The sequence below is a fragment of the Paraflavitalea devenefica genome (assembly GCF_011759375.1).
In the GTDB taxonomy this organism is placed as follows: Bacteria; Bacteroidota; Bacteroidia; order Chitinophagales; family Chitinophagaceae; genus Paraflavitalea; species Paraflavitalea devenefica.
The window spans coordinates 461,372-519,042 of sequence record NZ_JAARML010000003.1 but is presented as its reverse complement, the minus strand read 5'-3'; the positions used below and the strand labels follow the sequence as shown (position 1 = coordinate 519,042).

At 47.8% G+C, this 57,671-nt stretch carries 55 protein-coding genes and 1 tRNA gene (2 of these 56 running past the window's edge); 24 read left to right on the top strand and 32 right to left on the bottom strand.

From position 1 onward, the window contains the following. From ccsA to HB364_RS20410, 9 genes are all read left to right on the top strand, one after another. Positions 1-362, top strand: the 3' portion of a protein-coding gene (ccsA, locus tag HB364_RS20450) for a cytochrome c biogenesis protein CcsA (RefSeq protein WP_167290183.1). It extends 310 nt beyond the left edge of the window; only the last 362 of its 672 coding nucleotides appear in the window; its start codon lies off the left edge, out of view; the stop codon is at positions 360-362. Between the two features lie 2 nt (positions 363-364). Then, positions 365-586, top strand: coding sequence for a CcmD family protein (locus tag HB364_RS20445; RefSeq protein WP_167290182.1), 222 nt, complete (start codon positions 365-367; stop codon positions 584-586). Between the two features lie 196 nt (positions 587-782). Further along, positions 783-2,192 (top strand): Glu/Leu/Phe/Val family dehydrogenase, encoded by a 1,410-nt coding sequence (locus HB364_RS20440; RefSeq protein WP_167290181.1) that lies wholly within the window; start codon positions 783-785, stop codon positions 2,190-2,192. 185 nt (positions 2,193-2,377) lie between these two features. After that, positions 2,378-2,878, top strand: coding sequence for a hypothetical protein (locus HB364_RS20435; protein WP_167290180.1), 501 nt, complete (start codon positions 2,378-2,380; stop codon positions 2,876-2,878). Between the two features lie 4 nt (positions 2,879-2,882). After that, the gene (locus HB364_RS20430) at positions 2,883-3,284 is read left to right on the top strand and encodes a HEPN domain-containing protein (protein WP_167290179.1); all 402 of its coding nucleotides are present in this window, start codon (positions 2,883-2,885) and stop codon (positions 3,282-3,284) included. Positions 3,285-3,414: 130 nt separating this feature from the next. After that, entirely contained in the window at positions 3,415-3,822 is a 408-nt protein-coding gene (locus HB364_RS20425; RefSeq protein WP_167290178.1) for a hypothetical protein, read from the top strand. Between the two features lie 115 nt (positions 3,823-3,937). After that, positions 3,938-4,330, top strand: a complete 393-nt coding sequence (locus HB364_RS20420; protein ID WP_167290177.1) for a hypothetical protein — start codon at positions 3,938-3,940, stop codon at positions 4,328-4,330. Next, positions 4,327-4,638, top strand: a complete 312-nt coding sequence (locus HB364_RS20415; RefSeq protein ID WP_167290176.1) for a GNAT family N-acetyltransferase — start codon at positions 4,327-4,329, stop codon at positions 4,636-4,638. Before HB364_RS20420 ends, HB364_RS20415 begins: the two co-directional genes overlap by 4 nt. Next, positions 4,635-5,165 (top strand): GNAT family N-acetyltransferase, encoded by a 531-nt coding sequence (locus HB364_RS20410; protein ID WP_167290175.1) that lies wholly within the window; start codon positions 4,635-4,637, stop codon positions 5,163-5,165. Before HB364_RS20415 ends, HB364_RS20410 begins: the two co-directional genes overlap by 4 nt. Positions 5,166-5,167: 2 nt before the next feature. Here the strand turns inward: HB364_RS20410 and HB364_RS20405 are convergent, their stop codons facing one another. Both HB364_RS20405 and HB364_RS20400 read right to left on the bottom strand, forming a co-directional pair. After that, on the bottom strand, positions 5,168-7,507 hold the full coding sequence (locus tag HB364_RS20405; RefSeq protein ID WP_167290174.1) for a DUF2339 domain-containing protein: 2,340 nt from the start codon (positions 7,505-7,507) through the stop codon (positions 5,168-5,170). A gap of 53 nt (positions 7,508-7,560) precedes the next feature. Continuing rightward, positions 7,561-8,001 carry a type I restriction enzyme HsdR N-terminal domain-containing protein gene (locus HB364_RS20400; RefSeq protein WP_167290173.1) on the bottom strand — a complete coding sequence of 147 codons (441 nt, stop codon included), beginning with the start codon at positions 7,999-8,001 and terminating at the stop codon, positions 7,561-7,563. Positions 8,002-8,111: 110 nt separating this feature from the next. On the opposite strand from HB364_RS20400, the gene HB364_RS20395 reads away from it, so the two are divergent. Then, positions 8,112-8,882 (top strand): AMP nucleosidase, encoded by a 771-nt coding sequence (locus HB364_RS20395; protein WP_167290172.1) that lies wholly within the window; start codon positions 8,112-8,114, stop codon positions 8,880-8,882. Positions 8,883-8,900: 18 nt separating this feature from the next. Next, a complete protein-coding gene (locus HB364_RS20390; protein WP_167290171.1) occupies positions 8,901-10,619 on the top strand; it encodes an ABC transporter ATP-binding protein in 1,719 nt (572 codons plus the stop codon). A gap of 5 nt (positions 10,620-10,624) precedes the next feature. On the opposite strand, the gene HB364_RS20385 is transcribed toward HB364_RS20390, so the two are convergent. Further along, on the bottom strand, positions 10,625-14,530 hold the full coding sequence (locus HB364_RS20385) for a TraB/GumN family protein (protein WP_167290170.1): 3,906 nt from the start codon (positions 14,528-14,530) through the stop codon (positions 10,625-10,627). 347 nt (positions 14,531-14,877) lie between these two features. Between HB364_RS20385 and queA the strand changes: the two genes are divergently transcribed. Both queA and HB364_RS20375 read left to right on the top strand, forming a co-directional pair. Next, on the top strand, positions 14,878-15,927 hold the full coding sequence (queA, locus tag HB364_RS20380) for a tRNA preQ1(34) S-adenosylmethionine ribosyltransferase-isomerase QueA (protein WP_167290169.1): 1,050 nt from the start codon (positions 14,878-14,880) through the stop codon (positions 15,925-15,927). A gap of 113 nt (positions 15,928-16,040) precedes the next feature. Next, entirely contained in the window at positions 16,041-17,189 is a 1,149-nt protein-coding gene (locus HB364_RS20375) for a glycosyltransferase family 4 protein (protein ID WP_167290168.1), read from the top strand. Positions 17,190-17,219: 30 nt separating this feature from the next. Here the strand turns inward: HB364_RS20375 and HB364_RS20370 are convergent, their stop codons facing one another. Further along, positions 17,220-17,681, bottom strand: a complete 462-nt coding sequence (locus HB364_RS20370; protein ID WP_167290167.1) for a hypothetical protein — start codon at positions 17,679-17,681, stop codon at positions 17,220-17,222. Between the two features lie 151 nt (positions 17,682-17,832). Here HB364_RS20370 and HB364_RS20365 point away from each other — a divergent pair, with 151 nt between their 5' ends. Next, complete coding sequence (locus tag HB364_RS20365; protein WP_167290166.1) at positions 17,833-18,765, top strand: alpha/beta hydrolase; 933 nt, start codon at positions 17,833-17,835, stop codon at positions 18,763-18,765. An 18-nt stretch (positions 18,766-18,783) separates the two neighbouring features. Here HB364_RS20365 and HB364_RS20360 read toward each other — a convergent pair whose 3' ends face one another. The 7 genes from HB364_RS20360 to HB364_RS20330 form a co-directional block, all read right to left on the bottom strand. Continuing rightward, complete coding sequence (locus HB364_RS20360) at positions 18,784-20,049, bottom strand: carboxypeptidase-like regulatory domain-containing protein (RefSeq protein WP_167290165.1); 1,266 nt, start codon at positions 20,047-20,049, stop codon at positions 18,784-18,786. Positions 20,050-20,289: 240 nt separating this feature from the next. Then, on the bottom strand, positions 20,290-21,612 hold the full coding sequence (locus HB364_RS20355) for an aspartate kinase (protein ID WP_167290164.1): 1,323 nt from the start codon (positions 21,610-21,612) through the stop codon (positions 20,290-20,292). A 220-nt stretch (positions 21,613-21,832) separates the two neighbouring features. After that, positions 21,833-22,912, bottom strand: a complete 1,080-nt coding sequence (locus HB364_RS20350; RefSeq protein WP_167290163.1) for an Ldh family oxidoreductase — start codon at positions 22,910-22,912, stop codon at positions 21,833-21,835. A 30-nt stretch (positions 22,913-22,942) separates the two neighbouring features. Continuing rightward, positions 22,943-23,947, bottom strand: coding sequence for a glycosyltransferase family 9 protein (locus HB364_RS20345; RefSeq protein ID WP_167290162.1), 1,005 nt, complete (start codon positions 23,945-23,947; stop codon positions 22,943-22,945). 20 nt (positions 23,948-23,967) lie between these two features. After that, on the bottom strand, positions 23,968-25,215 hold the full coding sequence (locus HB364_RS20340) for an MFS transporter (protein WP_167290161.1): 1,248 nt from the start codon (positions 25,213-25,215) through the stop codon (positions 23,968-23,970). A 3-nt stretch (positions 25,216-25,218) separates the two neighbouring features. Then, a complete protein-coding gene (locus HB364_RS20335) occupies positions 25,219-25,980 on the bottom strand; it encodes a DedA family protein (protein ID WP_246228556.1) in 762 nt (253 codons plus the stop codon). Between the two features lie 38 nt (positions 25,981-26,018). Further along, the gene (locus HB364_RS20330) at positions 26,019-27,395 is read right to left on the bottom strand and encodes a dicarboxylate/amino acid:cation symporter (protein WP_167290160.1); all 1,377 of its coding nucleotides are present in this window, start codon (positions 27,393-27,395) and stop codon (positions 26,019-26,021) included. 233 nt (positions 27,396-27,628) lie between these two features. Here HB364_RS20330 and HB364_RS20325 point away from each other — a divergent pair, with 233 nt between their 5' ends. Then, positions 27,629-29,302 carry an amino acid permease gene (locus HB364_RS20325; protein WP_167290159.1) on the top strand — a complete coding sequence of 558 codons (1,674 nt, stop codon included), beginning with the start codon at positions 27,629-27,631 and terminating at the stop codon, positions 29,300-29,302. 151 nt (positions 29,303-29,453) lie between these two features. Next, positions 29,454-30,176 carry a YebC/PmpR family DNA-binding transcriptional regulator gene (locus HB364_RS20320; RefSeq protein WP_167290158.1) on the top strand — a complete coding sequence of 241 codons (723 nt, stop codon included), beginning with the start codon at positions 29,454-29,456 and terminating at the stop codon, positions 30,174-30,176. 182 nt (positions 30,177-30,358) lie between these two features. On the opposite strand, the gene HB364_RS20315 is transcribed toward HB364_RS20320, so the two are convergent. The 5 genes from HB364_RS20315 to HB364_RS20295 form a co-directional block, all read right to left on the bottom strand. After that, positions 30,359-31,666 (bottom strand): IPT/TIG domain-containing protein, encoded by a 1,308-nt coding sequence (locus HB364_RS20315; RefSeq protein ID WP_167290157.1) that lies wholly within the window; start codon positions 31,664-31,666, stop codon positions 30,359-30,361. Positions 31,667-31,788: 122 nt separating this feature from the next. Continuing rightward, entirely contained in the window at positions 31,789-32,121 is a 333-nt protein-coding gene (locus tag HB364_RS20310) for a hypothetical protein (protein ID WP_167290156.1), read from the bottom strand. Positions 32,122-32,131: 10 nt separating this feature from the next. Further along, entirely contained in the window at positions 32,132-32,935 is an 804-nt protein-coding gene (locus HB364_RS20305) for a PhzF family phenazine biosynthesis protein (RefSeq protein WP_167290155.1), read from the bottom strand. Between the two features lie 25 nt (positions 32,936-32,960). Further along, positions 32,961-33,584, bottom strand: coding sequence for a trimeric intracellular cation channel family protein (locus HB364_RS20300; RefSeq protein WP_167290154.1), 624 nt, complete (start codon positions 33,582-33,584; stop codon positions 32,961-32,963). 62 nt (positions 33,585-33,646) lie between these two features. Continuing rightward, positions 33,647-36,040 (bottom strand): alpha-ketoacid dehydrogenase subunit alpha/beta, encoded by a 2,394-nt coding sequence (locus HB364_RS20295; protein WP_167290153.1) that lies wholly within the window; start codon positions 36,038-36,040, stop codon positions 33,647-33,649. Positions 36,041-36,180: 140 nt separating this feature from the next. On the opposite strand from HB364_RS20295, the gene HB364_RS20290 reads away from it, so the two are divergent. The 4 genes from HB364_RS20290 (at position 36,181) to HB364_RS20275 (ending at position 39,267) form a co-directional block, all read left to right on the top strand. Continuing rightward, positions 36,181-36,627, top strand: coding sequence for a DUF1573 domain-containing protein (locus HB364_RS20290; RefSeq protein WP_167290152.1), 447 nt, complete (start codon positions 36,181-36,183; stop codon positions 36,625-36,627). Positions 36,628-36,653: 26 nt separating this feature from the next. Further along, positions 36,654-37,094: a DUF1573 domain-containing protein gene (locus tag HB364_RS20285; protein WP_167290151.1), complete on the top strand. Its 441-nt coding sequence runs from the start codon at positions 36,654-36,656 to the stop codon at positions 37,092-37,094. A 370-nt stretch (positions 37,095-37,464) separates the two neighbouring features. Then, complete coding sequence (locus HB364_RS20280; RefSeq protein WP_167290150.1) at positions 37,465-37,911, top strand: SET domain-containing protein; 447 nt, start codon at positions 37,465-37,467, stop codon at positions 37,909-37,911. A gap of 159 nt (positions 37,912-38,070) precedes the next feature. Then, positions 38,071-39,267: a pyridoxal phosphate-dependent aminotransferase gene (locus tag HB364_RS20275; RefSeq protein ID WP_167290149.1), complete on the top strand. Its 1,197-nt coding sequence runs from the start codon at positions 38,071-38,073 to the stop codon at positions 39,265-39,267. 105 nt (positions 39,268-39,372) lie between these two features. Here HB364_RS20275 and HB364_RS20270 read toward each other — a convergent pair whose 3' ends face one another. From HB364_RS20270 to HB364_RS20260, 3 genes are read right to left on the bottom strand one after another with little or no spacing between them, the layout of a single operon-like run. After that, positions 39,373-40,356: a HipA domain-containing protein gene (locus tag HB364_RS20270; protein WP_167290148.1), complete on the bottom strand. Its 984-nt coding sequence runs from the start codon at positions 40,354-40,356 to the stop codon at positions 39,373-39,375. Further along, entirely contained in the window at positions 40,322-40,672 is a 351-nt protein-coding gene (locus HB364_RS20265) for a HipA N-terminal domain-containing protein (RefSeq protein ID WP_167290147.1), read from the bottom strand. Before HB364_RS20265 ends, HB364_RS20270 begins: the two co-directional genes overlap by 35 nt. Continuing rightward, positions 40,669-40,881 carry a helix-turn-helix transcriptional regulator gene (locus HB364_RS20260; RefSeq protein ID WP_167290146.1) on the bottom strand — a complete coding sequence of 71 codons (213 nt, stop codon included), beginning with the start codon at positions 40,879-40,881 and terminating at the stop codon, positions 40,669-40,671. Before HB364_RS20260 ends, HB364_RS20265 begins: the two co-directional genes overlap by 4 nt. A gap of 297 nt (positions 40,882-41,178) precedes the next feature. Between HB364_RS20260 and HB364_RS20255 the strand changes: the two genes are divergently transcribed. Then, a tRNA-Met gene (locus tag HB364_RS20255) sits at positions 41,179-41,252 on the top strand. Positions 41,253-41,293: 41 nt separating this feature from the next. On the opposite strand, the gene HB364_RS20250 is transcribed toward HB364_RS20255, so the two are convergent. The 8 genes from HB364_RS20250 to HB364_RS20215 all read right to left on the bottom strand — a co-directional run bounded on the left by HB364_RS20250 (position 41,294) and on the right by HB364_RS20215 (position 48,785). Beyond that, entirely contained in the window at positions 41,294-41,998 is a 705-nt protein-coding gene (locus HB364_RS20250) for a DUF998 domain-containing protein (RefSeq protein WP_167290145.1), read from the bottom strand. 42 nt (positions 41,999-42,040) lie between these two features. Beyond that, positions 42,041-44,440, bottom strand: a complete 2,400-nt coding sequence (locus HB364_RS20245) for an ABC transporter permease (protein ID WP_167290144.1) — start codon at positions 44,438-44,440, stop codon at positions 42,041-42,043. A 199-nt stretch (positions 44,441-44,639) separates the two neighbouring features. After that, entirely contained in the window at positions 44,640-45,176 is a 537-nt protein-coding gene (locus HB364_RS20240) for a lipid-binding SYLF domain-containing protein (RefSeq protein ID WP_167290143.1), read from the bottom strand. Positions 45,177-45,239: 63 nt separating this feature from the next. Further along, a complete protein-coding gene (locus HB364_RS20235) occupies positions 45,240-46,043 on the bottom strand; it encodes a DUF2306 domain-containing protein (RefSeq protein WP_167290142.1) in 804 nt (267 codons plus the stop codon). Positions 46,044-46,101: 58 nt separating this feature from the next. Continuing rightward, positions 46,102-46,683: a Crp/Fnr family transcriptional regulator gene (locus HB364_RS20230; RefSeq protein WP_167290141.1), complete on the bottom strand. Its 582-nt coding sequence runs from the start codon at positions 46,681-46,683 to the stop codon at positions 46,102-46,104. A gap of 86 nt (positions 46,684-46,769) precedes the next feature. Continuing rightward, positions 46,770-46,982, bottom strand: a complete 213-nt coding sequence (locus HB364_RS20225) for a YwbE family protein (protein WP_167290140.1) — start codon at positions 46,980-46,982, stop codon at positions 46,770-46,772. Positions 46,983-47,012: 30 nt separating this feature from the next. Beyond that, on the bottom strand, positions 47,013-48,377 hold the full coding sequence (locus HB364_RS20220) for an aminotransferase class I/II-fold pyridoxal phosphate-dependent enzyme (protein ID WP_167290139.1): 1,365 nt from the start codon (positions 48,375-48,377) through the stop codon (positions 47,013-47,015). A 183-nt stretch (positions 48,378-48,560) separates the two neighbouring features. Then, positions 48,561-48,785: a hypothetical protein gene (locus HB364_RS20215; RefSeq protein ID WP_167290138.1), complete on the bottom strand. Its 225-nt coding sequence runs from the start codon at positions 48,783-48,785 to the stop codon at positions 48,561-48,563. A 46-nt stretch (positions 48,786-48,831) separates the two neighbouring features. Here HB364_RS20215 and HB364_RS20210 point away from each other — a divergent pair, with 46 nt between their 5' ends. Then, positions 48,832-49,608: a carbonic anhydrase family protein gene (locus HB364_RS20210; protein WP_167290137.1), complete on the top strand. Its 777-nt coding sequence runs from the start codon at positions 48,832-48,834 to the stop codon at positions 49,606-49,608. A 42-nt stretch (positions 49,609-49,650) separates the two neighbouring features. Here HB364_RS20210 and HB364_RS20205 read toward each other — a convergent pair whose 3' ends face one another. Beyond that, positions 49,651-51,342 (bottom strand): GMC oxidoreductase, encoded by a 1,692-nt coding sequence (locus tag HB364_RS20205; RefSeq protein ID WP_167290136.1) that lies wholly within the window; start codon positions 51,340-51,342, stop codon positions 49,651-49,653. 21 nt (positions 51,343-51,363) lie between these two features. Next, positions 51,364-51,891: a gluconate 2-dehydrogenase subunit 3 family protein gene (locus HB364_RS20200; RefSeq protein ID WP_167290135.1), complete on the bottom strand. Its 528-nt coding sequence runs from the start codon at positions 51,889-51,891 to the stop codon at positions 51,364-51,366. 270 nt (positions 51,892-52,161) lie between these two features. Here HB364_RS20200 and HB364_RS20195 point away from each other — a divergent pair, with 270 nt between their 5' ends. Both HB364_RS20195 and HB364_RS20190 read left to right on the top strand, forming a co-directional pair. Continuing rightward, on the top strand, positions 52,162-52,977 hold the full coding sequence (locus tag HB364_RS20195) for an SDR family NAD(P)-dependent oxidoreductase (protein WP_167290134.1): 816 nt from the start codon (positions 52,162-52,164) through the stop codon (positions 52,975-52,977). Positions 52,978-53,101: 124 nt separating this feature from the next. After that, positions 53,102-53,992 (top strand): helix-turn-helix domain-containing protein, encoded by an 891-nt coding sequence (locus HB364_RS20190; protein WP_167290133.1) that lies wholly within the window; start codon positions 53,102-53,104, stop codon positions 53,990-53,992. A gap of 137 nt (positions 53,993-54,129) precedes the next feature. Here HB364_RS20190 and HB364_RS20185 read toward each other — a convergent pair whose 3' ends face one another. From HB364_RS20185 to HB364_RS20175, 3 genes are all read right to left on the bottom strand, one after another. Next, the gene (locus HB364_RS20185; protein WP_167290132.1) at positions 54,130-55,311 is read right to left on the bottom strand and encodes an FG-GAP repeat domain-containing protein; all 1,182 of its coding nucleotides are present in this window, start codon (positions 55,309-55,311) and stop codon (positions 54,130-54,132) included. 411 nt (positions 55,312-55,722) lie between these two features. Further along, on the bottom strand, positions 55,723-57,009 hold the full coding sequence (locus HB364_RS20180; RefSeq protein ID WP_208420029.1) for a glycoside hydrolase family 2 protein: 1,287 nt from the start codon (positions 57,007-57,009) through the stop codon (positions 55,723-55,725). A 33-nt stretch (positions 57,010-57,042) separates the two neighbouring features. Beyond that, on the bottom strand, positions 57,043-57,671 hold the 3' portion of the coding sequence (locus tag HB364_RS20175; RefSeq protein ID WP_167290131.1) for a S9 family peptidase. It continues 1,687 nt past the right edge of the window; 629 of the gene's 2,316 nt are visible here — the last part of the coding sequence; the start codon falls outside the window, past its right edge; its stop codon occupies positions 57,043-57,045.

Below are 57,671 nucleotides of genomic sequence, written 5' to 3'. Positions count from 1 at the left end.
TCTGGAGCAACGACCCCAAGCAATTGGGCGTTGCCATCGCCATGCTGATCTACCTCGCCTACTTTGTTTTGCGTAATTCTATGACCGATCTTGATAAACGGGGCCGTGTAGCGGCAGTTTATAACATATTTGCTTATTTTATCTATATCCCCATGATCCTGATCCTGCCCCGCCTGGTAGAATCGCTGCACCCCGGCGGTAAAGGCGTGGAAGGTAATCCCGGATTGAACGGACAGGACCTGGACCCTACCATGCGGAAGGTGTTCTGGCCTGCTGTAGTGGCCTGGAGCCTGCTGGGCGTATGGATGACCACCCTGTACCTGCGGTGGAAAATACTGGAAGAGAAAAAACATTCCCTTTAATAATGCGCATTAAGAAACTACTCATAACCCTCTTTATCCTGCTGCCGGCATGGTGGGCAGGCGCACAGGATAATGGCATAGCAAACCCCGAACAGGCTACCGGTTTAAGAGCAGGTGGTAAGATATATGTAGTGCTGGCTGTAGCGATTACCATACTGCTGGGACTGATCATTTATATGATACGCCTCGACCGGAAGCTCACCAAATTGGAAAAAGGTCAATAGTGAGTGATGAATAGTGAATATTAGTTCTTGCTTATGCTTTACCCCGGATATTTCGGGGTTACTTTTTTGGTAACGAACATCGCAATAAAATTTTTGTTAGGTAATGGCAAATAATAAGCATACCTGATCGTTCAGCATTGACCATCACAATTCACCATTCACAGATTTAACGATTCACCATAAAAATTGCTTAATCATGTCAGAGTACAGTTTTTTTGGCGCGGTGGAAAAGAGTTTTGATAAAGCCGCGCAGTTTACCAAATGGGACCCCGGCGTCCTGGAACAGATCAAACAATGTAATGCCGTATACCGGATGCACTTTCCGGTGAAGATCGGCGAGAAGATCGAAGTGATCAAGGCATACCGGGTACAGCACTCCCATCACAAATTGCCCTGTAAAGGAGGTATCCGCTTTGCGATGAGTGTGAACCTCGACGAAGTAATGGCCCTGGCCGCCCTGATGACCTACAAATGCGCTATTGTAAACGTTCCTTTTGCAGGCGCCAAAGGTGGTATCACCATCGACCCCAGGAAATACACACCGTATGAGCTGGAGAAGATAACCCGCCGTTATACTTCTGAGCTTATTAAGAAGAATTTTATCGGCCCCGGCATTGATGTTCCCGCACCCGATTACGGTACCGGTGAGCGTGAGATGGCCTGGATCGTAGATACCTATGCCAGCATGCGCCCCGGCGAAATAGATGCCATGGGTTGCGTTACCGGCAAGCCCGTTACACAAGGTGGTGTGCGCGGACGCCGCGAAGCTACCGGCCTCGGTGTATTCTATGGCCTGCGCGAAGTACTGCACATGAAAGACCAGATGGAGAAGCTGGGTATGACGGTAGGTGTGGAAGGCAAGCGTATCGTAGTGCAGGGCCTGGGTAATGTGGGTTACCATAGTGCGAAGTTCTTCCAGGAAGCCGGCGCCAGGATCGTTGGCCTGGCAGAATTTGAAGGTTCTATCTGGAGCAATGATGGCCTGGATGTAGACGCCGTATTTGAACACCGTAAGAAAACAGGTTCTATCCTCAACTTCCCCGGCGCTAATAACTTTGCCAAGAATACCGATGCACTGGAAATGGAATGTGATGTACTGATCCCTGCCGCCCTGGAGAATGTGATCAATGGTAAGAATGCGCCCAATGTAAAGGCGAAGATCATCGGAGAGGCAGCCAATGGTCCTTTAACGCCGGAAGCAGATGACATATTCGTCAAACGCGGTATACTCGTAGTGCCCGATATGTATCTGAATGCAGGCGGCGTTACCGTATCTTATTTTGAGTGGCTGAAAAACCTTAGCCACGTACGTTATGGCCGCATGGAAAAACGCTTTACCGAAAACCTCAATACCCATATCCTGGGACAAATTGAAGGACTTACCGGCAAGCAGGTGAATAACAAAGAGCGTGAGTTTATCATGCATGGACCTGATGAGGTAGACCTGGTGCGCAGTGGCCTGGAAGAAACCATGATCACCGCTACCCGCGAGATCATGGATGCCTGGAAAGCCAATCCCCAGATACCCGATATGCGTACAGCCGCTTACTTAGTAGCTATTAACAAAGTAGCTACCAGCTATGCGGAGCTGGGTATTTTCCCGTAAAACATATATCCCTTGACGATATTAAGTCCCATTCGCCTTGCGGATGGGATTTTTTATTTAGCTAAACCTGACCCGATTCGGGTATAAATTACATTGAAAACCATCTACTTAATTAAAGAGGGTTTTATTCATTAAAATAATTAATAAATTAAATCTTTTTATATTATCATTGCGTAAGTAAGGGCATGGAAAAGAAAATAACCATAGCAACGAATGCAGAGCAACAACTTGGAGAGTTGAAAGGCATTCTCTACCTCTTACAAAGTAAACTGGAAGAGTTCAAAGAGGAAGTGGACCGTAGCTATGAACTCCTGCAAATCGGCGAGCTCACCGACCTGAGCAAAAAGATAGAGACTACACTATCCAATCCCGTTGACAGTGTATTCCATGTTTCGAATAATATTGACGCCCAGGTAAAACACATCATTGATAAATTTGTCAATTCATTCCTGCGTATCAAACGCCCCGTTATTACCGCCGCCTACAGAAGCAAAACCTCTTTGAATGATCTGCACTATTCTATTGTACTTAAAGAGGACAATATAGATAATCGTAATACTGTTTTTGACTTCTTTGATAAATACGACCTCCTTGATATTGCCAGCAAATACCCTGTTTATTTTCAGTTTGTCCCTATTGAACTGGTAGAAAAAATAAACTACTCCGAAGAACTAAAACTCGATTAGATTCATGCAGCAGCACTTAGAGCAGGCCACGCATAATCAGAACTTCCACGATTGCATAGAAACCCAGTTTAACGGCCATTTTTACGATTGGAAGATTACCGTGCTATTTTATGTAGCCATCCATTATCTCAAGGCATTAGCCTCCAAAAGAGGTATTGATATCGGACAAACTCATTTCGACATAGAACGAAATGTAAATCCCGACAGGCACAATGCACGCATGCGCATTGCAAAAGGGGCATGGCGTGAATACAAAAATCTGTTTACTTATTCCTGTACCGCCCGATATGAAGGCATTACCGATATAACCACTTTTGAACAGCTCAAACAAATTGACCATTCCTATTGTCTGACGCACCTGAAAAACTTCAGAAAGTACCTGCAAAGCCAGGGAATAACTAATTGATCATTACTTTCCACCCAACAAATTGACAGCTAATATCCTGATCCCATTCGCTTTATGGCGGGTGGGATTTTTAATTGTCAAAGTGGGAAAATACATATAGATTTAGTAAACCTTAAAAACTGCTTTCCATATGGAGAAATCAAAACTTTACCCACAAGCTTATTTTCCTGCCGAAAAGATCGAACACATCCTGAACAAGGTGATCCCTGCACAAAAGAACAATGAGCCCCTCAGCTTCTATTATCTTACCCGGGGCGATGAATCATGGCGGTTCAATAATGAGCAGGAGTATTTTGCAGAATACAGAAAAGACCACGACAATTCATTCCTGAAAAGGTCCTACGACCGGCTGACCTTTAAGATCAGGTATGCGAAAAACAACTATACTGATATTTCAGTAGAGGCCGACAGCAGCAAAGACATAGACCGCATTTTTGAAGTATTTGAAAAGTTGTATCCCGCTTCCAAACAACTACCCACCCCCGCCATGCCTCCGGTGTTCACCAACCATGAACCCCAAAAGACCACCCTGCCCTAAGCAGTCTATCAACAACAGCTACGCAGGTAACCTGTAGGGTGCCTGGTGTAATTTTATGCCCCCTGATGATCGGGAAAAGCGAAAAAAGAAATAAAATAGTAGCTTGTACCCGATTATGAAACCCTACTTCTTGCTGTTAGTATCCTTTTGTAGCCTGCAGGCCCTTGGACAAAGAAAATCCGTTGCTGATTACGGCTTTACTCATTTGCAAACGGTGTACAAAGGCGACACGGTGCACCTGCTGATAAAATCCAAAAAAGGAGAAGAACAAAAGCCCAAGCCCTTGTTCTTTTTTTGCCAGGGCAGCCTTCCCGTTCCACTGATCATTGACAGCAAGGAAGGGGTATACAGTACTTTTCCGTTTAAGCCCGACAGCCTCGCCGTGTATTATCACCTGGCCATTGTCAGTAAACCCTATATTCCGCTCATTCTCGATGTAAGCGTACTGGGGCCTGATTTTGCATTCAATGACAGTACCGGTAATTTTCCCCAAGCATACAGTATATGATGCAACGCAATTACGAATGCGCCGGCGTATATGACCAGGACAAACTGATTGGCATTTGCGGTTTATGGATCCTCAACAAGTATTACGTAGGTAAGCATATTGAACCCGACAATGTGATGATCCTGCCCGAATACCGCAATAAAGGCGTGGGCGAACAGATGATGGCCTGGGTATATGAATATGGCCGCTCACAAGGCTGTATTGCTTCCGAACTCAACTGCTATGTAGTAAACGATAAAGGTATCCGGTTCTGGCTCAACCAGGGCTATAAGATCATTGGCTTTCACTGTCAAAAGAAATTACAATGAACATTGACTCTTCCCGTATCGTATTACAACCTGTACAGGTTACTTTCCTGGAAATGCATGAACGGCCGGTAAACACCACCCCCGCAGCTTTTAACATGCACTTCGAACTATTGCCCAAACCGGTGGAAGTAAGTGAATACCGCAGTTATTATTATGGCGTAGGCAAACAATGGTATTGGCTGGACAGGATGGTGATGGATGACGCCCTGCTCTATGCAAAGATCAATGCACCCAATGTAGATATTTTTGTTTTGTATATAGAAGACCAGACAGCCGGCTTTGCAGAGTTTGTACGGGAAAAGGAGTATGTAGAGATATTATACTTCGGTCTGCTGCCCGGTTTTATCGGTAAAGGATATGGCAATTACTTCCTGCAAACAGTGATCCAGCAGGCCTGGGATTATGCGCCACAGCATATTCAGCTCAATACCTGCACGCTGGACCACCCCAATGCGCTGAGCATATATAAAAAAGCCGGCTTCCAACAGGTGCGCACGTCTACTGAAGAACGCCGCATATTGAAATAAAACTACGAACCTACTTCCGCTTTATCATCTCCAAATAGTACCTCCTTGTACTTGTTGTACAGAAAGGATACCAGCAATAGTATGATGCCCAGGGAAATGAAGGAAATGGTTTTAGTAAGGGTGCCTGCTCCCGCCAGGTCGTATATGAATAATTTTAAGATGGTGATGACAAACAATACAATGGCAGCCAGCCGCACATATTTCTGTTTTTTGCGTATGCCATAGCTCACCAGCCCCAGTGCAAACAGGCCCCAGATGATGCTAAGCCCTATTTCATATTGATCCTCACCCACTGCCACCGAAACCCAGTTAATGTATTCATAACTTACCACGCCCAGCACAATAGTATATACCATTAACCACCAGGCCTGTTGCAGGATGGATTCTGAGACATACTGTTTCATAATGCGCGTTCCCATGGTCAATAGCAAGGCCACCAGGGCTATTGCCAGGTAACGTATCACCAAATGCCAACCGCCAAAATAAGAGCCTGTGCTGCCATACTCAAAATACCCGGTGGTCAACCTATTTAACGCTGGCATGGCATACATCAACAAAAGAAAGCCCACAACAGCCACACCACCGGGAGAAACAGTTGCCAGCCACCGGTTCCTGACAAACCGTTGGTTGATGTAAATGAACAAAATACCATAAACGGTCATATACAGGAACAGTATGGCAGTAGTGAATAAGCCAAATTCATTGCCACTCAATACCAGCTTCTTATTTGTCTCCACACTATTCTCCAATAGCCATAGTTCATCCCTGAGCTCGAGGTAAAAAACACTATAGCTGGTGATCAGCAAAAGCGCGGGCACTATATAATCGAAGAAAGCATGGAATTGTGTTCTTTCTGCAGCAGCTATCTGCCATTTCTTATTATAGTTTACCCAGGTAATAATGCCCAGCACCAGCACCTCCAATACACCTGTGTAAAAAGTAATATTCCGGAATGGATAACCGTCTTCTGATGGTTGAAAAATATTTGCCCGGTCCTGTATCAGGCTCACAAACGACAGCAATACCAGCCCTGCAGCCAGTTTCTCATAGATGGGTGCATGGCGTGTGCGGCCAATTACAAACAACAGCACTGCTTCCGCCGTCCACAGCAGGGTAACCCAGTTGCCATCCAACTGCACAGGTATGGCAATGGTAAGGAAAACCACCACCAGGCCAAATATCATATAATACAGTGGCTTATCGGCCTGTTGCATCCGTCGTTTGATAACCAGGCTCACCCCTAAGTGAATAAGGGCATTGATAACCGTGAACAGACCTGCCCAATATTGCATAGTAGCATAGTTACTCAGCAGGTCGTAACCAAGCCCGTAAAAGAGGAAGGCATTGGAGAGCAACAGGAATACGTCACCGATATTGTATTGCTCTTTCCGGATAAGCTTATAGGCCAGGAAAGTAGCATAGAACAGGATAAAGAAAGCACTTAAGAAGCCAAAGGCCCCTGAAAAATGCTGCTGTTCATTGTATTCAAACAGGTACCAAGCGCAGTAAATAAGCCAGGTAGCCACATAGGCTACATGGAATAATGATTTCCAGTATTTGTAAAACGACAAGACCAGTATCCCTACATTGATGATGGTGATGTAGGAGAACAATATTTCATAACGGCCCGAATTATTACTTAGTAAAAAGGGAATGGCATAAGCACCCACCTGGCCCAGGTGGGCAATGATCACTTTATCATACAGTACCGCCGCATATACAATGGCAGCCGTAAACAATAGCATGAGGCCAAAGGCCGCCACCTGCGGCAGCATGGTATAAAAGCTCCAGGCTATATAGGTGATAAAATACAACACCGATAAGCCTCCTCCCATCAATACAGCACTGTAGGTTTCATATTTCTTCTTCAGCCGCAGGGCAATGCCCACCAATACCAGGCCACTTGCATAACCGCAAAGGATACGCACTACCGGACTTACCAGGTCGTGTTCAATGGCATACCGGGCGCCGATGAAGATGCCTATAATGGTAACCAGTATGCCTACCTTACTGGCCAGGTTCTTACCAATAAACTCTTCAAAGGAAGTCTTGCTTTTACTATTACTATTCCAGGAAGAGGGGCGTACCGATTCTTTCTTTGGCATTGTGGTCCCCGCCTGGACGGGACGTTGGGAAGGAGCAATGATGGGCTCCGTATATTCAATTACTTTTTCCGGAACAGGTTCTTTGGTGGCAGTGATCCCTGCAGCAGCGGCCTGCTTTTTCAGTGCGTCCAGCTCATTCATCAAAGCCAGCAACTGTTTGCCAAAATGCGTTTGCTGTGCCGCCAATACGCTTACCTGGCGGGTTAGCTCGTCAATTTTTTCTTGCAGTGTAGCCATAACGGCATGGGGTTGGTTACATTAAAGAAAGTACAAAAAGCGTTAAGAGAAATCTAATTTACAAATACAGGCAGTGTATCAATGAGTTGTAATTGTTGTTCCCGCTTTTCAAATCCCGCACAATAGTGCCCGTTGGTAATCACCAGGAAAGGGACCGGCACCGCTATATTATACCGCAATACCTGTTGCAATACCGTTTCATCGAGGTTCACCTCCATGGCCTTGCATTCCACCATCATCCAGGGCTGGTGCTGCCGGTTATACACGAGCACATCAAACCGCTTTTTGAGCTCCCCCAGTTTCAATTCCCTTTCCACAGCGATCAGGGATGCAGGATAACGCATTACCTGCACCAGGTATTGCAGGAAGTTCTGCCGCACCCATTCTTCCGGGGTGAGGCGTATCCATACCTTGCGCAGTTCATCAAAGATGAACTCCCGGCCTTCTTCTTCCCGGATGCGGAATGGAAATGATGGATACTCTATGCGGATCATGCGCCAAAACTACGGTTTACGATGATATATTCATATGTATAATGTTACCTCTCTTCACATTAACAAAAAGCTCCTTATTTGGTGAAAATGCCCGAAATTTAACCCTTAATATGAAGACAAAAGAAGATATCGTTCACAACTGGCTCCCCCGCTATACCGGAGAGACTTTGGCCAACTTTGGCAAGTACATCCTGCTCACCAACTTCAGCAATTATGTGCGGATGTTTGCCGAATGGAACAATGTACCGGTCATCGGACTCGACCGCCCCATGCAATGCGCTACCGCAGAAAATATTACTATCATCAACTTCGGGATGGGCAGTCCTACTGCCGCTACGGTGATGGACCTCCTTACGGCCATCGAACCACAGGCTGTATTATTCCTGGGTAAGTGCGGCGGATTGAAGAAACGCAATAATATCGGCGACCTGATCCTGCCCATTGCCGCCATCCGGGGCGAGGGTACCTCCAATGATTATTTCCCCCCCGAAGTACCGGCATTACCGGCCTTCGCCTTACAGAAAGCCGTATCTACCACCATACGTGATTATGGAGTAGACTACTGGACAGGTACGGTATACACTACCAACCGCCGCGTATGGGAACATGATGAGCATTTTAAAGAATACCTGCAACGTATCCGCAGTTATGCTATTGATATGGAAACAGCCACCATTTTCTCTGTAGGGTTTTACAATAAGATCCCCACCGGCGCTTTGCTGCTGGTGAGTGACTCACCCATGATCCCCGAAGGAGTAAAAACAGAGGAAAGCGATAAAGCCGTTACGGCCAACTACGTGGAGCGTCATCTCCGCATTGGTATTGATTCACTGAAGCAACTGATCAATAACGGCCTTACGGTACGACACCTGAAATTCTGATAACGCTACTATCCCTACATGCCTACCCCCCTTTTACGCATCAATAACCTGCAGGTAGATTTCGTTACAGAGATCGGCACTACCACGGCTGTCAATGATATATCACTGGAAGTACAGCGCGGAGAGATCGTAGCCATCGTGGGCGAATCGGGCTCCGGCAAATCAGTGACCTCCCTGTCTATCCTGCAACTGCATCCTACCCCACCGGCCAGGTACACAAAAGGCGAGATCCTTTTTTCACCGGACGGCGCTACCGCTGTTAACCTGCTCACCCAAACGCCGCAGCAATTGCGCGCCATACGGGGCAACCAGATAGCCATGATCTTCCAGGAGCCGATGAGCTCGCTCAATCCTGTATTTACCTGCGGGGACCAGGTCATGGAAGCCATCCGCCTGCATAGAAAGATCTCCAAAGAACAGGCTACCCAAAAAACGATAGAGTTGTTTGAGAAGGTGAGATTGCCCAACCCGGCACAGATCTTTCACCGTTATCCCCACCAGTTAAGTGGCGGACAAAAACAACGGGTGATGATTGCCATGGCCATGAGTTGTGAGCCCGATCTGCTCATTTGTGATGAGCCCACCACTGCCCTCGATGTAACAGTACAAAAGACCATTTTACAGCTCATCAAATCCCTGCAGCAAACGGAACAGATGGGCGTCATTTTCATTACGCATGACCTGGGCGTGGTAGCAGAAATAGCCGATAGAGCGGTGGTGATGTACAAAGGCAATATTGTAGAACAAGGCACTATTACCCAAATTTTCAATAGTCCCCAACACCCTTATACAAAGGGCCTGCTGGCCTGCCGGCCGGTGCTGCATCCGAAGGGAGAGCGGCTGCCGGTGGTGAGTGATTTTTTGGATGGGAAAACGAAGTCTGAAGCCGGAGGTTTGAAGTCTGGCTCAAATGCTCCGGCCTCCGGTTTCAGACCTCAGACTTCAGACCTCCTGCTTCGCGTAGAAAACCTCAGCGTATGGTTCCCTTCCAAAAAGACTTTCCTCGGCAAGCCGCTGGAATATACCAAAGCGGTAGATGAGGTGAGTTTCGAAGTATACAAAGGAGAAACGCTTGGACTGGTAGGTGAATCGGGCTGCGGCAAAACCACATTGGGCAGAACGATACTACGGCTGATAGAGCCTACCAAAGGAAAGATCATCTACGATGGTATTGACCTTACGGCGAAGAAAAGAGATGAATTAAAGGCCCTCCGGAAAGATATACAGATCGTTTTCCAGGACCCCTACTCTTCCCTCAATCCCCGGCTGACGGTGGGTGATGCCATTGCAGAACCGCTCCGGGTGCATCGCCTGCTGCCTACGCAGCAGCAACGCAAGGACAAGGTGGTGGAACTATTGGAAAAAGTGAACCTGAAAGCAGAACATGTTGACCGCTACCCGCATGAGTTTTCCGGCGGGCAGCGTCAGCGCATTGTAATCGCGCGGGCATTGGCGCTTAACCCTTCTTTTGTAGTATGTGATGAATCAGTATCTGCACTCGATGTAAGTGTGCAGGCCCAGGTACTGAACCTGCTGAATGACCTCAAAAAAGAATTCGGGTTCACCATCATCTTCATCTCCCACGATCTTTCGGTAGTGCGCTATATCAGCGACCGCATTATGGTGATGAATAAAGGCAGGATTGAAGAAATAGGCGAGGCAGAGGAAGTGTATTTCCATCCAAAGCAGGCCTATACGCAACAATTGATAGCCTCTATTCCGAAGGGAGTGGTATAAACCACTCAGTCTCTATACCTCCGGCTCTTCACCATTTCCGACATATAGCCTTTGTACAACCGGAGGTTGCGTGCTTCATAGAATTCAGAAGCGCTGCTCCGCTTGGCATATACCATTTCCTTCAGCATCTTCTCCAGTTGCTCTTTTACCGGCTTGTCATTTTCCAGCTTGCGTTCTTCCCGGGAAGTAAAATCATCGTCTTCCACATCCACCTCTCCTGCTTTTTCCGGCTGCATGCCTACAGCGGCCAGTTGCCAGCTTACATCATCCCGCATCCGTTTGTATTTATAAAAATGCACAAATCCTTTTTTCCCTTTGTAGGTCACCGGCAGCTTATCCAAGTACACCAATGTATCCATCTTTTCATAATGCTCCACTTCACTGTTCAGCAGGCTGCGGGTAATATCGGGTTGATTTTTATATTGTGCCGGAAACTTATCGGTCATCTTCAGCTTTTTCAGGTCGCCGTACAGCTCGCTCCGGTACTCATCCAGTTTGGCATACTTCATAAACAGGCTGTCGGGCACCGGTTGTTTATTGCGCAGCAGCAGGATAAAACTATTGTACAGCAATCGCCTGTCGGTCGTTTTCATCAACTGCTCAAAGAATCCCTGCACACCGGGGTTCTTGTCGCGGAAAGGCAGTAACAGGGCAGCATATTGGTCCAGCTCATAATTGCCTCCATCCATCTCGGGCTCCTCGTCATCATCGCCATAACCAAACAATAACATGTTCGGGCGCTTGTCTTTTTTACCTGCCCGTTCTATCTTCTCCTTGTCTTCCTTGGCCACCTGTTTCTTCAGCAATTGTTTGCCATCGAGGTACAGTTTGCTGAAATAAGGTTCATAATCGGCCGCCTTCAGGAACCCACTGTCCACCATCTTTCTCAACAGGTTCATCATCTGATTTTCATAATCATCTACATGCATCAGTTGCAGAATATCCGGAAAAATGGTTTTGGTGAGGGCAAGCGTATCCAGCAGGTTCTCCCAGCCCTCTTTCGTTGTCTCAATACCATATGCCCGGAACTTTCCGGCAGAAAGAGGAGGATAGGCCGTCCATGCGCCCCTGAGTCCCATCAGCCTGTAATCAAAAGAACCACTGCCATCGTCCATAATAGGTGGCTCCTGCAGGATAAGCTCTTTAAAGGCCGCAAAAGAAGTTTTGGTACGCTGGTCCAGCAGGGCATTGAGGATAGCATGCTGCAGCTCGGCTGTGTCTTTGATCTTCCAGTATAATTGCCGCAGGTAAGACGTGATGGTGCTGTCCTTTAACCCTCCCAGCTCACTGATCAGGTAACGTTTGGTAGACAGGTACTCCAGGTTATTCCAGTTCAGGGAGTCCACTGCCCGTTTTATGAAGGGCACATCCAGGGAATCAAACTGCACCTGGAATATAGACCTGGCGGCTTTTTTGGCTATTATACTGTCTTTGCTGAATAATTCTTTCAATGACCGCTCACCTTTACGGGTGAAGATAGATCCCCCTTTCAGGGTATCTGCCGGCGTAAAGCTGGTAAAGAAGTTCTGCAGGAAAGCACTTGGCCGGCTTAAGGTATCGGTAAGCGTGGTGATCGTAAATAAATGCCCTTCCTTGTACCAGGTTTTCACCATCAGCAGCCGGCTGCTGCCGGTATCGGAAAGATGCCATTCCCGGCATTGAATGCCTTTGGGCAGGTCATATCGCTTTTTGAAGCGGGTGATAAAAGTGCTGTCCTCATCCCATACCTTATCAAAACTCTCCTTCCAGAAGGTGGCGCTGTCTTTCCAGTAAGCGGTTTTGGGCAAAGCAGCATAGGTCACCAGTATCTTTTCTCCAATCGTATCATTGCCAATGAGCGTATACTTATTATCATCGCCTGCAAAAGCATCGCCTTCTTCGGCATCTTCAAAGGCCATCCGGTACAGGTCTTCCATACCTGTAGCTTCATCCTTCTTGGTGGTATCCGGCCATACGGGCGATTGTACGGTATAGTGCAATGACGTGTCTGTACGGGGTTTTACTTCCGGGTAAATAAACGGCTGCGGGGTAAAGGATTCTATGAACCGGCGCACATTGGCATTCTCCTTTTTATAATGGGCTATGACGGCATAATATACCGGTCCGCGGATAATGTACTTCACTGCACTGAAACTACCGTCTTTATGGCTGTACTTGCTTTCGAGCGCCGGATAACCTTTGAGGGAAGTGAATTGCCGGCTCAGTTGTTTTTCAATAAAGGAAGAATAACCATAGCTTTCATCCATCAGGTTCAGCTCAAAGCTGTCCTCTTCCACAAAAGAGTAATTGTGCAGGTTCACTTTCATCACCAGGTAATTGTTGCCATCCTGCTTGTCCCAGGCGCTGTATTCCAACCTGTCGGTACCCATATTATTGTCCCTTAACAAGGCCGGTGTATGCGGCGCCTGTATGCTGAAACCTCCTGTAGCGGGTTGCCAGTTAACCCATTCGCCGACATGGTATTCTTTGAGGTGTATAGACTGAAAGAATTTATCGGCTTCGGCGCCATGGAGAATGTATTCACCATTACCGCTCATTTTAAATACAACCAGCTCAAAGGGCGTAACGAATAGCTGGTACCGCTGGTGGTCGCCGCGGCGGGTGCGGTTGAGGATATCATACCCTTTGTACCCGTTCCTGGTGATCGGTGTTTTCTTTAATATTTTACCCGGCACATTTTCATAGAGCAGGCTATCCACTTTTTTGTACACGGTTTCGGTACTATGGCCAAAGGCGAGGCTGTTGGTCTTGATACGTGTGACCATGTAATAAGCGCCATTCACCATATCGGCATACTGCACCACATCCATGCCGCTCCATTCGGTAAACTGGTAGAATTTCTTACCGGGAATGTTGACCTTATAGAAACCATCGCCCGATGTTTGGGTCACAAAGGGATGGTCCATCCGTATTTTTTCAATGGCTTCCTTTTGTACGCTGTTACGGTCATCCATGATCACCGGCCGCAGGGAATAGCCTTTCTGCCGCAGCATTTCTATCACGCCTCTTTTACCCGGCAGGTGCGCGGCGCCTACCCCCACAAACAACGATTGCTTTTTGATGATGGAGTCAATAGAGTTGGCCTGGATCTCATTACGCTTGTAGAGGAACTTTTCCTGGAAGGCGTCTGAAAACACGGTCAGGGCCTCCAGGGAATCCAGCAGGTCAAGGTCGCCCCGGCGGTAAGCTTCTTCCACTTTTTTGGGATTGGTGATCATGCCTTCCATATCAAAGCTTTTCCGCTTCCTGTTCCGGTCGCGGATCATATCCCGGTAGGCTTCCATCACAAGCTTCTCGCTTTCTTCAAAATTCTCCACCCCGCTGAGGCGTTTGCCCAGCTTCTTGCCCACCTGGAAGATGTACATATCCAGGAAGGTATCTTCTTCAAAATCGTCCATGCGGGTGCCATAGGTGCGGTAGAGCATGCCATTGATCATGGAAGGTTCAACAGACAGGGCCGCTTTGATAGCCTCATCGTAGGTATCTATGGCAAAGGTGGTGATGCGCATATTGTCGGTCACAGGCTGCCATCCGCCCCGGAGTATATAACTATCCCGGCCGCCCCGCGATCCGAAAAAGGACGATTTGCTGTAGTCATCCTGCCAGCTTTCAGGATTGGTTTCCAGCGCTACCACATCGGCGCTTTTGATGGCATTGTAGAAGGTATCGCCGAGGTGAAAGGCCAGCTTATCGCTCACGTGCATGGTGCCGAAGAGGTAAGAAGGCTTTTTCATGCCCTTGCCGGTGATCTCCCAGAGCAGACTGGGGTACTTCTTTTCGATGCTCTTCATGGCAGTGCTGGCAGCCGGCGGCGAAGACGGCAATTTGGCCGGCCGCTTGCGCTGTTGGGCCCGGGAAGGCATCGCAAAAAAGATAAGCAGGGCAATAACAGGCAGGATAATTTTTCTCATAACGAGGAAGGGTTTACAGGGGGTATTCAGGCATCATGCCGGCGCCCCTGTGAAAGATGCTAAAAACGCCTGAGATCATAAAATAATTATTGTTTTTGTTTTCTTAAAATGGCCTTTTGCGGTGCCCCCCGGTCATTTTCCTGGTATGGACGGCCCCGGCCGGATTCTTTATTTTTTCATATGCTTGTTTTTTCCTACCTTCGCCCGCTTGAAATTTAGGCCTGACATGCTATCAAACCTGGTGCCGTAAGACCTGGTTTGCCCGGAGCACTCACCCCGATGTACCCGCTCTTACTACCGCTTGGTATCATGTGGCTACCTACCGTAATAAAATTGTTATAATTCACATGAAACTGTCACAGTTCAGGTTTGATTTACCGCTTAATCTCATTGCCCAACACCCTACGAAGAAACGTGAAGATGCCCGCATGATGGTGGTGCACCGTAAGACCGGCCAGATTGAAAACAAGCATTTCCGCGACATCATGGATTATTTTGATGACAAGGATGTATTTGTAGTCAACAATACCAAAGTATTCCCTGCCCGGATGTATGGCCGCAAAGAAAAAACAGGCGCCAAGATTGAAGTATTCCTTTTAAGAGAATTGAATAAGCCCAACCGCCTTTGGGATGTGATCGTTGATCCCGCCCGTAAGATCCGTGTGGGCAATAAATTGTACTTCGGCGAAAATGATGAACTGGTAGCCGAAGTCATTGACAATACCACCTCCCGCGGCAGAACGATCCGCTTCCTGTGGGATGGCACCGACGATGAGTTTCGCCAGATGCTGGAATTCCTGGGTGAAACACCCCTGCCCAAATACATTAAGCGTAAACCGGAAGCAGAAGACAAAGAGCGCTTCCAGACCGTTTACGCCAAGCACGAAGGCGCTGTAGCCGCCCCCACTGCCGGCCTCCACTTCAGCATTGAGCTGATCAAAAGGCTGGAGATTAAGGGTATCCGCTTCGCCGAAGTAACCCTGCATACCGGCCTCGGTACTTTCCGCCCGATTGAAGTGGAAGACCTGAGCAAGCACAAGATGGATGCAGAATACTACCGCATAGAAGATACTGCCTGCAAGATCGTGAACAAGGCAATTGAAGGCGGTCACCGTATCTGCTCCGTAGGTACTACCACCATGCGGGCGCTGGAATCTTCCTACACCGCCGAAAAGCTGCTGAAGCCTTCTGAAGGCTGGACGAATATCTTCATCCACCCGCCTTACCAGTTCAATATCGCCGATGCCCTGGTGACCAACCTGCACCTGCCCAAAACAAGCCTGCTGATCATGACCTGCGCTTTTGCCGGTTATGACCTGGCCATGGAAGCTTATAAGAAGGCGATCAAGGACAAATACCGCTTCTTCAGCTATGGAGATGCGATGATCGTGATCTAAGACGTTCCGGATTTGGGGTCCCGTGTTCCGGGTTCTTCCTGCTCAACAACATAATGAACAAAAGCTCCACTTAAGTGGGGCTTTTTTCTTTTCCCCTTTCATGTCTTAACCCCATGTATTACTTTCGTGGCCGTATGAGCACTTCCAATAAAATACGCATTCTGGAAACGATCAGGCAGGGACAGATCGGTGGCGGGGAAAGTCATTTATTAAGCCTGGTAGAGAACCTGGACAAGAGCCGCTTTGAGCCTGTAGTACTTTCTTTTACCGATGGCCCCATGGTAGACCGGCTGAAGGAAATGGGCATACAAACGGAAGTGATCTATACAGAGAAACCATTCGATATCGGCAAATGGAAAAGAGTAAAGGCCTTTATTGAATCGAATAATATTCAACTGGTGCATGCCCATGGCACCCGGGCCAATTCCAATGTATTCTGGGCCACCAAAAAGCTGAAACTCCCCCTCGTATATACCATTCATGGATGGTCGTTCCATGATGACCAGAACCCGTTGATCAAAAAAGTGCGGGTGCTGGGTGAACAATTGCTGACCAAAAGATCGGATATCAATATTTCTGTTTCTGCCTCCAACCAACAAAGCGGCAAGCAATATTTCAGCGGGTTTGAATCGGTGGTAGTGAATAATGGCATTGACCAGCACAAGTTCAACCCTGCCCGTTCTTTTAAAGATGTACGCAGTGAGCTGCATATACCTAAAGACGTAACGCTGGTATTGTTCGTAGCCCGCTTTATTCACCAGAAACAACCCCTGAAGCTGATCAGTGCTTTTGCCCGGGCGGTGAAGCAATTGCCTTCCCTGCGCCTGCTGATGGTGGGTGATGGTGACCAGAAACCGGAAGCATTGGAAATGGTAAAGCAATTGGGTATTACTGACCAGGTGATCTTCTCCCCCTTCCGGCAGGATGTACCCGATGTGCTGGCAGCCGCTGATATTTTCGTGCTGCCCTCTTTATGGGAAGGATTGCCCATCGGTTTATTGGAAGCCATGGCCATGGGCAAGGCGATTATCGGCACGAAAGTAGACGGCACTTCAGAAGTGATACAGCATGATGTAAACGGCCTGCTGCTGCCGGTAGAAACGCTGGACAATACCCTTCCTCAAACGATTATACAACTTACGGATGCTTCATTACGGGAGCGCCTGGGCCGGGAAGCGAGAACTACCATCAGCTCCACTTATAGTGCCGCCAACATGACAAAACAGATTGAAGCGATATATGACCAATTACTGAAACGATAGCCGCTCACTATTTACCACTTGCTTTCTCGCTTACCTCGTGAACCGGAACACATAGGTCCTTTCACCATCATACAGATAAGCCGTGAAGCGGTTGGTGCCTGTGAACACAATTTCGTCAAAGTATTCAGACCGCACATCGTGGGTTACAAAATCAGTCACATTGATACTAAGCGTACGCACATAACGGCCATCACAAACTGAGTTGCCATTTTCATCTATATAACAGTCCGGGATATTGCGGCTGCGGATATCCCAGCGGCCTTCATAAAAACCGCCATAGCCATCTTCATATTCCACCTGTCCGTTGCCATAAAAAGTAAACCGGCCACCGGTAAAGTTGAGGTTGGTGCTGCCCCAGCCTACCTTGTCTACGTCGGTCAATTCCCACACACCTTCAATGCGGTCATCGTATGGTTTAAAAATATCTTTGCTACAACCGGTGAAGCCTATTAAAACAACAAGTAATGTTGAAAGGGAGTATAGCTTTTTCATAAACGTCTGGTTTATTGTATGACCTGAAGGTAGACTCATAAGTTACATGAGTCAATGTCTCCCACCCCTGTTTTAACTTAATATTCTGTGAAAGAAAAGTAAAGGGAAGCTGCTCCGTTTTGCATTATATTTGATCAATAACTCACACCATATGAAAAGTACGCTGATCACGTTATCCTTTTTTTGTATTATCCAGACTGCTATGTCACAAACCACGATCCCCTTGTATGAAAACGGCATTCCCAATTCAAAGCCGGTACCTGATAAAGAAAGCTCCGTAGTGAGCCCTGCAGATGGCAAACTGCGCATCAGCTATGTTACCAATCCCACCCTCACGGTTTATCCCGCACCGCCGGAAAAAGCAACCGGCACAGCCATCGTCATCTGCCCCGGTGGTGGTTATTCCATCTTAGCCGCCAGCCACGAAGGATCGGATGTAGCCCGCCGGTTCAATGAAATGGGCGTTACCGCCATTGTATTGAAATACCGCCTGCCCAATGATACCAGCATGGTCAATAAAGAGATCGGGCCCCTGCAGGATGCGCAAAAGGCCATCGAAGTAGTGCGGGCAAAGGCAGCCGAATGGAATATTAACAAAGACCAGGTAGGTATTATCGGGTTCTCAGCAGGCGGGCACCTCGCTTCTACAGCAGGCACCCATTTTAACTATGACTACCTTACCAACCACGCTTATAAGAAGGCTAAAAAGTCGCCGCTGCGGCCCAACTTTATGGTCCTCATCTACCCTGTGATCAGCTTCAGTGATAGCCTCGCCCACAAAGGCTCCCGCACCAAACTGCTGGGTGAGCACCCCACTACCGAAAAGATGATCCAATACTCCAACGAATTACAGGTTACCAAAGCGACACCGCCCACCTTCCTGGTGCATGCCAAAGACGATAAAACAGTGGTGGTACAAAACAGTGAACACTTTTATGAAGCCTTACAAGAGCACCATGTGCCTGCTGAAATATACCTGTATGAAAAAGGAGGCCATGGCTTCGGCATGATCAATAAAACCAGCGAAGTGAAATGGATGGACCTGGTGGAACAATGGATGAGAAGCAATAAGTGGATTAAGTAGCAAACCACCGGCTAAAAACTATCTTATCCTTTCCGGATCATAATCCACCGGGAGCATGTGGGCAATCTTTTCACTCCAGGCCCAGTAGCCAAGAGAAAAAAGCTCCTGTGGCGGATAATAGACACCTGACGCTTCCACCACCACCGGGCCGCCCTGCAGCAGCACAATGTCCGACCGAGGATACCAGGGCTTACGATTTTGGAGGAAACGATCTAGGTAAGCCTCTTCTTCCTTTCCATTTTTATAGGTGATGTGGAGGTAATGCGGAAATTGGAGCAAACGCGCAGAGTCCGTATCCTTGCGGATAACGATACTGTCGGCCGTCAGCAAAGGCGGAAAAACAATATCCTTAAAGTCCGGCTGTTGCAAAATGCGGTTGTAATAGGCGGTGGAATCGCTTACGATGGCCGTAACGCCGCCGCCTTTCATAACCATCCTTTGTCCCGTACCTATATTCCTTCTCCACAGGGAGGCATATTCTTTTTTCACCCGCTCCTTTTCAAAGTTGGGCTCCTTGACCATGCGCTGCACTTCAAATCCATCTTGCTTCAGTTGGTTGGCATGCAACGATCGCATGAAATGCATCATAGACCCTTCATACGCATGTTTACGATTGTTGATCCACCGCCGGGGGATCCGGTTACGGTCTTCCGACAGGTCTTCAAACAAAGTATAACCCACAAACAGCAGGGCACGCTCCTTCATGTTGTAGATAAAATCTTCCAACTGGTATTGTATCCGGTATCCCAGCGCTTTGTTCTCAATGATGAGGGGTTCATCGGCCACAGCGATCAGTTTATTCTCTTTCTTCGAATAACGGAACCTGATGACCTGGGAATTTTTGATCACGCATTGACGGGAGGCAGCCGTAGTACCAATGAAGTTTTCCGTAAACACGCGGCCCCACTTTGCCCATCCGTCCTTTTCCCAAGGCTCTACCACTACTGATTCCAGTTCTGTTACTTTGGGCTTTAACTGAATGGAGAGAAAAAGTGGCAACGAATCGGCAGAGAATGGCCGTATAACCGTAGTAAAACCAATGGAAGATATGATGAGCTCATAAGAACCTTTGGGTGGCAGGTCTGTCAACGCAAAATGCCCACTGGCATTGGTAGCTGTTCCTTTGGAAGTGCCATTGACGAAGATACTGGCACTGGCAATAGCGGCGCCGGTGGCAGCATTGGTAATGGTACCTGAAATACGGTATTTATCCTGCGCCAGCGTGGAAAAAGTACATAGCAACAGCAATCCTGCAAACCACACAATGTTGACAACGTTTCTCACTACTATAAAATATAGGTAAGGGTTTTCACCCGCTTGATCAATCTCCGGCTTTCGTATTCGACTGCCAAAAAAGAAAAGCCGGTATGTATAATACCGGCTAAGATAATAAACAAGTTTGGGAGGTTATAACCACTGTTAAAGAAACCCTCCTATATTGGGCAATTTTAATATTAATCGCTCCCCAAATGGGGGAAAATTGCCATACAATACCCGGTTTGTGGTATTGTTTATTTACTTTTTTTATGCTAATCCAAACAATCCTTTATTCAGCAATTGCAGGGTTTGTGTTTTATAGGAAGAAGGAAGCAGGATAGACACATTGTGTTTGCTGCCACCATAGCTTACCATGCGCACAGGCACCGGTGTGAGCGCTTCAAACAGTTTGCTCAGCACATTCTGCGTTTGGGCAATTTCGTTACCTACAACAGAGATGATGGTATGATCGGCTTCCACTTCAATGGTGCCAAATGGTTCCAGTTCCTTGACAATCGCTTTGAGGTGTGTACCACTGTCAATCGTTACGGATACCGCCACTTCCGAAGTGGTGATCATATCAATAGGCGTGCGGTATTTTTCAAACACCTCGAATATCTTACGCAGGAAACCATAGGCCAGCAACATACGGCTGCTCTTGATGTTGATGGCGATGATGCCATCTTTGGCAGCTACAGCTTTTACGCCTACAGAACCTGCTTCCTGTGTGATCACCGTGCCTGCTGCCTGCGGCTGCATGGTATTGAGCAGCTTCACCGGCACCTTCTGTTGTTGCGCAGGCCATATACAGGTAGGGTGTAAGATCTTGGCGCCGAAGTAAGCCAGCTCGGCTGCTTCTTCAAAGCTCAGTTGTTCTATCGGCAGGGTCTTCTTCACCACGCGCGGATCATTATTGTGCATGCCGTCAATGTCGGTCCATATTTCACATACAGAAGCATTCACTGCGGCAGCCACGAGAGAAGCGGTATAATCACTGCCACCACGCTTCAGGTTATCCACCTCGCCACGCACATTGCGGCAGATGTATCCCTGGGTGATAAACAGTTTTTTACTCTTTTGTTGCTCCAGGATGGGCATGAGCTTCGCCTTGATGGCCGGCACCTGTGGTTCATCATGAATGTCAATGCTCATGAACTCCAGGGCTGGTAACAGTGCATGATCTATCCCTTTTTCTTCGAGATAAACACTGAAGAGTTTGGTAGAAAGCAGCTCACCCTGCGCCAGGATATCCTTGCTCAGTGCTTCGCTGAATGATATTTTGAGTATGATGGTCAGGAATTCGAAATGTTCTGCTACGATACGCTTCGCCTTTTCCAGCGTAGCATCGGTCTTTAACAGTTCACGGATGAAAGACTGGTAATGGGCTTCCAGCTTTTCAATTTGCTGCTTAGCAGTTTCGCGGTCTCCTCCAGCCATGGATTCACCGATAGATACCAGTGCATTGGTAGTACCACTGAGGGCGCTCAACACTACAATCTTAGGTTCTGCATCTTTGGTGATCAGCTCTGCCACCTGATGCATACGCTCCGGCTTACCTACTGAGGTACCGCCGAATTTCATAATTTTCATGATTTACTCTCCTGTTCCGCTACTGGCGGAATGTTTTGGTTGGAAAATAATTTTTTTGGCAGGCAAAGATAAGGCTTGAAGCGTTTCGGGTCTCGGGTTTTAAGTTTCGGGTTCTTTCTGTGCTACTACGGACTAAAAGGTAAAAGCCAGAATGTGCCACCATTAACCAGGTTGTCCAGGTCGCGGAGCAACCCGAAACGCCGAACCCGGCACCCGGAACCTATAACTGTATGCCAAACTTCTCTCCCAGCAGCTCCAGGTCTTCCGACACAGAGTTCAACAGCGGGATCCCTGCCTTCATGCGGTTAGCTTCCATCTCCCGTTCAGGATCGCCGGGAATCAGTACCTGCTCTTCTCCGGCTACAGGCGTAGCGCTGCGGAAGCGGCGTATCCACTTGTCCATGTGGAATTTAAAGTCGGCCGCCGGACGAAAGGCATCCACCCGCATGGCCCCAAAGAAATGGCCTATCCCCTTGCCCGGCATCTCCGTAGGCATGGGTACATAGGCAGGAAAAGGAGGCACCCAGGGGCCGTAATTGGCGCCGCTCAATACTGCAGAGAAGATATCCACCACTGCGCCCAGTGCATAGCCTTTATGGCTGCCATGCTCCCTGTCGCCGCCAAGGGGCAGTAAGGCCCCGCCTGATTTCAGCTCATGGGGATTGGTGGAGGGGTTGCCCTCCTTATCCTGTACCCAGCCGGTGGGGGTCTCCTTGCTCTTGCGTTGCAATATTTCCAGTTTGCCGTTGGCAGCGGTCGTAGTGGCCAGGTCGGCCACAAAAGCGGGCTCCTCCCCGGCTGGTATGGCTACACAGATGGGATTGGTGCCCAGCAGTCTTTCTACCGAAAAAGTGGGTGCTACCAGCGGACTGGCATTGGTCATGGCAATGCCGATCATATCCTGTTCCAGGGCCATCATGGCATGGTAGCCTGCTATGCCAAAATGATTGCTGTTCTGTACGCTCACCCAGCCGGTACCCACCTGTTTGGCTTTGTCAATAGCTACCTGCATAGCAAAAGGCGCTACCACCAGGCCCAGTCCGCCATCACCATCCACCACCGCAGTGGAGGGGGTTTCATGGATGATATGCACATGGGGGTTTGTATTGGCGCGTTTGGCTTCCCACAGGCGTACATACCCGCTCAGGCGGGCCACGCCATGGGAATCCACCCCCCGCAGGTCGGCCGACAACAATACTTTGGTAGCGATATCAGCATCTGCCGCAGAACAACCGATCTGCTCAAACACTGCTTTGGTAAATTTGAATAACTGTTGGTAGGGATATATTCTTTCTGACATGATTGATTTTTAATGTTGATATTGAATTCACTATTGACCATTCACTATGCCTTTTCTTCCCAGTCTTTCATTTACTTTATCCAGCACCGCTTCCGGCGTGATCAGTTGCATACATTTAAAATGTCCTTTCGGGCATTTGTTGTAACCTATTTTGGAACAGGGGCGGCAGGACAGGTTTTTGATCTCCATGATATCGTACGATTGTTGCCGCATGTAAGGGTACATACCAAATTCAGGCACGGTATTGCCCCAAAGAGAGATAATGGGCTTGTTAAAAGCCGCAGCAATATGCATTAACCCGGTATCATTGGTAACGATCAGTTTGGCGCGCCTGACCAGGTCGGCCGATTCATGCAGGTTGAACTTGCCGCAGGCATTGTAGATCTTCACCGGGTCGGTTGCAGCAATAGCTTCTCCATCTGCCACATCCTCCTTACCGCCCAGTAAAATGATGGGATGCTGTAGGGAAGCGCAAAACGCCTTCAGTTTTTCCAGCGGGTACTTTTTGGTATTGAGCGCTGCACCGATCACCACCCCAATATAACCTGCATGGTGGGCAGTGGGAATATCGCTTTCCTGTACCTTGTCCTGCTCAGGAATAAAATAATCCAGCCCGGCGCCGTCGTTGCGGATGCCGAAGGACTGCAGGGTATCGAGGTAGCGGTCTACAATATGTACCTCCGGCAGGCGGTTGATCTTAAAATTGGTGAGCAGCCATTTGGGGATGTTGAGCTTATTGAAGGAAAAGGATTGCTTGCCCAATGCCCGCTTTACCTTCAGCGTGCGCAGGTTATGGTGCAGGTCGATCACATAATCAAAATCTTCTTCCCGCAGGGAGGCGATCATGGCCTCAAAATCATCCTGCAGGTAATGCACCTTATCGATATAGGGGTTGGTATTTACAATGGCGCCATAGGAAGGTTTGGTGAGGTAATGCACCTCAGCCGTCAACACCTGTTTTTTCAGGCATCGCACAACCGGTGTGGTCAATACGATATCACCAATGGAGGAAAAACGGATGATGAGAAATTTCATGCCCGCGAAGTTAAGGCTTCCTATTTCTCCACATAATTCAGGTCCTTATGAAAAGTTTCCTGGGTAAAATAAGCGGCAACCAGTGAAATGACCATCACAATAATGCCGGTTACAACCGCACTGTAAATAAATCCCCATTTCCAGGAGTCCTGGAATACATCTTTGAACATGATATTGATCAGTGGCAGCGCCCCCCGCACCATATTGGGTATGGTGGTGGCGGCAGTAGCCCGCAGGTTGGTGCCAAACTGTTCGGCGCCCATGGTTACAAAGATGGCCCAGAAGCCGGTGCTGAAGCCCAGCGCCGCACAGGCCGCATACATAGTCGCATCATTTTTGATATTGCCGCTGAAGAAATAGATACCCGATACAATGGAGAAAAAGTAGAACAGGTACAGTGCTTTCTTCCTGCTTTTAAAGTATTGGCTGACGAGCCCCACCAGGATATCGCCTATGGCAATAGCTGCATAGGCAAACATGATGGCCCGGCCTGATTCTATGTTGTTTTTACCATAAAACTCAGTAGCAAACCGGTTGCTGAGGTTCACCAATATGCCAATGACATACCAGGTAGGCAACCCAATGAGGATGGCAAGGATGTATTTCCGGAAACGTTCGCCATTGGTGAAGAACATGAACAGGTTGCCCTTTTGTACATGTTCCTGTGATTTTACAGCCTTGAACATGCCGCTTTCAGCTACGCTGATGCGGAGCACTAACAGCACGATGCCCAGGCCGCCACCTATTTTATAGCAAAGACGCCAGTCCTGATCGGTAAACTGGAACGTAAAATAAGCGAATACGGCGCCAAACAAACCAATACCGGCTACCAGTGAGGTACCAATACCTCTTTTATTTTTAGGCAGTAATTCACTAACGAGGGTAATACCGGCGCCCAGTTCCCCTGCCAGGCCAAGACCTGCTACAAAACGCGCCCAGGCATATTGGTCGGTATCCTTTACATACCCGGTAAGAAAGTTGGCAACAGAATACAACAGGATGGAACCGAATAATACGCTCAGGCGTCCCTTTTTATCACCCATAATACCCCATACAATACCGCCGATGAGTAACCCCACCATTTGCCAGTTGATGATCTTGGTACTGGCGGCAAGGACCATCTTGGTATTTGTCAGGTCTACACCCAGACCTGCCAGACTAGGTTCGCGTACAATGGTAAACAGAAGCAGATCATAAATGTCTACGAAATATCCAAGGGCAGCTACAATGACAGCAATGTTAAAAACAGAAGCAGGTTTCTGTTGCATAGGCTATTCGGGCGTTGTTTCGTTAGTAGGCGGCAGCTTTTCTTCGCCGGCCTTTCTTTTTCCAAAGAATATTTTGAAGAGTACCGGCGCCGTAGTCACCAGTATAATACTAATTACAATGACCTCCAGGTGCTGTTTCAGGTCAAATCCAAACTGCGACAGGATCCATTTTTGCAGGAAGTGGCCGGCAAAGAGCATACTGAATACCCAGGCCAGGCAGCCTACTATATTATAATAGGTAAATTTCTTTCTATCCATTTGCACAATACCAGCCACAATGGGGGCAAAAGTGCGGATGATGGGCAGGAAACGGGCTATTACAATGGCGCTCCCCCCTCTCTTTTCATAAAAATCATGCGCCTGGTGCAGGTAGTGTTTCTTGAATAGCATGTTATCTTTCCAATGGTACATGGCCGGCCCGATCTTACGGCCGGTCCAGTAGCCCACCATATTGCCCAGTATACCCATGAACGAAATAAGCAGCCACAGCAGGATGAGGTCCAGCCATTCATTGCGTACATGACCCAGGCCCACCAATTGTAATAATTCATTCGTAATACCCGGCTTACCGCCTTCCCCTTCATGGGCATAGATGCCTGCTACAAACAGGAGGGAATCGCCCGGTAAAAAAAAGCCGGCAAATAATCCGGTTTCAGCAAATACCACGAACAGCAATAACCACAAGCCACCATTCTCTATATAGAACTGAGGGTTTAATAACTGCTTCCAGTGAAAATCCAGTAAGATCATGTCCAGCAAACTCATACTACGTGCTTAAAAGTATTAAGGTATTAGCGTTTAGGTTAATCAGCTTTAAATGCCATTGCCTTTTCATCATCAAATTCGCCTTCCCACCGTGCAATGACGCAACTGGCCAGGGTATTACCGATCACATTTACCGATGTCCTGGCCATATCCATCAGTTCATCAATTCCCAAAATAGCCATAATAGGCCATAACGGTAATCCGAAAGAAGCCGCCGTTCCCAACAGGATAACCAATGAAGCCCTGGGTACGCCTGCCACTCCTTTGCTGGTTAACATGAGCGTTAGTCCCATCATCGCCTGTTGACCAATACTCATATGTATGCCGGCCGCCTGCGCCACAAATACGGAAGCCAGCGATAAATATAAAGTAGTGCCATCCAGGTTAAATGTGTACCCTGTAGGTAGCACGAACGACACAATTTTGCGCGGCACACCAAACTTCTCCATATTTTCCATGGCGATTGGCAAAGCGGATTCAGAACTGGTAGTGGCAAAGGCAATGGAAACCGGTTCTGAAATGGCCTTTATAAATTGTTTGATGGGAATGCGTATAATGGATGCAATAGTGAACAACACAACAACGAGGAAGACAAATAAGGCTACATATAAGGTGATCAGTAATTTTAATAAAGAGGCAAGGACCCCTATCCCCAGGTGACCTACCGTAACAGCAATGGCTGCCCCCACCCCAAATGGCGCAAAGTGCATAATAATATTGGTGAACTTAAACATGGTTTCTGCCAGGCTTTCAGAGAACTTCAACAAAGGTTTGCGTTTCTCTTCTGTGAGCAGGGCCAGTGAAATACCAAAAATTACACTGAATACTACAATGGGCAAAACATCGCCATTATAAACAGATTTTACAAAATTCTCGGGGAAGATATGCAGGATGACTTCCTGCCATGATTGCGGCTTTGTTTCGGGCAACTCCTGGTTAAAGCCTTCCGGTATGGTAATGCCCACACCAGCCTGTGAAATGTTTATAGCGATCAATCCAATGGCCAGGGCCAGGGTGGTTACAATCTCGAAATACAGAATAGATTTCCACCCCATCCGCCCTACCTGCTTCAGGTTTGAATGGCCCGCAATACCTACTACCAGGGTGGCAAACAGGATGGGTGCAATAATGGTTTTGACCATACGCAGGAAAATCTGGCTGAGAAACCGGAGATTTTGAGCAAATGCAGGAAAATCCAACCCGATCCCTATTCCTATCACCATGCTGACCAGTATCCAGGTAGTAAGCGACCGCCTGGCAATGGCAAATAAGATAAGACTGGCGATGAACAGCCAATGGGCTGCCTGTAATATGGCTTTGGGAATGGGAGCAATGTTATAAAAGTGGAGGAAATAAAGAACTGCTACAAGGCTAAGCAGCAGCAATACAAGAATCCCAATCCTGCGTTTATTCATAATGTAGTATATGGTGAGGCTTTGAAACGAATGAGCGTTTCCTATAAATAATAGCCTGCAATATAAGGTATATCGCTAAAAAACAATGGCCTGTAAAACCGGAGTATTGCATATAACCATATATGGTGATAAAGCCCGCCACTGGCCCATTTTAAAAAAATTGTGATTAATAAATCCTTATCTTTCCGCCTTTATTTATTTTATTGGTCACATTATAAACTATAACCAACTGTATGAGTTTGTTCGTTAAGAAACCCCTCGGGTCCTTACTAGCCGAAGCGCAGGATACCGGAGGCCACACCCTTAAGAGAACCCTTGGCGCCGGTGCACTGATCGCACTCGGTATTGGCGCTATCATCGGCGCTGGTCTTTTCTCCATCACCGGTGGTGCGGCTGCTAACCAGGCAGGTCCGGCCATCACCATCTCTTTCATTGTAGCGGCAGCGGGTTGCGCCTTTGCCGGTTTATGTTATGCAGAATTTGCTTCTATGATCCCGGTAGCCGGTAGCGCCTATACCTATAGTTATGCTACCATGGGTGAATTTATTGCCTGGATCATCGGATGGGACCTGGTACTGGAATATGCCGTGGGCGCTGCTACCGTAAGTATCAGTTGGAGCCGGTACCTGGTGAAATTCCTCGAAGGCTTTGACATCCACCTGCCGGCGGCCCTGGTTACAGGACCCTGGGATGGCGGCGTGATCAACCTCCCTGCTGTATTCATTGTGGTATTGATGAGCTCCCTGCTGATCAAGGGTACCAAGGAAAGCGCCACCGTCAATGCCGTCATCGTTGCCCTGAAAGTAACCGTGGTATTGATCTTCATCTTCCTGGGCTGGCAATACATTAACAACGACAACTATACGCCCTACATCCCGGAGAATACCGGCAAGTTTGGCGAATTTGGTTTCAGCGGTATCATCCGTGCAGCCGCCATTGTGTTCTTTGCCTACATCGGCTTTGATGCGGTGAGTACGGCGGCACAGGAAGCCAAGAACCCCCGGAAACACATGCCTATTGGTATCCTCGGTTCACTGGCCATCTGTACCGTATTATATATATTGTTCGCCCACGTAATGACCGGCGTTACCAACTACCAGACCTTCAAAGGTCAGGATGGTATTGCCCCGGTAGCCGTAGCTATTGATCACATGGGTACAACCGATGCAGCCGGCGTGATACACCCCGACTATCCCTGGCTGAACCGCGCCATCGTGGTAGCCATCCTGGCGGGTTATGCTTCTGTAATCCTGGTGATGCTCATGGGCCAAAGCCGCGTATTCTTCAGTATGAGTAAAGACGGCCTGTTGCCCGGCGTATTCTCTGATGTACATAAAAAATTCCGCACACCTGCCAAGAACAACCTGTTGTTCATGCTGTTCGTGAGCCTTTTTGCGGCCTTCGTTCCCGCCCGCGTGGTAGGTGAAATGACCAGTATCGGTACCTTGTTTGCCTTCATCCTGGTATCTATCGGGGTGGTGGTGATGCGTAAAACCATGCCCGATGCACCCCGCGCTTTCAAAACCCCGCTGGTGCCCATCGTTCCCTTCCTCGGCGTGGCTACCTGCCTGTTCATGATGGTATTCCTGCCGCTGGACACCTGGATCCGTTTGATCGTGTGGATGCTGATCGGTTTTGATATTTACCTGGCTTACAGCATTCGCCACAGTGAATTATCGTCCAAACTGCCCCGTACTGCCTCACAAAGTAATAAAGTGGTAGGCTGGACCGGCCTGATATTGGCGCTTGTACTGGCGGGTGTTGCCTTCCTGCATCATTACCTGACACTGGAAGATCAAAAGAAAGACGCTTCTATAACGCCCGATACCGGCATTTACTATTTCTCGCTGATCTTTGCCGCCCTCCATGCTATTTACTTTGGCAGCAAAATCGCTAAAAAGAAATAAGCCCTCGCTTTGTAATTTGCCTTCAAATAGATATAAAAAGCCCGTTCATCTCCCGTGAACGGGCTTTTTTTCTATTTTTGCACCCCCGCCTGCGGCGCCAGGGCTACGGTGGGTAAAACCAGAACAAGAAACTTCGAAACTATAAACTATCATGGGTCGCATATTTGAAGTCCGTAAGTCTACCATGTTCGCCCGCTGGGACCGCATGGCCAAACAGTTCAGCCGTATTGGAAAAGAAATTGCCATCGCCGTAAAAGCCGGTGGCCCCGATCCCAATACCAACCCCGCCTTGCGGCGGTGTATGCAAAACGCCAAGAGCGTAAACATGCCCAAAGACCGGGTGGAAGCGGCCATCAAGCGGGCATCGGGCAAGGAAATGGAGAACTATGAGGAGATCCTGTATGAAGGATATGGCCCTCATGGCATAGCCATCCTGGTAGAAACCGCTACCGACAACCACGTACGCACGGTTGCCAACGTAAAGTCCATCTTCAATAAAGGCAATGGTACCCTCGGCAATAGCGGCAGCGTAAGCTTCCAGTTTAAGAAAATGGGTGTTTTCAAGTTAAAGCCTGAAGGCCTGAACCAGGAAGACCTGGAGCTGGAACTGATTGACCACGGCCTGGAAGAACTGGGTGAAGGCACCGGTGAGAATGGCGAAACGGTATTGGTAGTACGGGTAGGCTTTACCGATTTTGGCAATATGCAGAAAGCCCTGGAAGAAAAAGGCATTACGCCCATCAGCGCAGAAGTAGAATGGATTCCCGGCACACCCGTAGAGTTGGGAGAAGAACAAGCCCAGGAAGTACTGAAGCTGGTAGATAAGCTGGAACAGGACGATGATGTGCAGAAGGTGTTCCATAACCTCGCTTAATGTAAGAATCCAGCATTCAGAATACAGAAGAAGGCCGTAAGTAATTGCAGTGGCAAATACTTACGGCCTTACTCTTTTACGTACCTGTATTTATGCTGAATGCTGGATTCTGTATGCTGGGTTCTTTTCCTATTCACTCCTAAGCGCTGTCACCGGATTCGCCAACAATACGGTCGGCCGGTTTATTCACCACTGATCTTACGGATCTTATAATTGTACCGGTCGGCCACATAAAAGGCGCCCTGCCTGTCAATACAAATACCATAAAGACCATTAAACTTTGCGCCGGTAGCACCGCCATCTATATAACCCACTGAGCTGCCGGCCAATGTAGTTACTACACCGGTCCCGTTAGCCAACGGGATGATCCTACGCACTTTATTATTAGTAAACTCTGTTGTGTACAGATTACCTTGCGGATCGATGCATATGCCACTGGGTGCAGAAAATCGTGCTGCCGTACCAATGCCATCGCTATCGCCTGCAGTACTGCCGGCCAGCGTACTTACCTCCCCGGTCCCGTTAGTTAACGGGATGATCTTGCGGATCCTCGTGTTGGCCGCATCGACCACGAATAAATTACCCTGTGTATCTGCACATATACCCCTCGGTGAGGAAAACTTCGCCGCCGCACCAGTACCGTCAGCATAGCCTTGTGTACTGCCTGCCAGGGTAGTGACCACACCGGCCGGCGTGATCTTGCGGATCACATGACTGGCTTCATCTGTTACATATAAATTGCCTTGCATATCTGCACAAATGCCTGCGGGGGCATTAAATTGTGCAGCCGACCCGCTTCCATCGGCATGCCCTTGCGTACTACCTGCTAAGGTGCTTACCACCCCGGCCGGCGTGATCTTGCGGATCTTGTATTCATTGATATCCGTTACATAGATATTTCCCTGCGCATCTGAACAGATCCCCCAGGGACCTTTAAACTGCGCTGCCGTACCATTGCCATCCGCATAACCAAATACACTGCCGGCAAAGGTGCTCACGATACCTCCGGGCGTGATTTTTCGCACCTTGTAATTATTTACATCAGCTACATATATGTTCCCTTGCGCATCTGTGCAAACACTCATAGGGCTTACAAATTGCGCAGCAGTTCCTGTACCATCCGCAAATCCGCCGGTACTGCCGGCCAGGGTGGTTACAGAATAGATATAAGTGTAGTTGAATACAGGACCGGCAACAGTTTTTCCGCCCACCTTAACAGTGACCGGGCCAGTGCCGGCGCCTTTCGGTACTTCCACGGTAAGCTGTGCTGCAGTGGCAGTCACCACTCTTGCCGGCTTGCCGTTGAACAGTACTTCATTATTGGCAGGTGTAGCCGAAAAATTACTCCCTTGCAGGGTTACGATGGTACTCCATACACCATTGTCGGGAAATATAGAACTGATAGCCGGTGAGGGACTATCCTTGCTTTTACCACAACCAACCGATAAGGCAAGGATCAGGATAACGAATAACTTTTTAATCGCATTCATGTAGGTTATTTTGGTTTAAGAGATAAGCCTCCGCCAAAAATAACCGGCCAATAAGAATAGGCCACTACATGATGATGTAGTAGTAACTGATAAGGAATGAATGAAATAGGTAGTGTGTTGACTCAGGTTGTTTTATCATCAGCAGCGGTGTTGTCCGCAGACAGCTCGTCCATTAGTTTGCCTTTTGTGACTTCACGGTGTATGAGCTTTTTGAATTTCTTTTCGTTGTTGAACCAAGTGCCAAGGGCAATGGTTACAGACACTACGGCACTGATGATAATTACAGAAACAAAATAATCTACCCCGACAATAGCGAACATGGAAAGCAGAAAAGCGGTGAGTATACCACACAGGAAGGTTCCTACCGGTATGTATAAAGCAAAGTAAGACCAGCGGCCGCCTGTACGCTGCTCTTCCCAGTATTTGATAAATCGTTTTTCTTTCGCTGATAACACGTCTGTTGTTTTAAAAACCTGACAGGTTGATTTCCCCTTTCATAAAGAACACGCCTTTGCCCGCTATGGTAACCCGTTCACCCAGGTATTCACACCACAACTCGCCACCACGCCGGGAAAGCTGTTTCGCCCGCAAGTTAGTCTTTCCCAGCTTTTCTGCCCAATAAGGAATCAATTGTGAATGGGCCGAACCCGTTACCGGATCTTCATCAACCCCTACTACCGGGGCAAAGAAACGGGACACAAAATCCACGGCATTGCCCTGGGCAGTGATGATCACCTTCTCTCCCATTTTTTTCAGCCGGGTAAAATCGGGCTGACAGTTCCTCACCGCTTCCTCATTGTCCAGCTCTACCAGGAAATCACGTTGTTTATATACCTGCTTAAACGGAACAAAACCCAATGCCACTGCCAGGTCTGCCGGGAAATCCTTTACGGGTTCCGGCTTCCAGGCCGGAAAATCCATACTAATAATATCATCCCGGCGGGTAATGGTGAGCAGCCCGCTTTTGCAATAAAACCGGATAGTGGGTTTGTCATAGCCCAGCATATAATACAATACCCAGGCCGATGCCAGGGTAGCATGCCCGCAGAGGTTGATCTCTGCAGCAGGCGTAAACCAGCGTATATGGTAATCGTACGCGTCTGTGGCAGCAGCGGGTACAAAGAAGACTGTTTCACTGAGGTTATTTTCCAATGCCAGTTGCTGCATCAGCTCATCATTGATCCATTCCTGCAAGGGAATAACAGCGGCGGGATTGCCACCAAACAATTTATCGGTAAAAGCATCTACCTGGTAAAGCGTGAGTTTCATAGTATCATGGTCTTTGATAGTAAAATTAATTGTTCCTCCCCTCATATACCCGCGGCAGCATCAGTTTATAGCGCATGGCAATAATACGGATCAATACAATGACCAGTATAGAGATAATGGTATTCCAGTCGGCAGGCAGTCCGGTTTCCCGTAATAACAGGTAAAGCCCTCCACCCAGGATGCAGGCAGAAGCATAGATCTCCCGGTGAAAAATGAGCGGCACATTGTTGAGCAGCACATCCCGTATCACTCCGCCAAAGCAGGCGGTAATGGTACCCAATGCAATACAGATACCGGGGCTCAGCTCCATTTGTAATCCTTTCTCCAGCCCGATGAGGGTAAACACGCCGAGACCAAGGGCATCAAACAGGAAGAGCGTTTTATTGAACTGCTTTACATAACGGCCAAAGAACAAAGTAACAAAGGCGGTAACCAGGATAACGATGGCCGTCACATCATTCTGCAACCAGGCCACCGGCAAATTACCAATGAGTATATCCCGCAACGTACCGCCACCAATGGCCGTAACAAAGGCCAGAATGACCACGCCAAAAGGGTCCAGCTTCCTGTCCATAGCAGAAAAAGCACCGGAGGCCGCGAAGGCTACTGTTCCGAGGATGTCAATAATAAAAAGGAAACTGGTATCCATTGAAGGTTACACATTGCAAGGTTACTGGTTGCTAGTTTCTGGTAACCAGTAACCAGCTACTTTTATTCTGCGACCATCTCCCTGATCACATCAATAATTTCTTCGAGGTTGGGCTTGCTGAAGTAATCGCCATCACTGCCATAACTGGGACGATGCGCTTTAGCTGTAATGGTACGGGGCGATACATCGAGCCAGCGATAGCCACCCTGCTTTTCCATGACTTCATTGTACATATAGCCGCAGGCGCCACCCGGCACATCTTCATCTACAAACAGTATGCGGTTGGTTTTCTTCAGGGAAGCCAGGATATGATGGCCAATATCGAAAGGCAACAGGGTTTGTACATCCACCACTTCGCAACTGATACCGGATTTCTCCAGCACCACCGCCGCCTCCTGCACAATACGCAGGGTAGAGCCATAAGATACAACAGTAATGTCTGTTCCTTCCCGCACTATTTCAGGTACGCCTAATGGTACGCGGTAATCGAGTAAGTTGGAAGGCAGCTTTTCCTTGAGGCGGTAACCATTGAGCGACTCTACCACAATGGCCGGATCATTTCCTGCCAGCAGGGTATTGTACATACCGGCTGCCTGCACCATGTTGCGTGGCACGCAGATGTGCATACCCCGCAGGGAATGGATCATCATGCCCATGGGCGATCCGCTGTGCCAGATACCTTCCAGGCGATGGCCGCGCGTACGTACGATGAGAGGGCAGCTCTGGCGGCCTCTGGTACGCCAGTGCAGACTGGCCGCATCATCGCTCAGCGGTTGCAGACCGTATAGTAAGTAATCGAGGTATTGTATTTCGGCAATAGGACGCAGCCCGCGCATAGCCAGGCCAATGCCCTGCCCCATAATGGTAAGCTCCCGGATAGCAGTATCAAAGATGCGGTGCTCTCCGTATTTGGCCTGCAGGCCGGCAAAGCCCTGGTTCACATCCCCGATCTTCCCTACATCTTCTCCAAATGCCAGTACTTTGGGATTGCTGTTGAAGAGCGCATCAAAGTACTTGTTCAGTATTTCATAACCATTGATCAGGGGCGCTTCCTGTGCATATTCAACAACCACCGGTTTTATTTTCAGCGGGCTCTTCGGACTTTCGTCATACAGGTAAGTGCTGTAAGAGTGATAGCCATCCTGCTTAAGCAAAGCATACAAAGCTTTTACTTCACCGGCCATTAAAGAATCGCCGGCAGCATCCATTACCTTGTGCAGGGTTTGCAGTATATCTTTCCGCGCCGGTTCCCGGTTGGATGCCAGTTCCCGTTTTGCTTTTTCAATATCGCCATGCACATCCACTCCCTGCATGATCAGGGCATCGAATAATTCCACACAATGCGCCACCTGCTGTTTGATGGGCGTTATGTATTTTTCCCAGGCATGATTCTTACTATCGCGCACCAGTTCTTTACTTTCTATCTCTATATCGTGCAATTCATCTTCACTGGCCAGTTCATTTTCCAGTATCCATTCGCGCATTTTTTTGTTGCCGTCCCATTCCCGTTCCCATTCCAGTTGCTCCGGGCTCTTATAGCGTTCATGGCTACCAGAGGTGGAATGTCCCTGCGGCTGTGTTACTTCTTCCACATGGAATAAGGCAGGAATATGGGTGGTGCGTATTTTCTGGATAGCTGTTTCCAGTATTTCACACATACCGGCATAGTCCCATGCCTTCAGCTTATAGATATCAAAACCATTGGTATGGTCTTTTTTCTGCATTCCCCGGAGGGCTTCAGAAATAGAGCCTTTGGTAGTTTGGTATTTTTTAGGCACTGAAATACCATATCCGTCATCCCATACAAATACAGCCAGGGGCACCTGCAGTACACCGGCCGCATTGACGGTTTCCCAGAAATGGCCTTCCGAGGTAGAGGCATCGCCAATGGTGCAAAAACAGATCTCGTTGCCATTATCGCTCAGTTCGTGCATATCCTGTAAGGCAGGAGAATGGCGGAACAGGGTAGATGCCAGTGCAAAACCCAGTGAGCGGGGCATTTGAGCGGCGGTAGGCGCCATGCCGGCAGCAATATTCTTACGATTCACAAGGTCCAGCCAGTTGCCATTACTGTCTACATTAGGCGTAGCAAAATGGGAGTTCATCTGGCGGCCCGCACTATGAGGGTCATTCGCCGTATCGGGATCGGCGTACAACTGGGAGAAAAACTCTTCGAGGGTAGCCTGCCCCGTGGCAAAGGCGAGGGTCTGATCGCGGTAGTACCCCGACAGGAAGTCGCCGGGTTTAAAGAATTTGGAGACAGCGATCTGGGCTACTTCCTTACCATCGCCGAAAATGCCAAATTTTGCCTTTCCCGTCAATACCTCTTTACGACCCATCAGGCTGGCTTCCCGGCTTTCACAGGCCATCCGGTAGTCCCGGAGCACTTCTTCCCTGAACTTGTCGAAAGAAAGTTTCTCGCTGGTCAGCAATGGGTTGTGAATCGTGTTTTCCATGGCGTAAAAGTATTAATAATCTGCCCCCGTTGAGCCGCTTTTCCCCGGATGTTAAAAAATTGTCATTACCCCGAAAATTAATTACCTGCAAGTACGTTAAAAATGTAATTTTGAAGGGTTCCCTAACCAAAATTCTTACTATGAAAAAATGGTTAACATTTATGCTGGTAGCTGGTTTGGCTACCGCCACACAGGCTCAAAACGCCACCCCCGATTCCAAGGCCCCGGCGGCTGAGGTAATCACGCTGAAACAGACCAGTTTCGATTTCGGCAAGATACCCCAGGGGCGCCCTGTAACCCACAATTTTGAGGTGACCAATACCGGCACCGAAGTATTGCGGCTGGACAACGTGCAGGCATCCTGCGGCTGTACCACCCCCGAATGGAGCCGTGAGCCCATTCAGCCCGGCACTTCCACCACCATTAAAGTGGGGTATAATGCGGCCTCTGAAGGCGGCTTCAACAAAACGGTGACTATTGTGTATAACAATAATCAAACGAAAACAATTGTAATTTCCGGAACAGTTTATAAAGCGCCGGCAACTTCTGCGCCCGCAAATGCGTCATTAACTTTACTGAAACAATAAACCAATAAATAATAAACCAATTAAATATGAAACGATTTGTATTAGCTATTAGCGCATTGATCTTATCCGCCACCATGTTTGCTCAGAATGCAGCACCCGCGCAAAAGACTGCTGAGGTGATCAAATTCAAGGAAATAGTACACGATTTTGGCAAGATAAAACAAGGAGTACCTGTTACTTATGACTTTGTTTTCGCCAATGTAAGCGGCAAACCCGTAGTTATTGAATCAGCCATTGCTTCCTGCGGTTGCACTACCCCCGTGAAGCCCGAAGCTCCTGTAGCCAAAGGCAAACAGGACAAGATCACTGCCGGTTTCAATGCCCAGACACTTGGCACTTTCACCAAGCCTATTACTGTTAAAATAGCCGGTGTTGACGCCCCCATCGAGATCAAGATCACCGGTGAGGTATTGAACGAAGTGGATTATGCCAAATACGAAAAGGAAAAAGGCTCCAAAAAAGGTTAATTTCCCATAATTAATTGATATACATCCCCATAGCTTCTAGCTATGGGGATTTTTTTTGCCCTGGCAGGCTATTGTGTTCTACCTCTATAGATCAACAACAGTCCTCCTATAGATCAGTTATGGTCCATGTATAGGTAATCAATGAGTTACGTAATGATGCAGCATAGATACAGCATATATAGAACATATATTCAGCATAGATACAGCATACCTATATAGGTATGCTGTATCTATGCTGAAAGATAGTTTAATCATACCTGGCTTTTTGCTTATCCTTTATCTGACCAGAAAAGAGACCATTAAGTAGCCTCATAGTAGCTATAAAGGATCCTGATAGTGTAGATTTGCGAACCATTTAAAATACTAACCCATGCCTCCAGCTTCAAAGAAAAAAACGCTTGCCACCCCGGAATACCGGGTATTTTATCCCATTAAAGTGGCCCAAAGCAGGATTGACGGGCAGGGCGCCTATGCCCTGCAACGCATCCCCGCCCGCAAAAAGATCGGCGACCTGGGCGGCGTGATCATTACCCTCCGGGAGGCCCGGCGTATTACCGCCCAAACCAAGCGGGTAGCCATGGTGGAGTTTGACAATGGCGAGGCGCTGAATGCCTCTGTGAATAGCAATGAGCTGCGCTATATCAACCACTCCTGCGACCCTAATACCTATATGCGCCTTACCCATCGCCGGGTAGAATTTTATGCTTTACGCCCCATTAAAGTGAATGAGGAACTGACCTGTAATTATGGCGAAACGCATCATGATGGGAAGCTGCCTTGCCAGTGCGGCGCTAAGAATTGTAAAGGATTTATTTAATGTCGGGTTCCGGGTTTGGCGTTTCGGGTTCTTTAGGCGTAACTACCTGACTAACTTTTTACAGCCCAAGCAATAACCTACCTTTTAGCTGCATGCAGGAAATGCGGAGCAACGCGAAACGCTACACCCGAAACACGAAATTTCTTATACTTTTGCGCCATGTTAACAATCAGTCATCGCGGGCAAACCATGCCCCCTTCTCCGATCCGTAAGCTGGTCCCTTACGCCGAGGCAGCTAAGAAGAAAGGCGTCAAAGTGTATCACCTCAATATTGGGCAGCCAGACATTGAAACGCCCAAGGCGGCGCTGGATGCCGTGCGCCATGCCGATTTTAAAGTATTGGAGTACAGCCACAGCGCGGGTAATGAAAGCTACCGCCGCAAGCTGGTGCAATACTATAAAAAAAGAGGTATTGAGATTGATCATACACAGATCATCGTAACCACCGGCGGCTCAGAAGCCATCCTCTTTGGTTTTATGGCCTGCCTGGATGCGGGTGATGAAGTGATCATTCCCGAACCTTTTTATGCCAACTACAACGGATTTGCAGTAGCAGCCGATGTAGTGGTAAAACCCATTACTTCGCATATTGAAAATGGTTTTGCCCTTCCTCCTATTTCTGATTTTGAGAAAGCCATTGGCCCCAAAACAAAGGCCATTGTGCTGTGCAATCCCAACAATCCTACCGGTTACCTGTACAGCCGGGAAGAAATGGAAACCCTGAAAGAGATCATCATCAAACACAACCTGTACCTGTTTGCCGATGAAGCTTACCGGGAGTTTTGCTATGGCGGAGAACATATCAGCGCGATGCATTTGAAAGGCGTAAATGAGCATGTGGTATTGATGGACACTATTTCCAAGCGGTACAGCGCCTGCGGCGGCCGTATCGGCGCTTTCATTACCCGCAATAAACAGGTGTTGGATACTGCGATGAAATTTGCACAAGCCCGCCTGAGTCCGCCCTCTTTTGCCCAGATACTGGGAGAAGCAGCGGTAGACCTGCCGGAAGATTATTTTGATGCTACCAAGGCAGAGTACCAGAAACGCCGCGACACCATGGTTCGCCGGCTGAATGCCATGCCAGGTGTTTTCTGTCCCAATCCCGGTGGTGCTTTTTATGCCATTGCCCGTTTGCCTATTGATGATGCAGATATTTTTTGTCAGTGGTTGCTGGAATCTTTCTCGCACCATAAACAAACAGTGATGCTGGCCCCGGCTACCGGCTTTTATGGCACGAAAGGGCTTGGACTGAATGAGGTACGGCTGGCCTATGTATTGAATGTAGACGATCTTAATAAAGCGATGGATTGCCTGGAAGCGGCGCTACAAGAATATCCCGGCAGAAAAGGCTAAGCGTTATACACTACGTCATCAGCATTCCCATAAATATTGATCCCGCACTATCCGTGCGGGATTTTTAGTAAGGTGCTAATGCGCCACTGCCTGCGTGATTGGGTATCAGGCGGCAATGATCCTCTTTAGTTTTTCCTTTACGTTGTTGATGTATAGTTTTTTTACTTCTTCAGACAGGAAAGAGGCGTTGATCAATGTTTTCATTGATTCTTCTTTGGCAGGAAACTGGTCAATAATTCTTAATGCCCTGGCTTCGACTATCCCGAACCGATTGGCCAGTTCCATGAAACTGCTTCTGCCATAGCAACCATAGGTAGCATAAAAGGGAGCATCCATATCACCCTCATACAAGCCCAGGGCGGTATCTGATTCATTGGGTGTATGTATAACAGTACTCATCAGGTCGTAGGCAGGTGTTAATGTGTATTCGCCATTTTCCCGGCGAATAAGAGAGAAGTTCTTTAAATGCGCATCTCCATTTGAGATGACATAATTGAATACGATAAGCTTAAAGAAATTTTCCAGTACAGCCCTGGCAGCACCCACATATTGTTTGATCAATAGCCCAATTTCTTCGTATGTGCCGTTGTACTTGAATGCAGCGCCGTGGGTGGGTTTTGAACGCCTTGTTAGTTGTGCAAAATCTTCCTGTTGATACTTTCGCCCGTCGTTCCTTACATCGAAGCGCCTTGTTATATAGGCCGGTTCTTTATCCCTGAAATAAATGAGGGCATTGGCGGCTGTATTGATTTGAAATACCTGGCTGGCCATTTGCATGGTCAGGTGTTCATTCTCCGGGACATCATTTACATATAAAAGGGTTCTGATGGGTGGAACAGGTTTCAACAGGTAGTGTCCATCTTTTTCGCAGAGGATAAGTGATGTTTTTTCCCGGTGCAGGGAATATTTCAATTGAACGCCGGAGATGGACATTCTTTTAGAGTGCTCCTGGAACAGATCCCTATTATTGATATTGGGCGCGTCGAAGGCCAACAACGAAGAAACCTTAGCTTTATCAAACAGGATTTTCCTGCAGGATAAACAATAGGCTTCTTTAGATTCCGTATAACATCCTAAACAATTCATCATTTTCCGGTTTTACAGTGATAGCTCCTATGGTGTCTTCCCTGGATGTTAATAGCAACCGGGTAAAGTCGTCATCTTCATCAAGCTGGTACAGTCTGCATTGTATATCCTTATTGATCCCTTCTGAAAGCAGGCCCTGGAAAAAAGGAAATAGCTCATTGGCTGTATATTCCTGTTGGGTTTTAGGCAGGGTTAAGCTTATGTGGGGTGCTTGTTGCATATTAAAATAATGGTCTTCATACCGGAATATGTACTTCCCGGTATCGTCTTTCTCGATCATCCCGGCTAACAGGCCGTTATTATACACCAGTCCTTTCATTCAGCCATTTTTTTGATATCAACAAAAATGTCCAACCCCAGTACATCCAATATTTCCCGAAGGGTATCCAATGAGGGGTTCCCTTTACCATTTTCAATCAGGTAGATCGTTTTGGTGGTGATGCCGGTCATTTCTGCCAGATCATGCTGTTTTAAGTTCAGCAATCCTCTTCTTTCGGCTATCAAGCGTCCAATTTGGCCATTATCCATCGGTAATATATTTCTTATTTTGCCTAAAATTAGTGATTAAAGAGCAAAAAGAAGACGTTTTAAGAAATATATTACCGATTTCTGGGATTCTGAGATGAGCTTGAGCGCCAACGAAATAGGAATTGCAACTAATTGGAGGGGAACCTATTCTATTTTAGGGGCTTAAAAGATGTCTAAGCTTCTTATAATTAAAGTTTTGCCGAAAGGTGATTTTAGCTATTTTTGCAGCCCGTTTTAAACCCTTGGGCTGAGAAATGGGCCAGAAAAAGGGAACCAACTCTCTTCCTGGATATAATTGGCGAGGTAGCTCAGTTGGTTAGAGCGCAGGATTCATAACCCTGAGGTGATGGGTTCAATTCCCATCCTCGCTACACAGACAAAAGGCTTCACGATGAGTGAGGCCTTTTTCATGCTATGAATAACGACGCATGAAGGCTACTCCTGTCTCTAAGCGAACGAGGAAGGTCAGCGCCCAAATGGGCATTACAATCAGCGCAAGACGCTCAAATGTACCGGCATAGCCTGTAGAACTCGTACTCCAGATGGCATAGACAGTCACACAGGCAACCATTGCAACGGCCATAAGCACTGAGTACACGGCCCAGCCATACCATAAAGGGTCGCCGGCAAAACGCCACGCCATGACCAGCAAACCCACTACTGAACTTAGTGCGGCAATACCTGCAAATAAAAGATGCATTAACCCGCGTAGCGTGGGGGCCTTCAATGCGAGGCCCTCCGGATCGTAACCGGGCGCGGGATCCTGCGGAACAAGGCCGCAAACAATAAGACTCGCTCCCGTTAATGCAGTGAGGATGGAAAAGGCCATCGCTCCCCTTCCACCAGCCAGCATCTTATGCCAGACGGTAACTGTACTTAAGATAATTGTACCGAATAGGAGGAAGTTGAATAGCTGAACCGATCCACCTGACCCCAGGCTCAGCGCACTGATAGCCTGGTGCCAGGCGTCATAGTCCGGCCGTCGTGCGCCCTCAATGCCCGCGATCATCATGAATAAGCCCGAACCTATAACCCCGTACCATAGTCTACGCCGTATATGAGGCGGCACTGGAATTGTTTCCCTGACGCCCTTTTCTTCAGCTGTTTGTTGCTGCATAGTGTTAATACTTTAAGATGCAGTTACCCGGAAGGTGGCTTATCAATCCATTTTCAAATTTTTCACGGGATTAGCTAATGCTGCTTTTATTGACTGAAAACTGATTGTTACCAGGGCTATGAACATAGACAATATACCTGCCAATCCAAATACCCACCAGCTTATATGGATGCGGTAGGCAAAATCCTGTAACCAGTGGTTCATACAGAAAAAAGCAACCGGAAAAATAATGACCATTGATACGGCCAACAGACGCAGGAAGTCTTTTGAGAACAGCAATACAATATCCGCAATGCCCGCGCCCAGTACTTTACGAATACCGATTTCTTTGGTTCGCTGCAGAACAACAAAAGAAATAAGCCCTAATAATCCCAAACAGCTAATAATGATGGCTATCCCCGTAGTTGTCTTAATCAGCTTGCTTAACAAATCTTCTTTGTGATAGAATTCATCAATCTGTTCATCTAAATAGCGGTATTCAAATTCGCTTTCAGGGTAAGCAGCCTGCCACTCTTTGCGTATGATATCCCTTGCTTCATTTTGGGTATGCGGGGCAAGGGTAATAGCTGCATAGCGGTACCTGCTGCGCTGTGTTGTAATAAGCACCGGCGCAATAGGCGTATACAGTGAATGAACATTGAAATCTTTTACGATCCCCGTAATGGTTGCAGAACGGCTATCAAGTCCACCCACTACCAACCGGTGCCCTAATACCTGTTCCGGCTTGTTAAAACCCAAGCGCTGTAACATGGACTGATTAATAAGCACCTGGTTGACAGTATCACTTTCTACAAGGTTGGCGCCTGCTATAAGCTTTAGCCCAAAAGTGTTTACATAGGCAGAATCGCCCATAATGATCCCCGCCGAAAAATCTTCCCATGGCCGGTGATCAAACTGAACAGAGCCGCCTGTATAAGCATCCGACGAAGGCGCCTGGTAACAAAAAGATACAGACTGTATTTTCGGATCCATTAATAGCTGGTTCCGCAGGTAGGTCATTTTGCTCTTACTGTTCTCCGGAATAGCAACCATCAGTACTGCATTCTTATTAAAACCCAGGTCGGCAGTTTTAAGGTGCCTTACCTGCAGTACGATGATAAGCGTGCAAACAATCAGCCCCTGTACAATCATGTTCTGTACAACTATCAATCCTCTCCTGTATTTTGTGGTACCGGTGCCAGCTTTCTGGCTTTTTAATGCTTCTATAGGCTTAAACCTGCTCAATACCAGCGCCGGGTAAATGCCACTGGCCAGTATCACAAAAACCAGCAGCAGAAGAATAGCAGGGAGCAATACCCGGTCTTGCAGGATGTTTATTTGTAGCGTTGTTTGTAACCAGGTGTTGACTACCGGGAGAGATAAGAATATCCACACAAATGCCAAAGCAGTTGCCCCTAAAACAATACAGGATATTTCGGTAATAAACTGCCAGAAGATAGAGGCGGGCGTTCCGCCGAGCACTTTCCGGGTGCCGATTTCTTTGGCCCTTTTTACACTTTGGGCACTTGCCATATTAATAAAATTAAAGCAGGCAATTACTACAAGAAATAATCCCACCAGGCCCAATGTTGTTAATAATGATTTACGTATTACTCCACCATATCGTCCGTCAAAATGCAGTTCTTTTAAAGGCAATAAATGAAATTGGTAGGCAGCAGCTACACTGGGATCAAAATGTTCTTTTATAAGCCCGGCCATTGCCTCTTCTACCTTCTTTACTGGTACATCCATGGGTAAGGAAATAAAAGATTGGGTGGTGGCATTTATCCAACTCCAATCCCTGTTCATATCTGTTGCCTGTGCCGGATAAAAAGAGCTGAAAGATGAGCCGGAGATAAACATATCAAACTTAAGATCTGTATTGCCAGGGTAATTTTCTAATACGCCGGTAACAGTAAGGTTGTTTTTATTGTCGAGCCGTAAAACTTTGCCCGTGGCATCTGTATTGCCAAAATATTTTTCTGCCAATCTTCGGGTAATTACCACGGTGCCAGGTTCCGTTAATAGCTTTGCTGTACTGCCTGTTGCTCCTTCATAGCTGAACATGTTGAACCAATTTGCATCAGCGAATGCAATATTGCCATGCTCTGAGAAATATTTTACCTGGTTGTCCAGCGGAACACCGATGGTTGCCGACTTTAAGGTTAGCAATACCGTTTCATCTTTTACCTGGGGTATTCTATTTTTCAACGCCTTGGTGAGTGGCAAAGGGCTTCCCCCTTCATGTATTACGGAGCCATCCGGCAGGTGCAGTTCTGTAACCACTTTATACAACTGCCCGGCATTGGGATGATAGCTATCAAAGCTGGAATGATAGCGTATAAACTGGAACAGGATTATTCCGACCGCAATACCTAATGACAGACCAAATACATTTAAAGCGGTATAAAACCGCTGATTCCAAAGCGTGCGAAGCGCCATTTTAAAACGTTGCCTGTACATTATGTGGGCTATTTTGGTTGATGAATCTAAGAAAAATGGGAGATATCGTATAAAATTTTACGCATTCTCCCGGCTTTTCCTTTCTCACCAAAAAGCTACAGCCAGGAAAGGCAACCTTCCTGGCTGTAAGACTTTAACATAAATCTTCAACTAAAGAGGAGCAGCAATAGCCCAGCTCCCTTTTATGTCTTATAATTTTTTACATGGGCGTGTAGGTGAATCTTTGGCCGCCCAATGCAGCTTCCAGCATCAGCCCGTCTTTTCCCTGGGTGAATACCATAACCCCATCCCTGTATTTCACATCGGCAGAGGCACCCTCCTTAACAGCAATCGCCGAGAATTGCCCGGCAAATTCAAGCTTGTTACTCGTAAAGCGGTCCAGGGCGTCTTTGTTTTCAAAAAAGATCACTTCCCGGTAAGCCTGTCCGCCAAACTGAAAACCTGCGCTCACCTGTATCATTTTTGCAGTACCGATGTGTTTTCCACGTTCATATACAGCCCCTGTACCGGCTGCCCCGCCGACACCAATTGCCCCTTTCCCCACATTGGGGAATATTACGTACCCATAACTGTTCGCAAAAAGGTTCTTCATTAACCCATCTGACTTGATAAATGCAGCTTTGGCCTTTTTACTGTCGTCCATAATACGTTGTTCTTTATTCTGGCTCATCAGGAGCATGGGCAACAACAATCCTAACCATGTGAATACCACAAGGTTCATTATGTTCTTTTTCATAACTGTATTTTTGGAAAAACAGATGCAAGCCATATGCCAGCAGCCGACCGGGTATATAATATATCATATCCGGGGAAGCCACATGCCGCGGACAGCACCTATTGTGCCTATTACAATGCCAATTGTGATAACAAAGAGTAATAGGGAGAAAGCCCATTTTGTAGAGGGAGAGCCCGAAAATTTAGCTTTAAAATAGAAAGCGACTATAGCCTGGGGAAGGATGTAAACAAGTACCGCCAGGGCATTTAAGAAAGGCCCTGTAAATGTTTCAGGATCAAAACCAACAGGAGCCCTGTGAATGACCATCCAGAGCATAAAAAATACACGGAATAACCATACACCACTCATGGCCAATAACAGGTGTACTGCCCATTGATTATGCAACTTAATTTTTCTTTGCATGGCATATTTAACCGCAAAGAATGCACAGACAATAATGATCAGCGCATTAAAGGTGATCCCTATAGCACTAAATAGTCCGCCCACTGAACCTCTTACCCAGGTAAGGTATAAACCTGCTATACTAATTAGGAACGCTGAAAAGATATACACCCTGCCACTGATCCTGTGAAACCGGGGTGCTTTCGTTCTGATCCAGGTTACTAATTGTAACGGCCCCAGCATAGTTATTACAACGGCCAAAGCCACGTGTAGGCCAAAGATCAGGTTGCCAACCCTATCGCCTTTCATGTAGAAATGCGGATTGGCGGTATTCCACTTTTCGAAATCCCCCAGTGCAGTTGATTTCCAATACAGCATTAGTATATAGTAGGCAAAGATCAACTGCCCCAAATAGGTTACCACAAACCAAAAACGGGTGACGTTCCTAAAGAGGTGTACAGCTACAGTTTGGGTTCTTTGTTTCATGGTGCTGAAGTGATGGATTAAAGATAACTTCAGCCTGATGATTCCAACTTAACAATTGTTAAGAAATCTCCCGCCTTATCCTGCTAAGGCTTTCAGGTTTTATGCCGAGGTAGGAAGCAATATATTTAAGTGGTACATTTTTTATTATAGCCGGACAATCCTTCATCAATTTCACATACCGCTGTTCGGCTGTAAGCGTGGCCAGGTCATTCATCCGTTGTCTGTCTTCTTCCTGTATTTGCTGGAACAACCTGATCGTATAGTCTTTTTGCGTAATGCTTGTTTTGGCAGAACTGTCGGCATCGGCCTTGGTGATCCTGAGCAACTCGCAATCCGTAATGCAATAGAGGTATTCATTGGAGATCGTCTGGTTCACAAAAGGGAAATAGGAGGTAAAGAACCGGGGACCATTATTTAAGTCGACCGTTATTTCTTCGCCTTTATCATTGATATAAAATTTCCGCATAAAACCTGACACAATAAAGTTATGATGCACCGGAACTTTGCCGGCCACCTCCAGCATAGTATCCCTGGCTACCCGTAATGGTTTAAAATTATTGCGGCATTGGGCTCTGTCATGTTCGGGAATATCGATTATCTGAGAGATGTATTCGAAAAGCGTATCATAGTAGTGCTGCATTCCCCGGGGTTTACAATAAATGTACAAATATCACAGATGAACTGTTTAATATTTTCTCCAAAAGTCCGGATATCAATAGCAGCCCTTTACTCCCCATCAGGATCAACAACATCTATCTCTGCTACACGGCCAACCTGCCCATCCTCCAGGCGTACTTTTATCCCTCTTGAATGGTACGCTGCTGATGTTAGCAGGTCTTTGACAATGCCATAGGTCAACTTACCTGTTCGCTGGTCTTTTTTAAGGATAATCGCTACTTCCTGCCCGGGATAAATGTCTTTTCTGTATTGGCCATTCATGTACTTTCTGTTTATCAGCCGTAAATTATGTCAACACGCTGAAATTACCCCCAGTTCCCGGCCAACTTTTTCGATTTGCTCCAACGCATAGTCCATCTGCGCCTGGGTATGGTTGGCAGATAGGGATATCCTGATCCGGGTTAGCTTTTTGGGAACAGCAGGGTAAGGAACAGCATTGACCAGTATGCCCGCCCGGTGAAGGCGCCGGGTCATTTCTTTTACGAGGGTGTCGTTGCCAATAATAACAGGGATAATAGCAGTTTCTGAAAGGCCTGTATCGAAGCCCATAGCCTGTAAAGCGTTCCGGAAGTACCGGATATTGTTCCACAGTGCCTGCATAAGCCCCGGATCGATTGCTATGATATCCAAAGCCTCCAGCATGGCTGCTGCTGCCGGTATTGGTAATGAGGTGGAGAACATGTATGACCTGGTGGCGATCTGTAAGTAGTTGATGAGTTCATTGCTGCCTGCCACAAATCCTCCCACACCGCCCAGGGCCTTGCTGAATGTGCCGGTGATAATGTCCGCTTTTCCTTCCAAGCCAAAATAAGCTTCTGTTCCCTCGCCATTTGGCCCAATCACTCCTGTGGCATGTGCTTCATCGCATAGTACCCAGGCCCCATAAGCATGGGCAAGTTGTAGTATTTCATCCAGCCGGGCAATGTCTCCTTCCATGGAATATACACCATCAATTACAACGATCTTGTTGTTATAGCTGGCCGCTTTCTCCAATGCTCTTTTGAGCGATCCCATATCATTATGAGCAAAGAACAACTGGTTGGTATGCGTACAACCATCCATTAGGCTGGCATGGGCGTACCTGTCGCAAATAGCTACATCGGTTTCCCGCAGCAAGGCCCTGAGCACGCCTGTATTGGCGCCATACCCACTTGTAAAAAGCATGGCAGATTCCCGGTTGTATAAAGCCGCGATCTTATCTTCCAGTTTTTTGTGCAGGCTGTGTGTACCTGCCAGCATAGCGGCACTACCACTGCCAAAACCAAACCGGTTGACAGCATCTGCTGCGGCCTTCTTTAATTGCGGGTGTATGGAAAGATTGAGGTAATCATTGGAAGCGAGGTTGATCATGCGTCGCATTCCGCTATTTTCATTACACTTCACTATTACTTCCGCATCGCAGGGACTTAGCAGTTCCCGGCGGTATGTATAATGCTGCACAGCTTTTGTCCCGGCAATAAAGCTGTTCATGATCTCATGCCGCTGTTTGAATGACAGGTGATCAAGGCGCTTATCATGCAATACCTCCAGCAGACTGTAACGTTGCGGGTCAATCATGCCCGGACTACTTTCTTCAAAATGAAGATGGGCTGTTTCGCCATTCAATAAATAAGGGTAGTCAAGCCCTTCCGTGTTTGTCGCCTGGGTTGTATTCATACATAGGGTTTTAAGCAGCAGCATGCTGCAGTGCCTCCTGTTGATCGGGCGGGATGAAATTAAGCGACGAAGAGAAGACCTTCAATGAAGTATTAGCAAACGGCAGGAAAGTTGAAGTGGATTGCCGGAAAGGGAGGGTTGTTGGCAGCGACGGGTGCACAAGGTTTTGAACAATACACTACGCTATTGCAGCCGTCCCACATATACCTTCGTATCATAACTGATCTTTATTGAATCATGTTGCTGGTACTGATCATACAGACGTTGCAGACCGGTTATCATGGCATCATAACCAGCGTATATTAAAAAACACTTATCTTTAAATAAGGAAGGTGTACTGCCCGCTTCTTCCTTTGACAAATCCACCTTCTTCCTTTCCCTATTGACAAGGCTTACCTGCACATCCATTAGTAGTATTATTTATTCTTCTTCACTAAACATTAAACACATCGTTATGAAAAATTCATTGTGCTATGTGATCATTTCTTTTCTACTGGTCTTCTTTTTCTCCTGTGACAATCCGGCTGCTGGTCCTTCCGCAGACGCCGGGAAAGATACCGATTTCGCCGCAGCGCACCAGGTGATGGTGGATAGCAGCGAGGTACTGGAAAACAGCGTATTGACCCAGGAACAACAAAATGCCTTAACTCCAGCGGAGGTATTAAATATCTTAAAAGAAGGCAATGATGATTTTGTAAATGACCGCCTGACTATCCGTAACACCTCCTCCCGGATAAGGGCTGCTGCTATGAGTCAGTATCCTAAAGCGGTCATACTTTCCTGTTTAGATTCACGGGTACCGGTGGAGGATGTGTTTCACCGGGGGATTGGGGATATTTTTGTAGCGCGGGTGGCAGGCAATATTGAAAATGAAGATATCCTGGGCAGTATGGAGTATGGATGCAAGGTGTCGGGCGCCAGATTAATCCTGGTATTGGGTCATGAGCATTGCGGTGCTATTAAATCAGCTATTGATGATGTAAAGCTGGGCAATATTACGGCCCTATTGGCAAAGATAAGACCCGCCGTAACAAGCTTAACCGGGTTCAACGGAGATAAAAGCTCCAAAAATGACAGTTTTGTTCATGCGGTGTGTGAACAGAATGTAAAGCTCACGATAGAAAATATACGCAAGCATAGTCCCATCCTGGCAACCATGGAAAAAGACAAGACGATCATTATCCAGGGCGCCATATATAATATGGGAAGTGGGAAGGTGATCTTTCTATAACAAGTAGCATTCCCCCACTCGCTACTAGCGACTTGCTCAATTTTACAGATTTCCCTTTTTCAGTTCTTCCATTGCATGGTTGGCGGCGCGGGCCGTGAGGGCCATGTAGGTGAGGGACGGGTTTTGGGTAGCCGTGGACGTCATGCAGGCGCCATCGGTAACGAACACGTTGGAACAGGCATGTAGCTGGTTCCATTTGTTGAGCAGGGAGGTTTTGGGGTCGTGGCCCATCCGCACGCCGCCCATTTCATGGATATCCAAACCGGGGTTCCGTGGTGTAATATGGGTTTTGATGTTGGTGAAGCCGGCAGCGGCAAACATGGCCGTAAACTGCTCATGATAATCCCGGCGCATTTTTTCGTCGTTCTCATCATAGGCTACATTGACCCGCAGTAAGGGAACACCCCAATCATCTTTCTGCTCCTTATCCAATGCGATGAAGTTGGTTGCTTTGGGAATGGTCTCCCCCATCATGTGACTTCCTACCCGCCAGAGGCCGGGCTGAGGATTCAGCAATTGCTTTTTCCAGTCTTCCCCAATGGCATCGGGCCGGGGATTACTGGTGGAGCGGTGGGCATTGAAACCTGCGGCATAGCCCCGCAGAAAATCGGTTTCCTGCTTGTAGAGGTTCCTGAAACGGGGGACATAACCGCCGCCCGCAGGATTACGGCCATCGGTAGTATAGTTGAGGTATCCTTCGTATTCGGCGGAGATGGTGGCGCTGTAGTTGTGGAACGCAATGTATTTGCCCAGCAGTCCATTGTCGTTGCCCAATCCCTGTGGGAACCTGCCGGAGGTTGAATTCAGCAGAATGAGGTTGGTATTCAATGCAGCCGCATTGACAAAGATGATGCGGGCATTGTAGACGATCTCCTGTTTGGTCTGGGTATCAATAACGCGTACTCCGGTGGCCTTCCCTTTCTTCTCATCATATATAATGGAATGGACTACGGAATGCGGACGCAGGGTGAGCTTCCCCGTTTTGGCCGCCCAGGGCAAGGTGGAAGCATTGCTGCTGAAGTAGCCTCCAAAGGGACAGCCGCGCTGGCAAAGCACGCGGTTCTGACATTTGGCCCTGCCCTGCTCCAGGTGAATGGGCTGCGGCTGTGACAGGTGAGCAGCACGGGCGCTGATGAGATGACGGGTGTTGAATTTTTGCTTCAGGGTATTTTTAAAATGGTCTTCTACGATGTTCAGGGGCCAGGCGGGCAGGAAGTCGCCGTCGGGCAGGCTGTCCAGTCCGTCCCGGTTGCCGGCAATACCGGCAAAACGTTCTACATGACTGTACCAGGGAGCCAGATCGGCATAGCGGATAGGCCAGTCTACCGCAAAGCCATCGCGGACAGGGCCTTCGAAATCAAAATCGCTCCAGCGCTGTGTTTGCCGCGCCCACAATAATGATTTACCACCTACCTGGTAGCCGCGTATCCAATCAAAAGGTTTCTCCTGTATGTAAGGATGTTCTGCATCTTTTACAAAGAAGTGGAGGGCATCTTCCCGGAAAGCATAGCAACGGCTGGCGATGGGATTGGCTTCCTGTATTTCCTGGGTAAGGCGGCCACGGTGTTCAAATTCATAGGGCATGAGGCTGGTGGTAGGATAATCCACCAGGTGTTTCACATCCCGGCCTCTTTCCAATACAAGGGTAGTAAGCCCTTTTTCTGTGAGCTCTTTAGCGGCCCAGCCGCCACTGATACCAGAGCCTATCACGATGGCATCGAAAGTATTCTGCATGTTGTATAGTGTATTGTGCTATTAAGCCGTTTGCTGTTTGAGTAAGACATAACCATTGTACCGGCCAGGTACCAGTTCGTAAGGCAGCAGTTTCGTCATTACAAATTTGCTTTTAAGATAGCCTTCGCGGGTAAGTTCCCGCAGCAGTTTGTAAAACTGACCTGTTTCAGCAGTATGGGTAGACAATGCCTGTAATATTTTTATTTTCTCTTCTGTGCTGCACTTGTCAAACGACCGGTGGAATAGTTTCTCTGCTACCGCTGGTGATTGTTGTAATCCTTTTACAAAACCGGCCTGCTGGTCTTTGGGATAGCAATCATCCACCATCATTAGTACAAAGCGGTCTATTTCCAATGCTTTGGCGCCAGGCGTATCGGTAGCCGGAATGAGGGTTTCCACCATTTCCCCTACGAGGGCCTCCTCACCGGCAGTAAGGGAAAGGTGTTTCCAGGCCGATGCTTTTTTTTCTTCTTTGCCACCACAGGCGGGAATGAATACCATACCTCCGCCGAGGATGATCGCATGTTTTAATAAGGTTCTCCTGTTCATGAATATAATGTTTAGGCCAAGGTGAGCCGCCCCCGCAAAGCGGGCAAGCTCTGGAGGGCGACCCACCCTTTGACAGGCCTTCGACAGGCTGCCATGGCAATAGTATGATTTTTTTGCTGTACGACAGGCTCAGCTTGATATTTTGCTATAAAATGTTAAAATACCATTACTATATACCAACCGGTATATTTGTATCAGTTTTCCCGTGTTTTGTATAAATAGTTGCCCGGGGGCCGGGATAGCTTTGCTGTACAATTAAAATTTATCAGTATGGCAAAGACAATTTTTATAACAGGCGCTTCCCGGGGATTCGGGAAGCTTTGGGCAGCAGCTTTTTTGGAACGTGGCGACCAGGTAGTAGCCACCGCCAGGAACCTCGACACGCTTAAAGACCTCCAACAGCAATACGGCGATGCCTTGCTTCCTATTCAACTGGATGTAAATAACCGGGCTGCCAGTTTCGCGGCTGTGCAGCAAGCCTATAAGCACTTTGGCAGGATTGATGTGCTGATCAATAATGCGGGCTATGGCCTTTTTGGTACGATTGAAGAAGCAAGTGAACAGGAGGCCCGTGACCAGCTGGAAACGAATGTGTTTGGCCTGTTGTGGGCCACCCAGGCGGTCATTCCCATCATGCGGGCACAGGGCAAAGGACATATTATCCAGGTATCCAGTGTATTGGGCCTGATTACGTTGCCTGTCCTGGGACTGTACAATGCGTCCAAATGGGCAGTGGAAGGATTGAGTGAAACACTGGCCGCAGAAGTGAAAGGTTTTGGTATTGATGTAACTTTAGTGGAGCCTAATGGATTTACCACCGACTGGGGCGGCGCTTCCGCCGTACATAGCCAACCTCTTGCTGTATATGAGGGAGTGAAAGCAGCTTTTGCAGCCGGCGTAACACCCGACATTTTTGGAAATCCTGCAGCTACACCAGCCGCCATATTAAAGCTGGTTGATACAGCCAATCCACCATTGCGCCTTTTCCTGGGGAAAGTAGCATTGCCCTGGACTAAGCAGGTGTATGCAGAACGCCTCGCTACCTGGGAGGAATGGGATGAAGTGGCAGTGGCTGCGCATGGGTAGGGAGAAGGCAACGAGGCATTGAGACAACGAGAAATTCGATAGGCTCAGTCACCCGGAACGGAAACATGCTTTGACATTCGTTACCAGGCCGCCTCTTCGGAGGCGGCTTATAATATGAACAGATATGCTACATTTTAAGAGTTTGAGCGAGATGCATCGCGCCACTGGTTTTCCGCCGCCAGAGAATCCTATGCTGAGTCTTTTCCGGTGCAACCAAACCTGCTCTTATGGTAATACGGCGTTTACTTCGGATTTCTATATGATCGCGCTGAAGAAGATGAAAGCCGGGGTGATCGTGTATGGCAGAACAAAATACGATCATGACAGTGGGGGCTCCCTGTATTTTACGAAGCCACGGCAGGTTATAGAGATGCGCGATATAGAATTGGAAGAAGACGGGTTTGTCATTTATTTCCATGAAGATTTTTTAAATGGTCATCCGCTCCATGCCGACATAAAGAAGTATCATTATTTCGAGTATGAAGCGAATGAAGCACTGCACCTGTCGCCGCGGGAAGAAGAAATCATCTGGGAACTGTATAATAAGATCGCTACAGAATACCACAATAACCAGGATGAGTACAGCCGCGATATTATCCTTACGCATATTGATTCTATCCTCAAGTATTCCCAGCGCTTTTATAAACGTCAGTTCATTAACCGCACGGAAGTTTCAGGTAAAGCCGTATCGAAGTTTAACCAGGCATTGCTTTCTTATTTTGAAAAGGGCCTTTTAACGGAGAAGGGATTGCCTACAGTAACATCCATGGCTGCAACGTTACATATGTCGACCCGCTACTTAAGTGATACGCTGAAGCAGGAGACCGGCAAGACCGCCATTGAGCTGATCCATATTTTCCTGGTGTCGGAAGCAAAGAACAGGTTGAAAGGGGAAGATACCACGATTGCTGAGATTGCTTTCAGCCTGGGGTTTGAGAACCTGCCTTATTTCTCCCGATTGTTTAAGAAGGAAGTGGGAGTGAGTCCGAACCAGTATAAGAAGCAGTTTAATTAGGGAGTGGCGAGTGGTAAATGGCAAGTGGCGAGTGGGCGTTTGCTTCGATCTTTTGCTTCGAGAGCAGGGCACAAGGTACTCTTCCGCACGTGGCCAGGCTGCATACTTGCGCCAAATTCGGGGATTCGAAATGACAACTAACGGTGTTGTTCAAAGAAGTAGACGCCTTTTTTGTTGGAGGTGATGATGTCCAATAACCCATCCTTATTGATATCGCTTACGACGAAGCTGTTGCCGATACCGGAGTTGTTGTCAATTTCATGCGGTATCCAACGGGATGTTTTGCCAGGCAGGTATTCAAACCAATAGAGTACGGCCGGCTCTGCGGCGCCGGGATCTTTTTCATTGTGCGCCCCAAAACGTTTACCGGTAATAAGATCGGGATGCCCATCGCCATTGATATCTTCCATGGCCATGGCATGCGACTGGGAAAATAGTTTACTGATGTCATGGGTAGTCCAGGCAGTTGCACCCTTATCATTTTTCAATTGTTCATGCCACCAGATGCCATAATCATGGGCCGATGAACTCAGGATATCTATATCACCATCCTTGTCTGCATCCAATGCAAACATGTTGGCGCAATCCGCACCGAGGCTGGCCTCGTGAAAGGTCCAGTTTGTACGCGTTACATCGTCCGGTGATTCCCACCAACCGCTTTTGATAATGATATCCTTTTTGCCATCGAGATTTACATCGCCCCAACCCAGGCCATGCGTATACCGGTGCGTGGCTCTTACGCTGTCGCTGCTGATCACGTAACGTTGCCAGGTGGTATCATTCTTCCCTGCCGGGGATTTTAACCAGATGACCTGTTTGGCCGCCGCATCGTTACAAATGATGTCTTTCCTTCCATCCAGGTCCACATCGGTGAAGAGCGGGTTTTCAATACCTGCAGAAGACAGGATCAGCCGGCGTTTCCAAAGCGTATTGACTGTTTTTGGATTTTCATACCAGGTACATTCACCACCGGGCACATCAAATTTTATGAGATCGGCCCAGCCATCATTGTTCACATCCATGCAAAAGTTGAGGAAGGTGGTGCTGTATCCTTTTACCGGGTTGAGTGTATCTGCATGCACGAGGCGTCGCTTCCAGGTGGGTGCTTCATACCAGTATGCACCGGCGAGAATGTCTATGCGACCGTCGTTGTTCACATCACCGGTGGCAGCACCTTCGGATACAAACACACTACTCACCACCTGCTTTTTGAACGACACGGCATTCTTTTGTGCGCCCTGCCCCTGGCCATCCATGATGATCATTACTGCTGTGAGCACAGCAAGCATCCTGTTCAGGTAAAAGTCAGTCCGCTTCATAGTAATGTTTTAATCTGCACCATGCAGGTGATTAAAGTAGCAGCTCCTGTGCAGGGGCGCCAGCAACCCTGCTGTTTTGTGGTGAAAACTGCTGTTTTTGCTGAAATGGGTCAACTATAGCTTAGGTATAGCGTTGGTATAGCTTAGGTATAGAGTTCCCATAGTCCAGGTATAGAGTATCTATAGACTAACTATACACCATCCTGCCATTACCCCTACCCTCTCCATTGCCAGGTACTACGGGTGAATGGGTAAAAACCTGTCAATAGTTCTGCACCTGTCTTTTTGTCTTTTGTTCTTTTAACAAACGTAAGGTGATTTCAGGATTGTGCCAAAGCAGCCTGAACGAAAGTGAAAACTTTGATGAAAAATGATAATAATGATCACCTGATCCAGGTTACCAGGAAGCGCTTATTGCTTTATATAGAAGGGGATATTGGCGGTGGCTACGTTGTTATGGCCGTCTGTGACATAAACAAATAAACGGTAAGCGCCTTCCTTTTCAGGTGCTTTTAAGGTGGCTTTCCCTTCACCGGTAGTAGTAACCAACCCTGCTATTGGTTTCGGCCTTGCTTCGAAGTCGCCGCCTTCACTGAGTTGGGTGGGTTCCGGCAATACTTCCCAGCGATAGCTGAGTTTATCTTTATCAGGATCAGCCACTGCCGTGACGGCATTGTAACTGCTGCCTGGTTGGAGGTATATATTGTCCAGCGCTTTTTTGTTGTTCAACTGCAGGGAATACAGATGAGGCGCTTTGTTGGCCGGCCATTTTCCCGACCAGAGGTATTGCATGACATCCACGACTTCCGACTCCTCTCCTTTTTCGGTAAATAAACCATACCAGGTAGGCGTACGCTCCTGCTTTTGTCCCCACAGGAAAACATAGGAACCCAGGCATTTTTCCCTGTCCCTTTCCACAGAATATTCATACCGGCTTTTGTATACAGCTGCTTTTTCGCTGCTGGTTTCTTCAATAGATGATTGCCAGGCTGTTTGCAGGCATTCCCAATGACCGGTAGGTCCCCATTCCGTTACGAGGTAAGCGCCCTCCCAGCCCGACTGCCGCAGGGTTTGTGGCAAGGTGGCCAGTGGTCCATACATGTTAATAGCCAGCAGGTCAATATCCGTTGTTCTTGCTTTGAGGTGATCAACGAGGCCCTTGTTAACACCGGCCAATACGGTAGTGGTAGGATGATTGGGGTCTATGGCATGGATCATTTTTGAAATGTCATTGGCCGCATTCCATACTTTGACATTCGAATAATGCAGGTTCAATTCGTTGCCAATGCCCCAGGCCAGTAAAGCGGGATGGTCTTTGTATTTTAATACTTCGCCTCTCAGTTTTTCCAATTGCTTTCTTACGGCCGTTGTATCATCATAGTTGAAGCCATGCCGTTCGCTCGCTACATGAAGGCCCAACAATACGGTCAATCCATATTTACTGGCAGAATCAAGGATGCGTTGCGCTCCTTCGGTGCCCCAGGTGCGGATGGAATTACCGCCATAAGCAGCAATGCGCGCGGGAAAGTCATCGCCGCCCGCTCCTTTTACAAAGTAAGGTTGGCCATTTCTGTATAGCTGGTATCCTGTGGCTGTTTTGCGGAGTGCTGTTTTTACGGGTGTAGTGGGGTTACCGGATTGTGCGTGTATAGCAATCGTTGTGATTAAAAATGTAGCTGCAAGAAGGAAGGCTTTCATATATCCAAATGTAGCTCTTTATCCTTTCCTAGATTACTGAAAGCTCCAGCGCTCCCTGCCTACTTCGGCAAAGGCGGGCAGTTCGCCGGCATTGCGGTCGGGTGGCTCCACGCCCATAAGGTGTTTTACAAAGAAATCGCGCTTCCGCATCCTGCCATACACGCCACCATCACTGTGCCCCATGCCGGGTATGGAGAGGAGGTCAAAGCTCTTGCCTGCTTTTATCAAGGCATCTGCCACGCGGTAGGTAGATTCGGGCGGCACGTTGGTATCGGCCTCTCCCACGATGAGCAATAGTTTACCCTGCAACTTTGGCGCATTGGTTACATTGGATTGCTCGTCATAATGCTTGCCCACCGGAAAGCCCATCCACTGTTCATTCCACCATTGTTTGTCTACCCGGTTATCATGACAACCGCAGGCGGATACGGCTGCTTTGTAAAATTCCGGGTGAAAGAGCAGCGCACCGGTAGAGCTTTGTCCGCCGGCAGAGGTACCATAGATACCCACCCTTTCTGCATCCACAAAAGGATATTTCTGTGCCAGTGCTTTTATCCATCCTATCCTGTCGGGCAGGCCGGCATCGGCCAGGTTCTTCCAGCATACATCATGAAAGGCTTTGGATCGATTGGCGGTACCCATGCCATCAATCATGACCACAA

Coding starts and splice junctions, on each gene's coding strand:
- HB364_RS20445 (WP_167290182.1), top strand. CDS start 365: ATGCGCATTAAGAAACTACTCATAACCCTCTTTATCCTGCTGCCGGCA.
- HB364_RS20440 (WP_167290181.1), top strand. CDS start 783: ATGTCAGAGTACAGTTTTTTTGGCGCGGTGGAAAAGAGTTTTGATAAA.
- HB364_RS20435 (WP_167290180.1), top strand. CDS start 2,378: ATGGAAAAGAAAATAACCATAGCAACGAATGCAGAGCAACAACTTGGA.
- HB364_RS20430 (WP_167290179.1), top strand. CDS start 2,883: ATGCAGCAGCACTTAGAGCAGGCCACGCATAATCAGAACTTCCACGAT.
- HB364_RS20425 (WP_167290178.1), top strand. CDS start 3,415: ATGGAGAAATCAAAACTTTACCCACAAGCTTATTTTCCTGCCGAAAAG.
- HB364_RS20420 (WP_167290177.1), top strand. CDS start 3,938: ATGAAACCCTACTTCTTGCTGTTAGTATCCTTTTGTAGCCTGCAGGCC.
- HB364_RS20415 (WP_167290176.1), top strand. CDS start 4,327: ATGATGCAACGCAATTACGAATGCGCCGGCGTATATGACCAGGACAAA.
- HB364_RS20410 (WP_167290175.1), top strand. CDS start 4,635: ATGAACATTGACTCTTCCCGTATCGTATTACAACCTGTACAGGTTACT.
- HB364_RS20405 (WP_167290174.1), bottom strand. CDS start 7,507: ATGGCTACACTGCAAGAAAAAATTGACGAGCTAACCCGCCAGGTAAGC.
- HB364_RS20400 (WP_167290173.1), bottom strand. CDS start 8,001: ATGATCCGCATAGAGTATCCATCATTTCCATTCCGCATCCGGGAAGAA.
- HB364_RS20395 (WP_167290172.1), top strand. CDS start 8,112: ATGAAGACAAAAGAAGATATCGTTCACAACTGGCTCCCCCGCTATACC.
- HB364_RS20390 (WP_167290171.1), top strand. CDS start 8,901: ATGCCTACCCCCCTTTTACGCATCAATAACCTGCAGGTAGATTTCGTT.
- HB364_RS20385 (WP_167290170.1), bottom strand. CDS start 14,530: ATGAGAAAAATTATCCTGCCTGTTATTGCCCTGCTTATCTTTTTTGCG.
- queA (WP_167290169.1), top strand. CDS start 14,878: ATGAAACTGTCACAGTTCAGGTTTGATTTACCGCTTAATCTCATTGCC.
- HB364_RS20375 (WP_167290168.1), top strand. CDS start 16,041: ATGTATTACTTTCGTGGCCGTATGAGCACTTCCAATAAAATACGCATT.
- HB364_RS20370 (WP_167290167.1), bottom strand. CDS start 17,681: ATGAAAAAGCTATACTCCCTTTCAACATTACTTGTTGTTTTAATAGGC.
- HB364_RS20365 (WP_167290166.1), top strand. CDS start 17,833: ATGAAAAGTACGCTGATCACGTTATCCTTTTTTTGTATTATCCAGACT.
- HB364_RS20355 (WP_167290164.1), bottom strand. CDS start 21,612: ATGAAAATTATGAAATTCGGCGGTACCTCAGTAGGTAAGCCGGAGCGT.
- HB364_RS20350 (WP_167290163.1), bottom strand. CDS start 22,912: ATGTCAGAAAGAATATATCCCTACCAACAGTTATTCAAATTTACCAAA.
- HB364_RS20345 (WP_167290162.1), bottom strand. CDS start 23,947: ATGAAATTTCTCATCATCCGTTTTTCCTCCATTGGTGATATCGTATTG.
- HB364_RS20340 (WP_167290161.1), bottom strand. CDS start 25,215: ATGCAACAGAAACCTGCTTCTGTTTTTAACATTGCTGTCATTGTAGCT.
- HB364_RS20335 (WP_246228556.1), bottom strand. CDS start 25,980: ATGAGTTTGCTGGACATGATCTTACTGGATTTTCACTGGAAGCAGTTA.
- HB364_RS20330 (WP_167290160.1), bottom strand. CDS start 27,395: ATGAATAAACGCAGGATTGGGATTCTTGTATTGCTGCTGCTTAGCCTT.
- HB364_RS20325 (WP_167290159.1), top strand. CDS start 27,629: ATGAGTTTGTTCGTTAAGAAACCCCTCGGGTCCTTACTAGCCGAAGCG.
- HB364_RS20320 (WP_167290158.1), top strand. CDS start 29,454: ATGGGTCGCATATTTGAAGTCCGTAAGTCTACCATGTTCGCCCGCTGG.
- HB364_RS20315 (WP_167290157.1), bottom strand. CDS start 31,666: ATGAATGCGATTAAAAAGTTATTCGTTATCCTGATCCTTGCCTTATCG.
- HB364_RS20305 (WP_167290155.1), bottom strand. CDS start 32,935: ATGAAACTCACGCTTTACCAGGTAGATGCTTTTACCGATAAATTGTTT.
- HB364_RS20300 (WP_167290154.1), bottom strand. CDS start 33,584: ATGGATACCAGTTTCCTTTTTATTATTGACATCCTCGGAACAGTAGCC.
- HB364_RS20295 (WP_167290153.1), bottom strand. CDS start 36,040: ATGGAAAACACGATTCACAACCCATTGCTGACCAGCGAGAAACTTTCT.
- HB364_RS20290 (WP_167290152.1), top strand. CDS start 36,181: ATGAAAAAATGGTTAACATTTATGCTGGTAGCTGGTTTGGCTACCGCC.
- HB364_RS20285 (WP_167290151.1), top strand. CDS start 36,654: ATGAAACGATTTGTATTAGCTATTAGCGCATTGATCTTATCCGCCACC.
- HB364_RS20280 (WP_167290150.1), top strand. CDS start 37,465: ATGCCTCCAGCTTCAAAGAAAAAAACGCTTGCCACCCCGGAATACCGG.
- HB364_RS20275 (WP_167290149.1), top strand. CDS start 38,071: ATGTTAACAATCAGTCATCGCGGGCAAACCATGCCCCCTTCTCCGATC.
- HB364_RS20270 (WP_167290148.1), bottom strand. CDS start 40,356: ATGATGAATTGTTTAGGATGTTATACGGAATCTAAAGAAGCCTATTGT.
- HB364_RS20265 (WP_167290147.1), bottom strand. CDS start 40,672: ATGAAAGGACTGGTGTATAATAACGGCCTGTTAGCCGGGATGATCGAG.
- HB364_RS20260 (WP_167290146.1), bottom strand. CDS start 40,881: ATGGATAATGGCCAAATTGGACGCTTGATAGCCGAAAGAAGAGGATTG.
- HB364_RS20250 (WP_167290145.1), bottom strand. CDS start 41,998: ATGCAGCAACAAACAGCTGAAGAAAAGGGCGTCAGGGAAACAATTCCA.
- HB364_RS20245 (WP_167290144.1), bottom strand. CDS start 44,440: ATGTACAGGCAACGTTTTAAAATGGCGCTTCGCACGCTTTGGAATCAG.
- HB364_RS20240 (WP_167290143.1), bottom strand. CDS start 45,176: ATGAAAAAGAACATAATGAACCTTGTGGTATTCACATGGTTAGGATTG.
- HB364_RS20235 (WP_167290142.1), bottom strand. CDS start 46,043: ATGAAACAAAGAACCCAAACTGTAGCTGTACACCTCTTTAGGAACGTC.
- HB364_RS20230 (WP_167290141.1), bottom strand. CDS start 46,683: ATGCAGCACTACTATGATACGCTTTTCGAATACATCTCTCAGATAATC.
- HB364_RS20225 (WP_167290140.1), bottom strand. CDS start 46,982: ATGAATGGCCAATACAGAAAAGACATTTATCCCGGGCAGGAAGTAGCG.
- HB364_RS20220 (WP_167290139.1), bottom strand. CDS start 48,377: ATGAATACAACCCAGGCGACAAACACGGAAGGGCTTGACTACCCTTAT.
- HB364_RS20215 (WP_167290138.1), bottom strand. CDS start 48,785: ATGGATGTGCAGGTAAGCCTTGTCAATAGGGAAAGGAAGAAGGTGGAT.
- HB364_RS20210 (WP_167290137.1), top strand. CDS start 48,832: ATGAAAAATTCATTGTGCTATGTGATCATTTCTTTTCTACTGGTCTTC.
- HB364_RS20205 (WP_167290136.1), bottom strand. CDS start 51,342: ATGCAGAATACTTTCGATGCCATCGTGATAGGCTCTGGTATCAGTGGC.
- HB364_RS20200 (WP_167290135.1), bottom strand. CDS start 51,891: ATGAACAGGAGAACCTTATTAAAACATGCGATCATCCTCGGCGGAGGT.
- HB364_RS20195 (WP_167290134.1), top strand. CDS start 52,162: ATGGCAAAGACAATTTTTATAACAGGCGCTTCCCGGGGATTCGGGAAG.
- HB364_RS20190 (WP_167290133.1), top strand. CDS start 53,102: ATGCTACATTTTAAGAGTTTGAGCGAGATGCATCGCGCCACTGGTTTT.
- HB364_RS20185 (WP_167290132.1), bottom strand. CDS start 55,311: ATGAAGCGGACTGACTTTTACCTGAACAGGATGCTTGCTGTGCTCACA.
- HB364_RS20180 (WP_208420029.1), bottom strand. CDS start 57,009: ATGAAAGCCTTCCTTCTTGCAGCTACATTTTTAATCACAACGATTGCT.